The 55,116-nt window shown below is 62.8% G+C and carries 57 protein-coding genes; 29 read left to right on the top strand and 28 right to left on the bottom strand.

The features are described 5' to 3' along the window. Positions 1-549 (top strand): lyase family protein (locus WC739_RS04400; protein ID WP_372951792.1); only part of this gene is annotated, 549 nt, incomplete at its 5' end. Positions 550-615: 66 nt separating this feature from the next. Here WC739_RS04400 and WC739_RS04395 read toward each other — a convergent pair. Next, positions 616-1,428, bottom strand: a complete 813-nt coding sequence (locus WC739_RS04395) for a VOC family protein (protein ID WP_372951791.1) — start codon at positions 1,426-1,428, stop codon at positions 616-618. Between the two features lie 244 nt (positions 1,429-1,672). Between WC739_RS04395 and WC739_RS04390 the strand changes: the two genes are divergently transcribed. After that, a complete protein-coding gene (locus WC739_RS04390) occupies positions 1,673-2,227 on the top strand; it encodes an RBBP9/YdeN family alpha/beta hydrolase (RefSeq protein WP_372951796.1) in 555 nt (184 codons plus the stop codon). Between the two features lie 6 nt (positions 2,228-2,233). On the opposite strand, the gene WC739_RS04385 is transcribed toward WC739_RS04390, so the two are convergent. Together WC739_RS04385 and WC739_RS04380 are read right to left on the bottom strand one after the other, a co-directional pair. Beyond that, the gene (locus tag WC739_RS04385; protein WP_372951790.1) at positions 2,234-3,007 is read right to left on the bottom strand and encodes an HpcH/HpaI aldolase/citrate lyase family protein; all 774 of its coding nucleotides are present in this window, start codon (positions 3,005-3,007) and stop codon (positions 2,234-2,236) included. A gap of 107 nt (positions 3,008-3,114) precedes the next feature. Beyond that, a complete protein-coding gene (locus WC739_RS04380) occupies positions 3,115-3,435 on the bottom strand; it encodes a DUF1476 domain-containing protein (protein ID WP_010909104.1) in 321 nt (106 codons plus the stop codon). A gap of 273 nt (positions 3,436-3,708) precedes the next feature. Here WC739_RS04380 and purC point away from each other — a divergent pair, with 273 nt between their 5' ends. The 8 genes from purC (at position 3,709) to WC739_RS04340 (ending at position 8,084) form a co-directional block, all read left to right on the top strand. After that, complete coding sequence (purC, locus tag WC739_RS04375) at positions 3,709-4,503, top strand: phosphoribosylaminoimidazolesuccinocarboxamide synthase (RefSeq protein ID WP_056594372.1); 795 nt, start codon at positions 3,709-3,711, stop codon at positions 4,501-4,503. A 23-nt stretch (positions 4,504-4,526) separates the two neighbouring features. Continuing rightward, positions 4,527-4,769 carry a phosphoribosylformylglycinamidine synthase subunit PurS gene (gene purS, locus WC739_RS04370; protein ID WP_372951795.1) on the top strand — a complete coding sequence of 81 codons (243 nt, stop codon included), beginning with the start codon at positions 4,527-4,529 and terminating at the stop codon, positions 4,767-4,769. Positions 4,770-4,787: 18 nt separating this feature from the next. After that, complete coding sequence (locus WC739_RS04365; RefSeq protein WP_372951789.1) at positions 4,788-5,042, top strand: hypothetical protein; 255 nt, start codon at positions 4,788-4,790, stop codon at positions 5,040-5,042. A 38-nt stretch (positions 5,043-5,080) separates the two neighbouring features. After that, positions 5,081-5,632 carry an RNA 2'-phosphotransferase gene (locus tag WC739_RS04360; protein WP_372951788.1) on the top strand — a complete coding sequence of 184 codons (552 nt, stop codon included), beginning with the start codon at positions 5,081-5,083 and terminating at the stop codon, positions 5,630-5,632. Then, a complete protein-coding gene (gene purQ, locus WC739_RS04355; RefSeq protein ID WP_372951787.1) occupies positions 5,629-6,297 on the top strand; it encodes a phosphoribosylformylglycinamidine synthase subunit PurQ in 669 nt (222 codons plus the stop codon). Before WC739_RS04360 ends, purQ begins: the two co-directional genes overlap by 4 nt. A gap of 70 nt (positions 6,298-6,367) precedes the next feature. Then, positions 6,368-7,033 (top strand): glutathione S-transferase family protein, encoded by a 666-nt coding sequence (locus WC739_RS04350; RefSeq protein ID WP_372951786.1) that lies wholly within the window; start codon positions 6,368-6,370, stop codon positions 7,031-7,033. Continuing rightward, complete coding sequence (locus tag WC739_RS04345; RefSeq protein WP_372951785.1) at positions 7,030-7,440, top strand: hypothetical protein; 411 nt, start codon at positions 7,030-7,032, stop codon at positions 7,438-7,440. Before WC739_RS04350 ends, WC739_RS04345 begins: the two co-directional genes overlap by 4 nt. A gap of 2 nt (positions 7,441-7,442) precedes the next feature. Next, entirely contained in the window at positions 7,443-8,084 is a 642-nt protein-coding gene (locus WC739_RS04340) for a Pr6Pr family membrane protein (RefSeq protein WP_372951784.1), read from the top strand. 7 nt (positions 8,085-8,091) lie between these two features. On the opposite strand, the gene WC739_RS04335 is transcribed toward WC739_RS04340, so the two are convergent. Continuing rightward, the gene (locus tag WC739_RS04335) at positions 8,092-8,172 is read right to left on the bottom strand and encodes a DUF1127 domain-containing protein (protein WP_372951794.1); all 81 of its coding nucleotides are present in this window, start codon (positions 8,170-8,172) and stop codon (positions 8,092-8,094) included. 264 nt (positions 8,173-8,436) lie between these two features. Here WC739_RS04335 and WC739_RS04330 point away from each other — a divergent pair, with 264 nt between their 5' ends. Beyond that, positions 8,437-9,852 carry a PLP-dependent aminotransferase family protein gene (locus tag WC739_RS04330; RefSeq protein WP_372951783.1) on the top strand — a complete coding sequence of 472 codons (1,416 nt, stop codon included), beginning with the start codon at positions 8,437-8,439 and terminating at the stop codon, positions 9,850-9,852. A 62-nt stretch (positions 9,853-9,914) separates the two neighbouring features. On the opposite strand, the gene WC739_RS04325 is transcribed toward WC739_RS04330, so the two are convergent. Continuing rightward, positions 9,915-10,079, bottom strand: a complete 165-nt coding sequence (locus tag WC739_RS04325; protein ID WP_372951782.1) for a hypothetical protein — start codon at positions 10,077-10,079, stop codon at positions 9,915-9,917. Between the two features lie 199 nt (positions 10,080-10,278). Here WC739_RS04325 and purL point away from each other — a divergent pair, with 199 nt between their 5' ends. The 5 genes from purL to WC739_RS04300 all read left to right on the top strand — a co-directional run bounded on the left by purL (position 10,279) and on the right by WC739_RS04300 (position 15,281). Further along, entirely contained in the window at positions 10,279-12,510 is a 2,232-nt protein-coding gene (gene purL / locus WC739_RS04320; protein ID WP_372951781.1) for a phosphoribosylformylglycinamidine synthase subunit PurL, read from the top strand. Then, positions 12,507-13,031, top strand: a complete 525-nt coding sequence (locus WC739_RS04315) for a hypothetical protein (RefSeq protein WP_372951780.1) — start codon at positions 12,507-12,509, stop codon at positions 13,029-13,031. The genes purL and WC739_RS04315 overlap by 4 nt, the downstream gene beginning before the upstream one ends. 120 nt (positions 13,032-13,151) lie before the next feature. Further along, positions 13,152-13,385: a BolA/IbaG family iron-sulfur metabolism protein gene (locus WC739_RS04310; RefSeq protein ID WP_224664059.1), complete on the top strand. Its 234-nt coding sequence runs from the start codon at positions 13,152-13,154 to the stop codon at positions 13,383-13,385. Positions 13,386-13,536: 151 nt separating this feature from the next. Continuing rightward, the gene (gene grxD / locus WC739_RS04305) at positions 13,537-13,872 is read left to right on the top strand and encodes a Grx4 family monothiol glutaredoxin (protein WP_372951779.1); all 336 of its coding nucleotides are present in this window, start codon (positions 13,537-13,539) and stop codon (positions 13,870-13,872) included. A 224-nt stretch (positions 13,873-14,096) separates the two neighbouring features. Continuing rightward, on the top strand, positions 14,097-15,281 hold the full coding sequence (locus WC739_RS04300; protein ID WP_372951778.1) for a multidrug effflux MFS transporter: 1,185 nt from the start codon (positions 14,097-14,099) through the stop codon (positions 15,279-15,281). Positions 15,282-15,332: 51 nt separating this feature from the next. On the opposite strand, the gene WC739_RS04295 is transcribed toward WC739_RS04300, so the two are convergent. The 4 genes from WC739_RS04295 to WC739_RS04280 form a co-directional block, all read right to left on the bottom strand. Further along, complete coding sequence (locus WC739_RS04295; protein ID WP_372951777.1) at positions 15,333-16,160, bottom strand: inositol monophosphatase family protein; 828 nt, start codon at positions 16,158-16,160, stop codon at positions 15,333-15,335. Continuing rightward, a complete protein-coding gene (gene ttcA / locus WC739_RS04290) occupies positions 16,150-17,037 on the bottom strand; it encodes a tRNA 2-thiocytidine(32) synthetase TtcA (RefSeq protein ID WP_372951776.1) in 888 nt (295 codons plus the stop codon). Before ttcA ends, WC739_RS04295 begins: the two co-directional genes overlap by 11 nt. Positions 17,038-17,169: 132 nt before the next feature. After that, positions 17,170-17,787, bottom strand: a complete 618-nt coding sequence (gene rpsD, locus WC739_RS04285; protein ID WP_224664054.1) for a 30S ribosomal protein S4 — start codon at positions 17,785-17,787, stop codon at positions 17,170-17,172. Positions 17,788-18,414: 627 nt separating this feature from the next. Further along, positions 18,415-18,603, bottom strand: coding sequence for a DUF3008 family protein (locus tag WC739_RS04280; RefSeq protein ID WP_372951775.1), 189 nt, complete (start codon positions 18,601-18,603; stop codon positions 18,415-18,417). A gap of 158 nt (positions 18,604-18,761) precedes the next feature. On the opposite strand from WC739_RS04280, the gene WC739_RS04275 reads away from it, so the two are divergent. Further along, positions 18,762-20,144 (top strand): RNB domain-containing ribonuclease, encoded by a 1,383-nt coding sequence (locus WC739_RS04275; protein WP_372951774.1) that lies wholly within the window; start codon positions 18,762-18,764, stop codon positions 20,142-20,144. Here WC739_RS04275 and murI read toward each other — a convergent pair. After that, positions 20,141-20,929, bottom strand: a complete 789-nt coding sequence (gene murI / locus WC739_RS04270) for a glutamate racemase (protein WP_372951773.1) — start codon at positions 20,927-20,929, stop codon at positions 20,141-20,143. The two genes, WC739_RS04275 and murI, sit on opposite strands and share 4 nt — an antisense overlap. Further along, positions 20,922-21,839 (bottom strand): RNA methyltransferase, encoded by a 918-nt coding sequence (locus WC739_RS04265; RefSeq protein WP_372951772.1) that lies wholly within the window; start codon positions 21,837-21,839, stop codon positions 20,922-20,924. Before WC739_RS04265 ends, murI begins: the two co-directional genes overlap by 8 nt. A gap of 214 nt (positions 21,840-22,053) precedes the next feature. On the opposite strand from WC739_RS04265, the gene WC739_RS04260 reads away from it, so the two are divergent. After that, on the top strand, positions 22,054-23,265 hold the full coding sequence (locus tag WC739_RS04260; RefSeq protein WP_372951771.1) for an NADP-dependent isocitrate dehydrogenase: 1,212 nt from the start codon (positions 22,054-22,056) through the stop codon (positions 23,263-23,265). 73 nt (positions 23,266-23,338) lie between these two features. Beyond that, a complete protein-coding gene (locus WC739_RS04255; RefSeq protein ID WP_372951770.1) occupies positions 23,339-23,965 on the top strand; it encodes a glutathione S-transferase family protein in 627 nt (208 codons plus the stop codon). A gap of 225 nt (positions 23,966-24,190) precedes the next feature. Here the strand turns inward: WC739_RS04255 and alaS are convergent, their stop codons facing one another. Then, on the bottom strand, positions 24,191-26,857 hold the full coding sequence (gene alaS, locus WC739_RS04250) for an alanine--tRNA ligase (protein ID WP_372951769.1): 2,667 nt from the start codon (positions 26,855-26,857) through the stop codon (positions 24,191-24,193). 271 nt (positions 26,858-27,128) lie between these two features. Continuing rightward, complete coding sequence (recA, locus tag WC739_RS04245; protein WP_112561417.1) at positions 27,129-28,229, bottom strand: recombinase RecA; 1,101 nt, start codon at positions 28,227-28,229, stop codon at positions 27,129-27,131. Positions 28,230-28,507: 278 nt separating this feature from the next. Here recA and WC739_RS04240 point away from each other — a divergent pair, with 278 nt between their 5' ends. Together WC739_RS04240 and WC739_RS04235 are read left to right on the top strand one after the other, a co-directional pair. Then, positions 28,508-29,452, top strand: coding sequence for a carbohydrate kinase family protein (locus tag WC739_RS04240; protein ID WP_372951768.1), 945 nt, complete (start codon positions 28,508-28,510; stop codon positions 29,450-29,452). Between the two features lie 73 nt (positions 29,453-29,525). Next, the gene (locus WC739_RS04235; RefSeq protein ID WP_372951767.1) at positions 29,526-30,443 is read left to right on the top strand and encodes a pseudouridine-5'-phosphate glycosidase; all 918 of its coding nucleotides are present in this window, start codon (positions 29,526-29,528) and stop codon (positions 30,441-30,443) included. Positions 30,444-30,653: 210 nt separating this feature from the next. Here the strand turns inward: WC739_RS04235 and WC739_RS04230 are convergent, their stop codons facing one another. Beyond that, positions 30,654-30,977: a TfoX/Sxy family protein gene (locus tag WC739_RS04230; RefSeq protein ID WP_372951766.1), complete on the bottom strand. Its 324-nt coding sequence runs from the start codon at positions 30,975-30,977 to the stop codon at positions 30,654-30,656. Between the two features lie 91 nt (positions 30,978-31,068). On the opposite strand from WC739_RS04230, the gene WC739_RS04225 reads away from it, so the two are divergent. After that, the gene (locus tag WC739_RS04225) at positions 31,069-31,566 is read left to right on the top strand and encodes a GFA family protein (protein ID WP_372951765.1); all 498 of its coding nucleotides are present in this window, start codon (positions 31,069-31,071) and stop codon (positions 31,564-31,566) included. Positions 31,567-31,575: 9 nt separating this feature from the next. Here the strand turns inward: WC739_RS04225 and sufA are convergent, their stop codons facing one another. The 7 genes from sufA to WC739_RS04190 form a co-directional block, all read right to left on the bottom strand. Then, the gene (sufA, locus tag WC739_RS04220) at positions 31,576-31,956 is read right to left on the bottom strand and encodes a Fe-S cluster assembly scaffold SufA (RefSeq protein WP_372951764.1); all 381 of its coding nucleotides are present in this window, start codon (positions 31,954-31,956) and stop codon (positions 31,576-31,578) included. Between the two features lie 100 nt (positions 31,957-32,056). Next, positions 32,057-32,449, bottom strand: a complete 393-nt coding sequence (locus WC739_RS04215) for an SUF system Fe-S cluster assembly protein (RefSeq protein ID WP_372951763.1) — start codon at positions 32,447-32,449, stop codon at positions 32,057-32,059. A gap of 22 nt (positions 32,450-32,471) precedes the next feature. Further along, on the bottom strand, positions 32,472-33,713 hold the full coding sequence (locus WC739_RS04210; RefSeq protein ID WP_372951793.1) for a cysteine desulfurase: 1,242 nt from the start codon (positions 33,711-33,713) through the stop codon (positions 32,472-32,474). 104 nt (positions 33,714-33,817) lie between these two features. Then, positions 33,818-35,086: a Fe-S cluster assembly protein SufD gene (gene sufD / locus WC739_RS04205; RefSeq protein WP_372951762.1), complete on the bottom strand. Its 1,269-nt coding sequence runs from the start codon at positions 35,084-35,086 to the stop codon at positions 33,818-33,820. Between the two features lie 25 nt (positions 35,087-35,111). Then, positions 35,112-35,867: a Fe-S cluster assembly ATPase SufC gene (gene sufC, locus WC739_RS04200; RefSeq protein WP_372951761.1), complete on the bottom strand. Its 756-nt coding sequence runs from the start codon at positions 35,865-35,867 to the stop codon at positions 35,112-35,114. Positions 35,868-35,894: 27 nt separating this feature from the next. Then, on the bottom strand, positions 35,895-37,412 hold the full coding sequence (gene sufB, locus WC739_RS04195; protein ID WP_372951760.1) for a Fe-S cluster assembly protein SufB: 1,518 nt from the start codon (positions 37,410-37,412) through the stop codon (positions 35,895-35,897). 182 nt (positions 37,413-37,594) lie between these two features. Further along, on the bottom strand, positions 37,595-38,758 hold the full coding sequence (locus WC739_RS04190) for a cysteine desulfurase family protein (protein ID WP_372951759.1): 1,164 nt from the start codon (positions 38,756-38,758) through the stop codon (positions 37,595-37,597). 238 nt (positions 38,759-38,996) lie between these two features. Here WC739_RS04190 and WC739_RS04185 point away from each other — a divergent pair, with 238 nt between their 5' ends. Both WC739_RS04185 and WC739_RS04180 read left to right on the top strand, forming a co-directional pair. Then, entirely contained in the window at positions 38,997-39,671 is a 675-nt protein-coding gene (locus WC739_RS04185; protein ID WP_015318172.1) for an alpha/beta hydrolase, read from the top strand. A gap of 21 nt (positions 39,672-39,692) precedes the next feature. Further along, positions 39,693-40,343 (top strand): FMN-binding negative transcriptional regulator, encoded by a 651-nt coding sequence (locus WC739_RS04180; RefSeq protein WP_372951758.1) that lies wholly within the window; start codon positions 39,693-39,695, stop codon positions 40,341-40,343. A 6-nt stretch (positions 40,344-40,349) separates the two neighbouring features. On the opposite strand, the gene WC739_RS04175 is transcribed toward WC739_RS04180, so the two are convergent. The 4 genes from WC739_RS04175 to WC739_RS04160 all read right to left on the bottom strand — a co-directional run bounded on the left by WC739_RS04175 (position 40,350) and on the right by WC739_RS04160 (position 43,952). Beyond that, positions 40,350-41,084, bottom strand: coding sequence for a phosphatase PAP2 family protein (locus tag WC739_RS04175; RefSeq protein WP_372951757.1), 735 nt, complete (start codon positions 41,082-41,084; stop codon positions 40,350-40,352). A 111-nt stretch (positions 41,085-41,195) separates the two neighbouring features. Continuing rightward, the gene (locus tag WC739_RS04170; protein WP_372951756.1) at positions 41,196-42,845 is read right to left on the bottom strand and encodes an ArnT family glycosyltransferase; all 1,650 of its coding nucleotides are present in this window, start codon (positions 42,843-42,845) and stop codon (positions 41,196-41,198) included. A 44-nt stretch (positions 42,846-42,889) separates the two neighbouring features. Next, a complete protein-coding gene (locus WC739_RS04165) occupies positions 42,890-43,225 on the bottom strand; it encodes a lipid-A-disaccharide synthase N-terminal domain-containing protein (RefSeq protein ID WP_372951755.1) in 336 nt (111 codons plus the stop codon). Continuing rightward, positions 43,218-43,952 carry a glycosyltransferase family 2 protein gene (locus tag WC739_RS04160; protein ID WP_372951754.1) on the bottom strand — a complete coding sequence of 245 codons (735 nt, stop codon included), beginning with the start codon at positions 43,950-43,952 and terminating at the stop codon, positions 43,218-43,220. Before WC739_RS04160 ends, WC739_RS04165 begins: the two co-directional genes overlap by 8 nt. A gap of 379 nt (positions 43,953-44,331) precedes the next feature. Here WC739_RS04160 and tyrS point away from each other — a divergent pair, with 379 nt between their 5' ends. After that, entirely contained in the window at positions 44,332-45,585 is a 1,254-nt protein-coding gene (gene tyrS, locus WC739_RS04155) for a tyrosine--tRNA ligase (protein ID WP_372951753.1), read from the top strand. Positions 45,586-45,591: 6 nt separating this feature from the next. Here tyrS and WC739_RS04150 read toward each other — a convergent pair whose 3' ends face one another. Further along, positions 45,592-48,972, bottom strand: a complete 3,381-nt coding sequence (locus WC739_RS04150) for a DUF3971 domain-containing protein (protein WP_372951752.1) — start codon at positions 48,970-48,972, stop codon at positions 45,592-45,594. A 95-nt stretch (positions 48,973-49,067) separates the two neighbouring features. Between WC739_RS04150 and WC739_RS04145 the strand changes: the two genes are divergently transcribed. Both WC739_RS04145 and WC739_RS04140 read left to right on the top strand, forming a co-directional pair. Further along, positions 49,068-49,535, top strand: a complete 468-nt coding sequence (locus WC739_RS04145; RefSeq protein ID WP_372951751.1) for a peroxiredoxin — start codon at positions 49,068-49,070, stop codon at positions 49,533-49,535. 104 nt (positions 49,536-49,639) lie between these two features. Next, positions 49,640-50,929, top strand: coding sequence for a peptidoglycan DD-metalloendopeptidase family protein (locus tag WC739_RS04140; protein ID WP_372951750.1), 1,290 nt, complete (start codon positions 49,640-49,642; stop codon positions 50,927-50,929). 23 nt (positions 50,930-50,952) lie between these two features. On the opposite strand, the gene WC739_RS04135 is transcribed toward WC739_RS04140, so the two are convergent. Together WC739_RS04135 and WC739_RS04130 are read right to left on the bottom strand one after the other, a co-directional pair. Then, entirely contained in the window at positions 50,953-52,182 is a 1,230-nt protein-coding gene (locus WC739_RS04135; RefSeq protein WP_372951749.1) for a M20 family metallopeptidase, read from the bottom strand. Further along, entirely contained in the window at positions 52,169-53,347 is a 1,179-nt protein-coding gene (locus tag WC739_RS04130) for a M24 family metallopeptidase (protein WP_372951748.1), read from the bottom strand. The genes WC739_RS04135 and WC739_RS04130 overlap by 14 nt, the downstream gene beginning before the upstream one ends. Before the next feature lie 216 nt (positions 53,348-53,563). On the opposite strand from WC739_RS04130, the gene WC739_RS04125 reads away from it, so the two are divergent. Both WC739_RS04125 and WC739_RS04120 read left to right on the top strand, forming a co-directional pair. Further along, a complete protein-coding gene (locus WC739_RS04125; RefSeq protein ID WP_372951747.1) occupies positions 53,564-54,730 on the top strand; it encodes an ROK family transcriptional regulator in 1,167 nt (388 codons plus the stop codon). Next, positions 54,727-55,116: ATP-binding cassette domain-containing protein (locus WC739_RS04120; RefSeq protein ID WP_372951746.1), on the top strand; the 390-nt coding region annotated here is incomplete at its 3' end. The genes WC739_RS04125 and WC739_RS04120, both read left to right, overlap by 4 nt.

The following is a 55,116-nucleotide window of genomic DNA, read 5'->3' as shown; positions in this document are numbered from 1 at the left end:
GCGGAAGAGTATTTTTCACCCGGGCAAAAGGGCTCGTCGGCGATGCCGCACAAGCGCAACCCGGTGCTGACCGAGAACCTCACGGGCCTTGCCCGCATGGTCCGCTCGATGGCGCTGCCGGCGATGGAGAATGTGGCGCTCTGGCACGAGCGCGACATCTCGCACTCCTCGGTCGAGCGGATGATCGGCCCGGACGCGACGGTGACGCTCGATTTCGCGCTGTCACGGCTAACGAGTGTCGTCGACAAGCTGCTCGTCTATCCCGAAAACATGTTGAAGAACATGAACAAGTTCCGCGGCCTCGTGCATTCGCAGCGCGTCATGCTGGCGCTGACGCAGGCCGGCCTTTCGCGCGAGGACTCCTACCGCCTTGTGCAGCGCAACGCCATGAAGGTGTGGGAGCAAGGCGCTGATTTTCTTGAGGAACTACTGGCAGACAAGGAAGTGACGGCGGCCCTGCCCGAGGCGGAAATTCGTGAGAAATTCGACCTGGGCTATCACACCAAGCATGTCGACACGATCTTCAGGCGTGTGTTCGGGGAGGCTTGAGCCGCCCAGCACGAAAAGACCCGCCTCATCCACCGGCCGGAGAGCCTGTTTGCTTGGCGTGCCCGATCAGGCCTTGCCGCGAACGGTCCTGATCACCGTGCCCCAGGGATCCTCGCGGCTCGTTTCGCTGGCCACATTGTCCGAACGCATCTCGACCCATGCCAAACCAGACCGGCTTGGATCGCGGCGGCCTGCGCCGGCACTCTGCCAGGCGTTGGCGCCGATGTGGTGGTGATAACCGCCCGACGACAGGAACACCGCCTGGCCGCCATACCTGGCCACCGTGTCGAAGCCGAATTCCTTGTTCCACCAAGCTTCGGCGTCGTCCGGCCTGCCGACGCGCAGGTGGACATGCCCGACAATGCTGTTTTCCGGCGCGCCTTGCCAACCGGCGTCACCGGCCGGCACTTCGGCTACGACGGCCGGGATGTTCAACCGCTCGGTCGCCATAGCCACCTTGTCGCCATTCCACTTCCAGTCCCGCGGACTGCGGTCCGCGTAAATTTCAATGCCGTTGCCTTCCGGATCGGTCATGTACAGCGCTTCGCTGACCAGATGGTCGGAAGCGCCATCGATGGAGATCTTGTTGGCGATGGCATGGTTGATCCAGCGGCCGAGATCCGCGCGGCTGGGCAGCAGGAAAGCGGTGTGGAACAGTCCAGCACTTCGCGGATCGTCGGGTTTTGCCGCCGCATCCGGCTCCAGGACCAACAACGGACGGTTCGCGGCGCCCAGTGTGATCGCGCCATAGGCGCGGCCAAGCTCCTGCAATCCGACGACTTCACGGTAATAGGCGGCGAGGCTTTCGGCATCGCGCGCCTTCAACCCGACGCGCGAAACGCTGACCGGGGTGGTGGCGGCAAAAGGCAAGTCAGTCATCAGATGCTCCGTTCGGCCGGCCAGCGGTGAGACTCCCAAGGCGAGTAGTCCCGCGCCGCCAATCATTGTCCGCCGTGTAAGCTCCAAGCCAGGGGTCTCGCACAGCTTTTTCTGTTCGATGACAAATCGTCCATCGAGATCGTTCACACAAGATGGCAATAAGCGAACATGGTGTTCACCATTGTGATCGAGAGTGCTGCTTGCGGCCGTTGCACACCGCGACGCCGATCGCTATCTCAGCGCCATGAAGGTCAAACACGCGGATATTCTCATTGTCCCTGGCTACACCAACTCGGGACCCGAGCATTGGCAGAGCCGCTGGCAGTTCAAGCTGTCGACAGCGCGCAGGGTCGAGCAGGCCGAATGGTCAAAGCCGGTGCGCGAGGACTGGACCGCCAACGTCGCCAAGGCTGTCAACGAGGCCGAGCGGCCGGTGGTCATCGTTGCGCATTCGCTGGGCGTTGCCGCGGCCATACAGGCCATTCCGCGGTTCCAGAAACCTGTCGCCGGTGCGTTTCTGGTGGCTCCGCCGGATGTCGCCAATCCCGAGATAAGGCCAAGGCACCTGATGACCTTCGGCCCTTACCCGCGCGATCCGCTGCCTTTTCCGTCGCTGGTGATCGCCAGCCGCAACGATCCGTTCTGCGCTTTCGACGTCGCCGAGGACATTGCCGCGGCGTGGGGTTCGCTGTTCATCGATGCCGGCGAGACGGGGCATCTCAACGCGGATTCAGGATTTGGACCATGGCCTGAAGGTTCGATGACCTTCGCCAAGTTCATGACCGACCTGAAGGCCTGAGCAGCGTCAGGAGCCGAGCGAGTCCCGCACGCTCTTGATGAGCGTCTTGGCGCCGAGCCCGATCAGCGCGTGCTCCGACCCCATGGCCAGCAGCCTGTAGCCCATCGACACGACGCGGCCGGCAATCTCCGGCTCGACAACATAGATTGCGGCGTGCTTTCCGGCCTGGCGGGTGCGCGCGGCGACCGAGGCTACCGTCTCCAGCATGTCTTCGAGCGTCGAATTGACAGTGCCGCCATTGGTCCATGCGATCGAGAAGTCCGACGGGCCGAGGAAGATGCCGTCGATCCCCGGCGTGTCGAGGATGCCATCGAGCGCATCGAGCGCGGCACGCGTCTCGACCATCGCAAAGGCCATGGTGCGCTGATTGCTGTCGCGCAGCCATTCGGCCTGGTCTCCCTTGCCATGGCGTGGAAAGGCATAGGTCGGACCCCATGAGCGCTCGCCCAGCGGCGGGTATTTCATGGCGGCCGCGAACAGCTTGGCATCGGCGACCGAATTCACCATCGGCGCGATGACGGCCTCGGCGCCGAAATCGAGGGCGCGGCTCGCCATGTCGAAGCGGCCGACCGGAATACGCACCAGGGCCGGCTTGTTGGCGGCGAGCACGGGCGCCAGGCCGCGCAGGACGCTGTCCTCATGATGGCCGCCATGCTGCATGTCGAGGGTGACGGCGTCAAAGCCCTGCCTGGCGACGATCTCGACGGTCAAGGCATCCGGGACGCCGGACCATGCGGTGAGCAGCGTTTCATCAGCCGCCAGGCGCGATTTCAGGGACATCCGTGTCTTTCCTTGTTGATGACCCGCAGTTTCAGCCGGAAACCGCCGCAAACGCAAAGAAAAACCGCCCGAGTGGGTCGGGCGGTCGATTGGTCCAGTGCCGTCGATCAGGTGTTCTTGATCTGCTCGATCGCCTGCGCCATCAGTTCATCCATGGTCCGGCGGATCTGGTGGTCCGATTGTTCGACGCCGGCGGCGTCGAAATCCTTGCGGATCTTGCGGAAAACGTCGTGGTCGCCGGCCTCCTCGATGTCGGACACAACCACCTCTTTGGCATAGGCATCGGCGTCTGCTCCCGACTTTCCGAGCTTTTCGGCTGCCCACAGGCCGAGCGCCTTGTTGCGGCGCGCCGAGGCCTTGAAGCGAAGCTCCTCGTCGAATGCGAATTTGCGCTCAAAACCCTCTTCGCGATCCTTCATGCTGCTCATGGCATCCCTCCGATGGAAATCGATTCGCTGGTGACGGTGTATATGTGGTGACAAAGCACAAACCAAAAGCTCGCCGGGCGGTCAATACGCTTCGTACCATGCTGCACTGCGGCATTTCAGTCCCGAAAGAGGTTGATTGAAAGGATTTGTCGATTGAGCAAATCGTGTGATTGGGATAGACCCGGCATTGAACCCTGCCCTAGCCGCACTATTTCAGGCAAACGGACAGGAAATGGTCGCTTGCCGCCTGCCGGAAATCCAGAGAAAAATCAGATGAAAAATCGCCGCCGCATTTATGAAGGCAAGGCCAAGATCCTCTATGAGGGACCCGAACCGGGCACGCTGATCCAGTTCTTCAAGGATGATGCAACCGCTTTCAACAAGAAAAAGCACGAGGTCATCGACGGCAAGGGTGTGCTCAACAACCGCATTTCCGAGTATATCTTCAATCATTTGAACCGCATGGGCATTCCGACCCATTTCATCCGCCGGCTCAACATGCGCGAGCAATTGATCAAGGAAGTCGAGATCATTCCGCTCGAAGTGGTTGTGCGCAACGTCGCCGCCGGTTCGCTGTCGAAGCGCCTCGGCATCGAGGAAGGCACCGTCCTGCCGCGCTCGATCATCGAATTCTATTACAAGGCCGACGCGCTCGACGATCCGATGGTGTCGGAAGAGCACATCACCGCCTTCGGCTGGGCTAGTCCGCAGGAGATTGACGACGTGATGGCGCTGGCCATCCGCGTCAACGACTTCCTCTCCGGCCTGTTCATGGGTGTCGGCATCCAGCTGGTCGACTTCAAGATCGAATGCGGCCGACTGTTCGAAGGCGACATGATGCGCATTGTTGTCGCCGACGAGATCTCCCCGGATTCGTGCCGTTTGTGGGACGTGGCGACGCAGGACAAGCTCGACAAGGACCGTTTCCGCCGGGACATGGGCGGTCTCGTCGAAGCCTATCAGGAAGTCGCCCGCCGCCTCGGCATAATGAACGAGAACGAGCCGCCGCGCCCGACCGGCCCGGTTCTCGTCGCCTCGACCGAGGGCATCAAAGGCAAGCCTCACTAAGAGCGAACAGGAGCATGTCCAGCGTGATCAAGGCCCGCATAACCGTCACCCTCAAGAACGGCGTTCTTGACCCGCAAGGCAAGGCGATCGAACATGCCCTGTCCGGCCTGGGCTTCGGCAGCGTCGGCGCCGTGCGCCAGGGCAAGGTCTTCGACGTCGAACTGGCCGAGAGCGACGAGGCCAAGGCCGAGGCGGATCTCAAGGCCATGTGCGACAAGCTGCTGGCGAACACGGTGATCGAGAATTACAGTGTGACGCTGATCTGAGGTTGTAGCGGAGGCACAATGTCGGAAGTCACGAGTGAATTGATGTTCGAGCTTCTCAAACGCGTGCATCACGAAATCGGTGAGCTTCGGCAGGATGTTTCCGAAACCAAACGGGAGCTGAATGTGATGCGAGGCCACATGGTGGCCACGCAAAGCGACATTCACAACGTCTATGGCATACTCGCGCGGCAAGACGAGCGGCTCGAACGCATAGATCGTCGTTTGGATCTGCGCGAACTCGCCGAAAGTCAGAGGCCTTATGAACCGAAGTGACACCAGTTCGGCCGTCGTGTTCTGAGGTCGCTGCTTCGATGCCAAATGACACCCAGATCTCGAAATTCATGAGCCTGGTTCTGCGCCATGCGCCACAAGAGGCAGGATTGTCGCTCGATGAGAACGGCTGGGCCGATTTCGGGATGCTTTGCGCGGTCATCCACACGAAGTTCGGCGCATCGACCGCCGATGTTTTGCGTATCGTCGAAGAAAATCCGAAAAAGCGCTTTGCGATCGACGGCAACCGCATCAGAGCCACGCAAGGCCATAGCGTCGATGTCGATCTCGGCCTCCCGCCATCGGTCCCGCCTTACATGCTGTACCACGGCACCAAGGAAGAATTTCTCCCCAGCATCCTGCGTGAAGGCCTGACCAGTCAGTCGCGCCAGCATGTCCATCTCTCCAATGATGTCGAAACGGCTCTGATCGTTGCGCGGCGTCGAGCCGGGAAAAGTGTTATCCTGCAGGTCGACTCGGCGGCCATGACGAGGGATGGGATGTCATTCTTTCTCTCGGACAACGGTGTCTGGTTGACCAACCACGTTTCACCCCGGTATCTCACTCATATGCTTGAACGAGAATTGCCATGAAATCCGCAGTTGTCCTCCTGCCCGGCCTCAACCGCGACCGCGACATGATCGCCGCGCTGACCAAGATTTCCGGCAAACCGCCGGTCACCGTCTGGCAGACCGACACCGAAATCCCCGATGTCGACCTGATCGCCATACCGGGCGGCTTTTCCTTTGGCGACTATTTACGCTGCGGCGCGATCGCCGCGCGCATGCCGGTGATGCGGGCGGTCGCCGAACAGGCTGCCAAGGGCGTGACCGTCATCGGCGTCTGCAACGGTTTCCAGATCCTGGTCGAGGCCGGCATGTTGCCGGGAGCCTTGATGCGCAACACTTCGCTGAAGTTCGTCTGCCGGCAGGTGAAGCTCGAGATCACCAATGCCAACACCATGTTCACACGCCGCTATCAGCCGGGCCAGATCATCCGGTCGCCGGTCGCCCATCATGACGGCAATTATTTCGCAGACGCTGACACGCTCGCTCGTCTCGAAGGCGAAGGCCAGGTGGTGTTCCGCTATGCCGAAGGCACCAACCCGAACGGTTCGATCAACGACATCGCCGGCATCATCAACGAAAAGGGCAATGTGCTCGGCCTCATGCCGCATCCCGAAAACCTGATCGAGGCGGCGCATGGCGGCAATGATGGAAGGGCACTGTTTGAAAGTGCCCTGGGCATAGCCGCTTGACGATTTCGGCCGCAAGCACGGTAAACTTCATAAGGACATCAAGTCCACAGCTCTTGGGAGAGAGACGGTCATGAAACTCTATTCGCGGCCGTTGTCGCCCTACTCGTCCATCGTCCGGGCGCTGGCCTATATCAAGGACGTGCCGCTCAAGATCATCGCGCCGCCGGCGGGTTTTCCCATTCCGGAGGAGTTTCGTGCGATTTCGCCGATGAACCGGATTCCGGTGCTGATTACCGGCTCTGGCGAAACAATCGTCGAATCGGTTGTCATCGCCGAGTATCTCGAGGAACGGTTTCCTGAACCCGCGCTCTTGCCGGCCGATTCCAAGGATCGCGCGCTGGTGCGCATGTTCGCCCGCATCACTGACCTCGACGTGCTGACGCCGACGATGAAGCTCTTCGAACTGCATTCCGTGCCGAAGAAAAACAATGCCGAGATCGACGCCCAATTCGCCCGCCTGCACCACGGACTGGCAGCGATCGAAGCGCGCATGGCGCAGGGCCCCTTCGCGCTCGGCGACGACATCAGCTTTGCCGATGCCTGGCTGACGCCGACGCGGTTCATCTTCAACAATTTCCGCGTCATGACCGGTCGCCATGAACTGCTCGACGCCTATCCCAAATTCGATGCCTATGAACAGATCGCCTCCCAGCATCCGGCATTGTCGCGTGTGTGGGGCGAGATGACCGACGGCCTGAAGATGTTTCTGTCCGAACTTGAAATGGGTGCCGCTTGATCAAGAGCAGGACGGTCCTTCTCGTCGCGGCGGCGGGTCTTGCGCTGGCGTCCTGCCAGTCGGCCCCGAAGAGGAGCGTGCCCGTTCCCTCGGGCAAAAGTGCTTCTTTGCTGGCGATGGAACAGGTGGCGATCGCGGCCCACAAATGCTGGATCGCCAGCAAGGACCCGGCTTTCAAGCAGTATCAGATGGCCAATGAGCTGAATTCCTTCAGCGGCACGCCGCGGTTCCTGCTGGTGCCAGCCAAGCACTATGGCGGCAAACCGTTGCTGGTCGTGCAGGCGCGAGGCAATTCAAGCCGCGTCGAAGCCTTTGGACCCCTGATGACCGATTCCCTCGGCGCGCGTATCGGTTCGGACATCGCCCGCTGGCAAGCTGGCAATCCGGCCTGCTCCGCGACCGCCTAGCTATGGGACGCTTTCTGCAGGTGTCAGGCTTGGCCCTGGGCCTTGTCGGACTTGTCCTGCAGTTCTGCATCACCATTCCGGCCTCGATGGAGGCCGGGCGCAGCCTGCCTGCCTCGATCGTCTTCTATTTCAGCTTCTTCACCATCCTCACCAACGTCGCCGCGATGCTGGTCCATGTCTCGCTGACCTCGTCCACCGGCTATGCCTGGTTACAGGCCTTCGCGGCACCCCGCATGCGCGCCGGCGTCGCTGTTTCGATCGCGCTGGTCCTCATTGTCTATGCCACGGTCCTGGCAAGGCTCTGGCATCCCCAAGGCCTGTTCCTGCTCAGTGATGTTCTGCTGCATTATGTGACGCCGGTGCTGTTCGTGCTGTGGTGGCTGGTATCGGGCGCCGACGGCAGGACCCGGTGGAGCGATATATCCTGGTGGCTGCTCTACCCCGTCGGCTACCTCGCCTACGCGCTGGCGCGCGCGCCGATCGCCGGCGAAGTGCCCTACCCGTTCCTGGATGTCGCCCGCAACGGCGCCGGCAGCGTCGCCATCTCGGCAATGGCCATCACCGGACTTTTCCTGTTGCTGTGCATCATCGCGGTCCTTGCGGATCATCGCGTTGCACGCGCCAAGGCATCAGCCGTCCGTTAGACTAGCCTCAATCCCATAAGGCCCTGATGCCTTCGCGGTGGGCATCGCAACGCGAAATGCCAATGTCCTTGAGCTGGTCGTCCGTCATTTCAAGCAGCGCCAGCCGGCTCCTTCGACGATCAAGCAGGGTTTCCATCCATTTGGCGAACGACGCGAGAACGCGGACTGAGCTGCCGACGAAGTCTCGTCGGCTGAAGGGCCCCGTGGTCTGGCTTCGTGACGTGGGTGGAAAAGTGCGGATTGTCTCTATTGTATTCATTTCGTCCTACCAATACCGTGAATTGAACCTCTCTTTGGATGCACTACCGATATGTATTGACTCATCTATAGGTGCAATCTAAAACTTGTCACCATGACAACTTGGCTCCCAGATTTGACCGGCTCCGGCCCGCTGTATCAACGGCTGGCGGATTCCATCGAGACCGATATCGACCGGGGGGTGATCGATTTTGGAGCAAAGCTGCCTCCGCAGCGCGATCTGGCCTATGACATCGGCACCACTGTCGGCACGGTCGGCCGGGCCTACCAATTGCTGCGCGAGCGCGGCCTGGTGAGCGGAGAAGTCGGGCGCGGAACCTATGTGCTGGCCCAGCACGCGGACGGGAAGAAGTCCGACCTCCACGTTCGCGACGTCGGCATGGAGGGAACGCGCACCGTCGATGTGCCTCGCGGCAAGCTGCGCTTCGACAGCACGGCGGCACCTGATGTCGGCCAGGGAGCCATTGTCGCCGATTTCCTGTCGCGCACCGCGCAGGATTATCCGCACGAGATTTCAAGCTACACGCGGGATTTTCCGGACCGCTGGCACGATGCGGGCGCGCGCTGGCTGTCGCGAAACGCCTTCGCACCAACCGCCGAGGCCATCGTTCCAACGCTCGGCACCCATGCCGCTGTGATGGCGGCGATCGCCGCGCTGACCACACCCGGCGATTATGTCGCCTTCGAGCACCTCACCTACTCGCAGATTTCCCGCAGCGCCGGCCTTATCGGGCGCCGTGCGGCGCTCGTGGCGTCGGACGAAGAGGGTATCGACCCCGACGATTTCGAGCGCGTCTGCGCGCAAAAGCACCCGAAGATGATATTTCTGATGCCAACGGCGAAGAATCCCACCTTGGTGACGCTCTCGGCGTCACGACGCGAGGCGGTCGCGCGGATCGCGCGCGAATACAATGTCGTTCTTATCGAAGACGATCTCTATGGCCATCTGACCGATGATCCGACGCCGTTGCTGGCCGAATACGCGCCCGAGCGGACCATTGTCGCGGCTGGCCTGTCGAAGTCCGTCGCTGCCGGCCTCCGTGGCGGCTGGCTTGCCTGCCCGCCCGCCTACCGCCATCGCATCCGTGTCGCCCACAAGATGATGACTGGCGGCATGCCCTTCCTGCTGGCGGAGGTGAATAGCCGGTTGGTGTTGTCGGGCCAGGCCGCCGAAATACGCATGCGATCCATTGCCGAAATCCAGGCCCGCATAGCGATCGTGCGCGACACGCTGGCCGGCTTTTCGTTCAAGTCACACGACAATGTGCCCTTTGTCTGGCTCACCCTGCCAGACCCTTGGCTTTCCGGCACGTTCAAGAACGCCTGCCTGGAGCATGGCGTCCTGATCGATGACGAGGATGAATTCAAGGCCGGTCGCTCGGAGCAGGTTTTCCACGGCGTACGCTTTGGAATCTCCCAGCCAAGCCACTACAGCGATGTCGCCGAGGGCGTGGCGGTGATCCGTCGGCTCCTCGACGAAGGACGCGCCGGCTACGACAGCTTCACTTGAGACTATGAAGTCCTGCCGAACTTCCAAGCCGACGCCGATATCTCCAGTGAGTCGGTTCCGGCTCAGCCTTCGGCTTTGAAGTTCTTGGCTTCCTTCTCGGCGTTTTCCTTGCCGTGCTTCTCGGCCAGTTCCTTGGCCTGCCCGGGCGAAACGTCGGTGGTCTCTGCGATATGCATGGCCTCCTTGTCCGAGAGACGGTTGTCCTTCTTGCCTTGCTTGGTCGCCATGGTCTGGATCTCCTGATTGGTTGGAGACCTAACGACCGGGATGCCATAGCGTTCCGCTATCGGCACCGCGTCGCCCACGGCGCCTGCCGGCCCGGTCGTCAACTTTGATGCTTTCTGTCTTTTTTCCTCGATCGACGGGTGTATTGGCCTCAAGGCTTGCGATAAGACGGGACTCGATCCGAGGACAAAATTGCCGCCCATGACCATTTCCAATTCCGTGCCGATCACCCCCGAACTCATTGCCTCGCACGGGCTCAAGCCCGACGAGTATCAGCGCATACTCGATCTTGTTGGCCGTGAGCCAAGCTTCACCGAACTCGGCATCTTTTCGGCGATGTGGAATGAGCACTGCTCATACAAGTCCTCGAAGAAATGGCTGCGGACATTGCCGACCACCGGGCCGAGGGTCATCCAGGGTCCGGGCGAGAATGCCGGCGTGGTCGACATCGGCGACGGCGACTGCGTCGTGTTCAAGATGGAGAGCCACAACCATCCATCCTACATCGAGCCCTACCAGGGCGCGGCGACCGGCGTCGGAGGCATTTTGCGGGATGTCTTCACCATGGGCGCGCGACCTATCGCGGCGATGAACGCGCTGCGCTTCGGCGCCCCAGACCACCCCAAGACCCGCCATCTCGTCTCCGGCGTGGTGTCCGGCGTCGGCGGCTACGGCAATGCCTTCGGCGTGCCGACGGTCGGCGGCGAAGTCAATTTCGATGCCCGCTACAATGGCAATATCCTGGTCAACGCCTTTGCCGCCGGCCTCGCCAGGACGAACGCGATCTTCCTGTCGGAAGCCAAGGGCGTCGGCCTTCCGGTCGTCTATCTCGGCGCCAAGACCGGCCGCGACGGCGTCGGCGGCGCCACCATGGCCTCGGCCGAATTCGACGACAAGATCGACGAGAAGCGCCCCACCGTCCAGGTCGGCGACCCGTTCACCGAAAAATGCCTGCTGGAGGCCTGCCTCGAACTGATGGCGTCCGGCGCCGTCATCGCCATTCAGGACATGGGGGCCGCCGGCCTCACCTGCTCGGCGGTCGAGATGGGCGCCAAGGGCGATCTCGGCATCGAGCTCGACCTCGACAAGGTGCCGGTGCGCGAGGAACGCATGAGTGCCTATGAGATGATGTTGTCGGAAAGCCAGGAGCGCATGCTGATGGTGCTGCGCCCCGAGAAGGAGAAGGAAGCCGAGGCGATCTTCCACAAATGGGGCCTCGACTTCGCCATCGTCGGTAGGACCACCGATGATCTGCGCTTCCGCGTCCTGCACCAGGGTGACGAGGTCGCCAACCTGCCGATCAAGGACCTTGGCGACAAGGCGCCCGAATATGACCGGCCCTGGGTCGAGTCGAAGAAGCCGGCGCCGCTTGCCGCCGACGACGTTCCACGGTCCGATGTCGCGGAGTCGCTGCTGAAGCTGCTCGGCGGACCGGATTTGTCTTCGCGGCGCTGGGTTTGGGAGCAATATGACACGCTGATCCAGGGCAATTCGCTGCAGCTGCCCGGCGGCGACGCCGGGGTGGTTCGCGTCGAGGGCCACGCCACCAAGGCCCTCGCCTTCTCCTCGGACGTCACGCCCCGCTATTGCGAGGCCGACCCCTATGAGGGCGGCAAGCAGGCTGTGGCCGAGTGCTGGCGCAACCTGACCGCCACCGGCGCATTGCCACTGGCGGCCACCGACAACCTCAATTTCGGCAATCCCGAGCGGCCGGAGATCATGGGCCAGCTGGTCGGCGCGGTGAAGGGCATCGGCGACGCCTGCCGCGCGCTCGACTTCCCGATCGTTTCCGGCAATGTTTCGCTTTACAACGAGACCAATGGCCAGGGCATCCTGCCAACACCGACCATCGGCGGTGTCGGGCTCATCGACGATTGGTCGAAGATGGCGCGGATCGGGTTCGCGGGCGAAGACCAGATGATCCTGCTGGTTGGCGCTCCCCCTTCCTGGGGCACGCACCTTGGCCAGTCGGTCTATATGCGCGATATCCACGGCCGCACGGACGGTCCGCCGCCGCCGGTCGACCTCGCCCACGAAAAGCGCGTCGGCGATCATGTGCGCTCGCTGATCGCGTCCGGCATCGTCACTGCGGCTCACGACGTTTCCGACGGCGGCATCGCCGTGGCCCTGGCGGAGATGGCGATGGCGTCCGGCATCGGCGCGACCATTCCGGGGCTGCTTGGCACCGATCCCGTCCCGGTCTGGTTCGGCGAGGATCAGGGCCGTTACCTCCTGACGCTGTCGATCGATCCGCATGGCGATGAATGGGACACGATCCGCAAGCAGCAGGGCGAACTCGGCATCTTCGCGCCGTGGATCGGCTCGACCGGCGGCCACGCATTGAAACTTGGTGAGACGCGGGCTATTCCGGTCAGCGAACTGAGCGCCGCCCACGAGGGCTGGTTCCCCCGCTTCATGGATCAGGCCAGTTGAGCAGACTGGCCGTCCGGGCGCTGATTGCGGTCGTTTTCTGGCCCTCGCTGTTCTTCTTCTGGTTCCTTCGTCCGTTCGTCTTCTTCCTGCTTTCGACGACCCCAAGCGAAGTTTGTCCGCTGCTGCAAAGGCGCGACCAGTTCCTGGCATCGGCCAATGGCACGCTGTCGATGCTGGTCCTGCAGAACCTGATCTACGCGGTTCCGATCGTCTGCCTGGTGCTTTGGGGCCGGCTTCTGCCGGACCAGGCGCGGTCAATGCAGATCGTCACCTGCATCAAGCTTTTCGCAGCCGCGGCCGCTTTCGGGGCATTGTGGGACTATGGAAATTCGCTGATCTGCGATGGCTACGGCCAGCCATTCTTCTCGCCCATGTGGCAGGCGACCAGCTACCTGCCGATTGCCAACATCGTGGTCAACGTTCCGCTCTACGTGCTGGTCTTCAGCCTTGGTCGCATCTTCTCGATGCGCGAAGATGATGCTGCGGACGATGCGGTTCGTCCGGACCAGGCCGCTTCATAAGGTTCAATTACCCCACACCCGACGGAAGCGCTTCAATCCCGACTGGAAAGGCTTTAGTCTCAGCCCGACTCTCATCGCACGGGCCGCCACATCGCTGCCGCCCGAAACAGGAATTCCGCTATGGCAATGGACGCCCACGACATCGAAAAGCTGATCAAGGACGGCATTCCCGACGCCCAGGTGACGATCCGCGATCTCGCGGGTGACGGCGACCATTACGCGGCCGAAGTGGTGGCCGAGAGCTTTCGCGGCAAGAGCCGCGTGCAGCAACATCAGATGGTTTATGACGCGCTGAAAGGGAATATGGGCGGCGTGTTGCATGCCCTTGCTCTGCAGACCAGCGTACCGGACTGAGGCGACCAGCCAACCCGCTCTTGGCCCAAGCGGGCCCATCCTTTGCGCCATTTCGATGGCTGCGTGGCTAATGTCTTGTTTCGGGCACTCTATGGGTTTATTTGAAGGGGATGCTTCGAGCCTGACTCCCACGGGCGTGAAAGGGTATTCCATGAGCGGTATCAACGACTACATCGACAATGAAGTGAAGGCGAACGAGGTCGTGCTTTTCATGAAGGGCACGCCCGGCTTCCCGCAATGCGGATTCTCCGGGCAGGTCGTCCAGATCCTCGACTACATCGGCGCCGACTATAAGGGCGTGAACGTCCTTGACTCAGCCGAGCTGCGCCAGGGCATCAAGGAATATTCCAACTGGCCGACGATTCCGCAGCTCTACGTCAAGGGCGAGTTCGTTGGCGGCTGCGACATCATCCGCGAGATGTTCCAGGCGGGCGAATTGCAGACGTTCCTCGTCGAAAAGGGCGTCAGCGTCAAAGCCACGGCCTGACCTTTACCGGTGCATGTCTTCGGACATGCACCGGGCGCCGGGGCATCCCTTCGGCAATTCCATGTTCCTGATATCGAAACCAGGACGAGCCAATGCGCCGGCCAGCCGGCGCATTTTCATTTTTACAGATCGGACTTCCCGTGGACCAGCAATCGACAGCGCAGCGATCGGCAAGCAAGCTGCCAATTCCGCGCTGGGAGTTCATTGCGCTATGCGCGGCGCTGATGGCGCTGAATTCCCTGGCCATCGACATCATGCTGCCGGCCCTGCAGCAGATCGGCGCGTCGCTCGGCGTGGAGAATGAAAACCACCGGCAATATGTGGTGACAGCCTACATTCTGGGCTTTGGCGGCGGCCAGTTGTTCTTCGGCCCCTTGTCGGATCGCTTCGGTCGTCGCGCGCCGCTGGTTGCGGGACTGGTGATCTATGTCGCAGCAGCAGCCGCCGCCGCGGTCGCGCCTAGCTTTGAAACGCTTCTGCTGTGCCGGGCCGTTCAGGGCTTGGGCGCCGCCGCCACCCGCGTCATCGCCGTCTCGATCGTGCGTGACACGTTCGACGGCCGGCGGATGGCGGAGGTGATGTCGCTGATCTTCATGGTGTTCATGGCGATACCGGTCATTGCGCCGGGCATCGGCCAGTTCATCATGCTGTTCGCGACCTGGCACTGGATTTTCGTCACCATGGCGGTCGGCGCGCTCCTCGTATCGGCGTGGGCGCTGCTGCGTCTGCCCGAAACGCTGCATCCCGAATATCGCAGACCGCTGACGGTCAGCTCCATCGTCGGCGGCTTTCGCATCGTGCTCACCAACCGAATCGCAATCTCGTATGCGTTCGCCAGCACATTCATCTTCGCCGCCATGTTCGGCTTCATAGCCTCGGCGCAGCAGATATACATCGACATATTCCAGGTCGGTGAGATGTTCCCGGTCATCTTCGCCGGAGTTGCGGGCGTGCTTGCCTTCTCCAACTATCTGAACTCGCGCCTCGTCGGCCGTATCGGCATGCGCCGCCTCTCGCAGAGCGCGCTGCTGCTGTTTCTCGTCATCAGCCTGGTCTGGCTGGTCGTGTCGCTGGAAATCAGGATGCCGCTCTGGCTGTTCGTTGCCTTCTTCGCCAGCGCGATGCTTCCATTCGGCGCGCTCGGCGCGAATTTCAACGCGCTGGCCATGGAGCCGCTAGGCCAACTGGCCGGCACGGCTTCGTCCATCCTGGGTTTCATGCAGACGTTTCTGGGCGGCATTCTTGGCACGCTGATCGGCCAGGCCTTCAACGGCACGGTGACGCCGCTTGCCGCCGGCTTCTGCAGCGTCTCGGTCGCGGCCCTGCTGATGATCCTCATCGCCGAGCGTGGCAAGATGTTCCAGCCGCAAAATGCACCCGTTTCAGGACACGTCACCGACCTGCATTAAGGTGTGCACCGGAAGCCTCGCGACGGCTTGAACATCCGCGCAGGAATTATCCTACTCAGCCCACAGTTCGCGGCGCAACTCCTGCCAGCTTTCCTTGTCTGGAGCGACCAGGAGACCACCGCCGACATGCGACGGCAGATAGGCCGTGCCGTCGAAGCGCGCCGCGTGACCACCGGCCTCGGCATGGATCAGCACACCCGCCAGATGGTCCCACGGCATCAACTTGTTGTAGACGACGAAATGGCCATGGCCGCTGGCCAGCAGGCGGTATTCGTGGGCGGCGCATCGGTAATTGAACTGCGACAGCGTCTTGGTCTGGTTGCGGGCCAGACGCGTGCGGTCTGGCTCGGCCATATACTGCCAGGAGACCGCACCGGTCATTTGTGAGATCGGCGCGCTCGCGGCAACCCGTACTCTCTCCAGGCTGCCATGCGCATGCCTGATATGGCTGCCGCCGCCTTTGACGCCGATCAGCCAATCCTTGCCGACCGGATCGTGGATGATGCCGGCGATTGTCTCGCCCTTGACCACGACCGCCAGCATGACGCCGAACAATGGCAGGCCGGAAGCGAAGTTGAAGGTGCCGTCCACCGGATCGATGACGAAGGCCAGATCGGCGTCGCCCAAGCCGTCGAGAAGTGCGGGATTGTCCGAACAGGCTTCCTCGCCGACGACCATCGCTCTCGGGTAGCGTTCGAGCAGGCGCGCGGTGATGAGCCGCTCGGCATTGACGTCGGCTTGCGTCACCAGGTCGACTGCGGATGTCTTCTGGCGGATGTCGCCATCTTCCAGCCGGCGAAAGCGCGGCATGATCTCGGCCTTCGCGGCGTCGGACAGAAGACCGGCAAGCCAGTCGATCGCGGTATCGTCAAATGTCATCGGTTTGCCTGGTGTTGAGAGTTTCGTTGAGGGCCGCGAAATCAAACAGATTCCTGTCGAGCAGATGCGACGGCCGGCTGTTGGACAGCGCACGCAGCATCGTGTCCTTGCGGCCAGGCATGCGCCTTTCGATATCGTCGAGCATGGCCTTCATGGCATTGCGCTGAAGGCCTTCCTGGCTGCCGCAAAGATCGCAGGGGATGATCGGGAACTGCATGGCCGCGGCGAATTTCTCGAGGTCGACCTCGGCGCAATAGCTCAGCGGCCGCAACACCATGACGTCGCCTTCGTCATTGAGCAGCTTTGGCGGCATGGCCGCCAGCCGGCCGCCATGGAACAGGTTCATGAAGAAGGTTTCCAGAATGTCCTCGCGATGGTGGCCGAGCACCAGCGCCGAGCACCCCTCCTCGCGCGCGATGCGGTAGAGATGGCCACGCCTGAGCCGCGAACAGAGCGAGCAATAGGTGCTGCCCTGCGGCAGCTTGTCGGTGACGACGGAATAGGTGTCCTGGTATTCGATGCGATGCGGGATGGCATGCCTGTCGAGATAGTCCGGCAGGATATGTTTGGGAAAATTCGGCTGGCCCTGGTCGAGATTGCAGGCCAGCAGATCGACCGGGAGCAACCCGCGCCATTTGAGATCCAGCAATATGGCCAGCAGGCCGTAGGAATCCTTGCCGCCCGACAGCGCAACCAGCCAGCGCTGTCCTGATGTCACCATCGCGAAATCGTCGATCGCCTGGCGGGTCAGCCGCAGCAGCCGCTTGCGTAGCTTGTTGAACTCGACCGAAGACGGCACATCGGCAAACAGCGGATGGAAGCCGCCTTCGCCATCTGCGGTTGGTTCGATCGCTTCGATGGCTGTCAGCATGTTCATGACGTCGGTTCCAAAATCCTGGAGCAACGACCCGTCGGTACGTTGTCGCGCTTGGAATTAGCCGACGTGGCCGACAAAGAAAAGGCCGCCTCGACGGGCGGCCTTCGATGATGTCTCTCGAAAAGAAGCAGATCAGCGCGAATAGAATTCGACGACCAGGTTCGGTTCCATCTGGACCGCGAACGGAACGTCCGCCAGGCCGGGGATGCGCGAGAAGGTCGCGACCATCTTGTTGTGATCGGCTTCGATGTAGTCCGGCACATCGCGCTCAGCCAGGCCCACCGCTTCCAGAACGATGACCAACTGCTTCGACTTCTCGCGAACTTCGATGACGTCGCCCGGCTTGCAGCGATACGAACCGATGTTGACGCGCTTGCCGTTGACGTTGACGTGGCCGTGGTTGACGAACTGACGGGCCGCGAAAATGGTCGGCACGAACTTGGCGCGGTAGACGACCGCGTCGAGCCGCGATTCGAGCAGGCCGATCAGGTTCTCCGAGGTGTCGCCCTTGCGGCGGTCGGCCTCTTCATAGACCTTGCGGAACTGCTTTTCCGAAACGTCGCCATAGTGACCCTTCAGCTTCTGCTTGGCGCGCAGCTGCAGGCCGAAATCGGAAAGCTTGCCCTTGCGGCGCTGGCCGTGCTGGCCGGGGCCGTATTCGCGCTTGTTGACCGGGGATTTCGGGCGGCCCCAGATGTTTTCGCCGAGACGACGGTCGATCTTGTACTTAGCGGATTCGCGCTTGCTCATCGCATTCCCTTTCAAAACAGACACACCCGGAACCTCATGGTCCGCGTGAAGGAAACGCGCCCTCCTCTGGCCTCCGTTTTCGAGACCTGACAGGGTTTTCCCACGCAACGCGGCGGAAAACCCACGGGACACGTCATTTCAAGCAAGATCGGCGTTCGGTCTTGCGTAGACAAAAGAAACACCGGGCATCGCTGCCCGGTGGTGGCGGCTGGTTAAACCGAGATTTAACCGGTGTCAAGCTTTGGCATGGAATGGCGAACCGCAACCATATAACGTTTTCGACGTTGATGCGATGCCGAAACTGGCGGAGCTTTGCGCCAACGGTACCAGAAGGGACTGGATCCAGAGGAGTCCGATTAGTATGAGGAAATTCTTTCTTTCATTGGCAGGCGTGGCGGTGTTGGCCGGATCGATGGCCGTTGCTCCTGCGCCCGCCGAAGCGAGGCATTGGCAGGGCCACAGGCATCACCACGCTTGCCGTGTCGTGGTCAAGAAGAAAGTGGTCTGGCGCCACGGCCACAGGCACGTCGTCCGCTACAAGGTGCGGCGTTGCTGGTAATCTAGGATCGCCCTACTTGGCCGGCAAAGCCCGCGGTCGTGACCGCGGGCTTTTTCCTGGCATGATGTCTAGTCTTTCGACTTCTTCTCAGGCAGGCCTTTTCGCTTGGTCTCAGCGAACTCCTCCAACTGCTCTTCGCTCATGGATTCGTACATTTCCTTGGAAGCGCCTTGGAGCTCGCTCTTCTTCGTCTCGCCCCGTTTGGCGGACAGTGCTGCGCCGGCGGCCTTTTGCTGGGCTTTCGAGGTGGCAGGCATGGTCGTTTCTCCTTCGCTGTCGAGGTGAACGCCTTGCCTCGGCGCCAGTTCCTTCCGCAACCCGGTCAGACCAGCCTGGTCGTCTCATGTGGCGTGCGGCCGTGGCGATCCTGGTTGGCGACCTTCCAGTGTCCGGAACGCCAGTGTAGGACGGCAGCATGAAATCACTGTCCGATCCATCACGCGCACTTTCCGTTGGCCTGGCAAAGATCCGCACCGAATTCGATGTGCCGGATGGATTTCCGTCAGCCGTCATGGCCGCAGCCGAGGCAGCGGCCAAACGGATCCCGAACGCGCATGCCGATCGAACGGCTATGCCATTCGTGACGCTCGATCCGGCGAGTTCCACCGATCTTGACCAGGCGTTTTCAATCGAGGAGAGCGGCAGCGACCTTCTGTTGCACTATGCGATTGCCGACGTGGCCTGGTTCGTCGAGGACGGCGACGCCGTGGATCTCGAAGCCTGGGCAAGGGGCGAGACCCAGTACCTGCCGGACGGGAGGGCGGGGCTCTATCCGCCGGTGATTGCCGAGGGGGCCGCGAGCTTGTTGCCCGACGGACCACGTCCGGCGGTCGTCTTCACGGTCCGGGTCGCCGTCGACGGAGCGGTGAAACTGGACGGCGCGGAGCGGGCCATCATTCAGAGCCGCGCCAAGCTCGCCTATGACAGCGTGCGCGCCTCCGACGTTCCCACCGGCTTCGCCGAAATCGCGCGGCGCATGGCGACGAATGAAGAGCGTCGCGGCGCTTCCCGCGTCGACCCGCCCGAACAGGAGGTGCAACGGCTCCCCGATGGCACATTCCAGCTTGCTTTTAGACCGCAGCTCCAATCCGAAAAGGACAATGCGGCGCTGTCGCTGGCCGCCAACATGGCGATTGCCGACGCCATGCTGGCACAGCGGACCGGGTTGTTCCGGGTGATGGCGGCGCCGGATGCCTCCGCGGTGCAGAGACTGCGCAACGCGGCACGCGCCCTTGGCCTGTCTTGGCCGGCTTCGACCAATCTGCGCGACTATCAACGAACCCTCGACGCGGGCAACAAGCAACAAGCGGCGCTGATGCTGGAAATACGCCATGCCGGCTCCGGTGCGTCGTATCAGCCCTTTCAGGATGGCGTCGTCCCCTGGCACGAGGCGATGGCGGCGACCTACGCCCACGCCACCGCGCCGCTGAGGCGGCTGGCAGACCGCTATGTCGTGCGCTGCGCACTGGCGATCGCCAATGGCCAGCCGGTTCCACGGACCGTCACCGACGCGTTCGCCAGGCTGCCGAAGGTCATGGGCCGTGCGGATGCCCGCGCTTCGAGGATCACGCACGCAGCCATCGACCTCGCCGAGGCGGTGATGCTGAAGGGACGCGAGGGCGACACGTTCAAGGCCGTCGTGACCGACGTCGCCGATCAGCGTGTGCGCGTCCAGCTCTGCGACATGCCCATCGTTGCCAATGTGAAGGCATCAGGTCCCAGTCAAGGCGATGGGCTGAGGCTAAGGCTCGTGTCCGCCGATCCGGATCAACGCAGCATCGTCTTCGAACCGGCCTAGCGCGTGCTCAGGCCAAAGCCTTGCATGAGCCGGCTGGTGGCGAAGTCCACCTTGCCGGAGGTGAAGACGGCAATGTCGGGTTCACCCACCGGCAACGGGCCGTCGACGGGTGCCAGCAGCGACATGGCGCGGCGGGCAATCGCTTCCGCCGGGTCGATCCAGTCCACCGGCCAGGGCGCGGTCTTGCGCATGCGGTTGGCCAGGAACGGATAATGGGTGCAGCCGAGCACGACGATGTCGGTGCGGGCGCCATCCCTCTCGACGAAGCAGGGCGCGATTTCCTCGCGCACGATCTCCTCGTCGATGAACCCTTCGCGCATGTAGATTTCGGCCAACGGCGCCAGACGGTCCGAGCCGACGAGCCGGACGTGGCATTTTTGCGCCCATTTGCCGATCAGGTCGCGCGTATATTGTCGTTTGACCGTGCCAGGCGTCGCCAGCACCGAGACGAGGCCGGACCGCGTGCGCTCGGCCGCCGGCTTGATGGCCGGCACGGTGCCGACAAACGGGTGGCCGGGGAATTTGTCGCGCAATGCGTCGATCACCAGGGTCGAAGCGGTGTTGCAGGGGATGACCGAAATCTCCGGCTGGAATCTGTCCAGCAACTCGCCGAACAGGCCAAGGATATGGGCGTTCAGCGCTGGTTCTTCCCAGGCGCCATAGGGAAACGCGGCATCGTCGGCGACATAGACAAAGCGGCGGTCAGGCATCAGCACACGCGCCTCGCGCAGCACGGTGAGGCCGCCAATGCCGGAATCGAACATCAGGATCGGCCGCTCAGTCATTGTCGGTCCCCTTGCCGCCGAGCGGCATATCCTCGTCGTCGCCTGTGACCTTGTGCGTCCGAGACGCCGCCTCGGCCTTGCGGGCGCGCGCGGCGGCCGCCGGCAAACGCCGTGGATCATCGCCGGGCGAACCGTCGCCACGCGGCATGGCGGGCGAAAACCTGTCGAGCGACGAGATGATGCCGCGCAGCACCTTGAGTTCCGGCTCGGCGAAACCGGCTCGCGTCAGCACGGCGCGCAAATTGTCCACCATCTTCGGCTTCTTGGGAGCGGGCCGGAAATAGCCGCGCGCTTCGAGCGCGCCCTCCAGATAGGCGAACAAGCCGTGCAATTCTTCCTTGCTGGCCGGCTTCATCTCCGGACCGGTAAAGTTGGTCTTCGTCTCGTCCTCGAGGCCGGATTTCATCCATTCATAGGACATCAGCAGCGCGGCCTGGGCGATGTTGAGCGAGGAGAAATCGGGGTCGACCGGAAAGGTGACGATCTCGTCGGCAAGGCCGACCTCGTCATTGTAAAGACCGAAGCGCTCGCGGCCAAACAGGATGCCGGTGCGCTGTCCCATGTCGTGGCGAGCCCGCAGCATCCTGCCCGCCTCCACCGGCCCACGCACGGACTTGAACCCATCGCGTTGCCTGGCCGTGGTGGCGAAGACGAAATTCAAGTCGGCCAGCGCCGAGGCTAGGTCGTCGAACACCTTGACGGCATCGATGACATGATCGGCCCGGCTGGCGGCAGCGCGCGCCTTTTCGCTCGGCCAGCCATCGCGCGGATTGACCAGACGCAATTCGACCAGGCCGAAATTGGCCATGGCGCGCGCGACCATGCCGATGTTCTCGCCAAGCTGCGGCTCGACGAGGATGATGGCCGGACCCACGGCTGAATATTGGGGAATGTGTTCGGTGGCTGGCATGATTGTCAATGAACTGCTGTTTGCGGCATTTCAGCGTCCCCTGCCATATTCGGCCGCGAAAATGAAGCATTCGCAAATGGCGGCGGCGATGGCTTCACATTCGTGACCGATCGCCGTTTGCGCGGTCAAAAGCGCTTTGATATACGGGCGGCATCCCCGGCCCAACGCCAAGCGGGCAAGGCCGTCCCATTCCCCAGCAACGAGGCATTCTTTCATGGCGAAGATCAAGGTGGCGAACCCGGTCGTCGAACTCGACGGCGACGAGATGACCCGCATCATCTGGCAGTTCATCAAGGACAAGCTGATCCACCCTTATCTCGACCTGAAGCTCGAATATTACGATCTCGGCATCGAACACCGCGACGCCACCAACGACCAGGTGACCATTGATTCGGCCAACGCCATCAAGAAATACGGCGTCGGCGTGAAATGCGCGACCATCACTCCCGACGAGCAGCGCGTCGAGGAATTCAAGCTGAAGAAGATGTGGAAGTCGCCGAACGGCACCATCCGCAACATCCTCGGCGGCACCATCTTCCGCGAGCCGATCATCATGAAGAACGTGCCGCGCCTGGTGCCCGGCTGGACCAAGCCGATCATCGTCGGTCGTCACGCCTTCGGCGATCAGTACCGCGCGACCGATTTCCGCTTCCCCGGCAAGGGCAAGCTGACGATCAAGTTCGTCGGCGAGGACGGACAGGTGATCGAGCATGATGTGTACGATGCACCCGGCGCCGGCGTCGCCATGGCCATGTACAATCTCGACGACTCCATCCGCGAATTCGCCCGCGCTTCGCTGAACTACGGCCTGCTGCGCAATTATCCGGTCTACCTGTCGACCAAGAACACCATTCTCAAGGCCTATGACGGCCGCTTCAAGGACATCTTCCAGGAGGTCTACGAGGCCGAGTTCGAGGCCGAGTTCAAGGCGAGGAAGCTTTGGTACGAGCACCGCCTGATCGACGACATGGTGGCGTCCAGCCTGAAATGGTCCGGCGGCTATGTCTGGGCCTGCAAGAACTATGATGGCGACGTCCAGTCCGACACGGTGGCGCAGGGTTTCGGCTCGCTCGGCCTGATGACCTCGGTGCTGATGACGCCGGACGGCAAGACTGTCGAAGCCGAAGCCGCGCACGGCACCGTCACCCGCCACTATCGCCAGCACCAGAAGGGCGAGGAAACCTCGACCAACTCGATCGCCTCGATCTTCGCCTGGACGCGCGGGCTGGCACACCGCGCCAAGCTCGACGACAATGCCGAACTGAAGCGCTTTGCCGAGACGCTTGAAAGGGTCTGCATCCAGACGGTCGAATCCGGCTTCATGACCAAGGACCTGTCGCTCTTGATCGGCCCCGACCAGCCCTGGCTCTCAACCACGGGCTTCCTCGACAAGATCGACGAGAATTTGCAGAAGGCGATGGCGTAAGAAACCGCATTTTCCACGAAGGCTCCGAAAGGAGCCTTCGCTTTTTGGACGAACAACCGAGCGGCAGCCATCGATGACCAAACCAATCCTCTACGGCGCGGACTACAGCGTCTACGTCCGCATTGCTCGGATGGCGCTGGAGGAGAAGGGCATTGATTACGAGCTCGTGCCGGTCGACATCTTCGCCGCCGAAGGCATCCCGGCCTGGTATCTGGAACTTCACCCGTTTGCCCGCATCCCGGCCTTTGAGCATGAGGGGTTTCGCCTCTTCGAAACCGGCGCGATCGCGCGCTATGTCAACGAGGCGTTCGACGGCCCGGCGCTGCAACCAGCCGATGCGCGAGGGCGCGCCAGGATGGGCCAGATGACAGGCATGCTCGACGCCTATGGCTACCGCGCCATGGTCTGGGATGTCGCTGTGGAGCGGCTGGAAAAGGCTGAGCCGGATGAGATCCTGATCGCCGGTGGCCTCAGCAAGGCTGAGACGGTTCTGGAAGTGCTGACCTCGTTGAAGGCAAACGGACCCTGGCTGCTCGGCGACCAGCTGACATTGGCCGACCTGCACGCCGCACCGGTCATTGCCTATTTCGTCAAGGTCATCGAGGGCCAGAAGCTGCTGGCGCGGTTTGCGGAAATTCGGGACTGGTACGCGCGGGTGGTTGAGCGCCCAAGCTTTGTGCGCACCGAAAAGGTTGGCTAATCGAGCGAACCCGCTCGGCGTTCGCGCCGCCTTTCATTTCCCTGCCGGGATTTCTCCCTGTAAACGGAGCGAAAGCGGCCGAACGCGCCCCCAGCAACCATGCTTCAACGATCACAATCAGCGGAATCATGAGCAAGAGCGCCCTTCTCCCCGCTCACGGGGGAGAAGATGACGGCGCAAGATGAGTGCCAGCGCTGGCCCTCAAAATAAGGTGACTCCGGCAGCTTACGCCGCTTCGAGCGCCGCCTTGACCGCGGCGATCGCATCATTGGCTTTCGAGGCATCCGGGCCGCCGGCCTGAGCCATGTCGGGGCGTCCGCCACCGCCCTGCCCGCCCAACGCCGCGGAGGCCACGCGCACCAGGTCGACGGCGCTGAAGCGCCCGACGAGATCGTCGGTGACGCCGACCACGACGCTTGCCTTGTTGTCCTCGCCAGCGCCGACGAAGACGACGACCCCGGAGCCGAGCGAGGTCTTGCCGGCATCGGCGAGCGGCTTCAGATCCTTCGGCGAAACGCCGGAGACCGCCTTGCCGAGAAAACCGACGCCGGCGACCGTCTCGTTCTCCGACGGCGCACCCGCGGCAGCACCGCCGCCGAGCGCCAGTTTCTTGCGCGCTTCGGTCAGGTCCTTCTCCAGCTTCTTGCGTTCTTCCAGCAGCGCCTCGACGCGCGCCGGCACGTCGGCCGGCGAGATCTTCAGCACGGCCGCCGCCGCCTTTAGCCGCCTGTCCTGCTCATCGAGATATTTGCGGGCGGCTTCGCCGGTCAGCGCCTCGATGCGACGCACGCCGGCGGCGACCGCGCTGTCCGAGACGACACGCACCAGGCCGATATCGCCGGTCGCCCTGACATGGGTGCCGCCGCAGAGTTCGACCGAATAGGGCCGGTTGGCCTTGGCGCCATGCAGGCCGGTGCCCATCGACACGACGCGCACCTCGTCACCATATTTCTCGCCGAACAGCGCCATGGCGCCCTCGGCGATGGCATCGTCGACAGACATCAGGCGCGTGCTCACCGGGCTGTTCTGGACGACGATCTCGTTGGCCATGCGCTCGACCTCTTCGAGGTCCTCGGAGGAGATCGGCTTGTTGTGCGAGATGTCGAAGCGCAGGCGCTCTGGTGCCACCAGCGAGCCCTTCTGCGCGACATGGGTGCCCAGCACCTCGCGCAGAGCCTCATGGATCAGGTGCGTCGCCGAATGGTTGGCGCGCAGCCTGGAGCGGCGTGCGTGATCGACCTTCAATTCGACAGGCGTGTCCACCTTGACCGTGCCGCTCGCCACCTTGCCGACATGCACGAACAGCCCGTCGGCCTTCTTCTGCGTGTCCGAAACCTCGATCGAAAACCCGTCGCCGGAGATGATGCCGGTATCGCCCATCTGGCCGCCGGATTCGGCATAGAACGGCGTCTGGTTGACGACGATGGCCACGGCATCGCCCGCGCCCGCGCTGTCGACGGTCTCGCCATCCTTGACCAGTGCCTGGATGAGGCCCTCGGCCTGCTCGGTTTCGTAGCCGAGGAACTCGGTGGCACCGGCCTTCTCGCGCACCGAAAACCAGATCGTCTCGGTGGCCGCGTCGCCGGAGCCTGCCCAATGGGCGCGCGCCTCGGTTCTCTGTCGCTCCATCGCCTCGGTGAAGCCGGCAAGATTGACGGAGATGTTGCGCTGGCGCAGCGCATCCTGCGTCAGATCGAGCGGGAAGCCGTAAGTGTCGTAGAGCTTGAAGGCCGTCTCGCCATCCAGCATGTCGCCGGCATGTAGCGTTTCCGTCGCCTCCGACAGCAGGCCGAGGCCGCGCACCAGCGTCTTGCGGAAGCGCGTCTCCTCGAGCTTCAGCGTCTCGGTGATCAGCTGTTCGCCTCGCACCAGTTCCGGATAGGCCTGCCCCATCTCGCGCACCAGCGCCGGCACCAGCTTCCACATCAGCGGTTCCCTGGCGCCGAGCAACTGCGCATGACGCATGGCGCGGCGCATGATGCGGCGCAACACGTAGCCACGGCCCTCGTTCGACGGCAGCACGCCGTCCGCCACCAGGAAGGAAGACGACCGCAGGTGGTCGGCAATGACGCGGTAGGACGCGACTGTCTCCCTGTCGGGACCTTGCCCGAGCGCGGAAGACGCCGCGTCGATCAGGTGACGGAACAGATCGGTCTCGAACACGCTCTCCACCCCTTGCAGGATGGAAGCCATGCGCTCCAGGCCCATGCCGGTGTCGATCGACGGGCGCGGCAGGTCTATGCGCTGCTCCTTCGTCACCTGTTCATACTGCATGAAGACCAGGTTCCAGAACTCGAGGAACCGGTCGCCGTCCTCTTCGGGACTGCCGGGAGGACCGCCCCAGATGTGTTCGCCACGGTCGATGAATATCTCAGAGCACGGACCGCACGGTCCGGTGTCGCCCATCGCCCAGAAATTGTCCGACGTCGCGATGCGGATGATGCGATCGTCGGAAAAGCCGGCGATCTTCTTCCAGAAGCCGGCCGCCTCGTCATCCGTGTGATAGACGGTGACCAGCAGCTTGTCCTTGTCCAGGCCGAATTCCCTGGTGATGAGGTTCCAGGCAAGCTCGATGGCGCGCTCCTTGAAATAGTCGCCGAAGGAGAAATTGCCGAGCATCTCGAAGAAGGTCAGATGGCGCGCGGTGTAGCCGACATTGTCGAGATCATTGTGCTTGCCGCCGGCGCGAACGCTCTTCTGGGCAGTCGAGGCGCGCGAATAGGGTCGCTTCTCTAGGCCGGTGAAGACGTTCTTGAACTGCACCATGCCGGCATTGGTGAACATCAGCGTCGGATCGTTGCGCGGCACCAGCGGGCTGGACGCGACGATCTCGTGACCCTCCTTGCGGAAATAGTCGAGGAATGTCGACCGGATCTCGTTTACGCCACTCATGAATGCTGCCTTTTCGAGAAGACCGCAGGACTAGCCAACGGAAAATGGGCTCTGCGTCTGGAAGATAGACTTGGCCTTTTAGCGGTCGCACCGCACCCTGTCCAGAAACACGGAATTGGTCCAAATGACGGCCTTCGCAGGCTATCCGCGCCTGACCGCTTCGAAGTCAAAACGCAAAACCGCCGGCCCTGAGGCCGGCGGTCTGAAACACAACGATACTCAAATAGGGATATGCAAATCCCCGAGGACTGAGGCCAGCCTCGCCTGCTTCCTACATCGCGCCGGATTCTTCCTCGAAACCGTCGTCCTCGCCGCGCTCAGGGCCGCCATTCTCGAGGAATTTCTCGGCGATCAGTCCGGCATTCTGCCTGAGCGCCAGCTCGATCTCGCGCGCCGTATCGGGGTTGTCGCGCAGGAACAGCTTCGCGTTCTCGCGGCCCTGGCCGAGGCGCTGCGAATTGTAGGAGAACCAGGCGCCAGACTTCTCGACCACGCCGGCCTTGACGCCGAGGTCGACCAGCTCGCCGGTCTTCGACACGCCCTCACCATACATGATGTCGAATTCGACCACCTTGAAGGGCGGTGCGAGCTTGTTCTTGACCACCTTGACGCGGGTCTGGTTGCCGACGACCTCGTCGCGGTCCTTGACCGAGCCGATGCGGCGGATGTCGAGGCGCACCGAAGCGTAGAATTTCAATGCGTTGCCGCCCGTCGTCGTCTCGGGCGAACCGAACATGACGCCGATCTTCATGCGGATCTGGTTGATGAAGATGACCATGGTGTTGGAGCGCGAAATCGACGCGGTCAGCTTGCGGAGCGCCTGGCTCATCAGGCGGGCCTGCAGGCCGGGCAGCGAATCGCCCATCTCGCCTTCGATTTCGGCACGTGGCGTCAGCGCCGCGACCGAATCGACCACCAGCACGTCGATGGCGCCGGAACGCACCAGCGTGTCGCAGATTTCCAGCGCCTGCTCACCGGTGTCGGGCTGCGAGATCAGCAGATTCTCGAGATCGACGCCAAGCTTGCGGGCATAGACCGGATCAAGCGCGTGCTCGGCATCGACGAAAGCGCAGATGCCGCCCTTCTTCTGGGCTTCCGCCACCGTGTGCAGGGCCAGCGTCGTCTTGCCCGAGCTTTCCGGCCCGTAGATCTCGACGATGCGGCCGCGCGGCAGGCCGCCGACGCCAAGCGCGATGTCGAGACCCAGCGAGCCGGTGGGCACCGTTTCGATCTCGACGACCTGCTCGTTCGCGCCGAGCCGCATGATCGAGCCCTTGCCGAAAGCCCGCTCGATTTGCGACAGCGCCGCGTCAAGAGCCTTTGATTTGTCCACCGCTTTGTCCTCTACAAGCCGCAACGAATTCTGAGCCATGATACATCACCCCTTGGTCGTCAATGAAGGCCGGACAATCCGTAATCCCTGCCATTTTGTACCTTTTTTGTTCTCGTTTGGCAAGGGGGATCAAATGTCTGAAAAACAATGAATTTTCGGATTTGTTCTATTTTTGTCTCACGATATTTCTTGCAGTAGTCACGCGTTGGTCCAGACGGCTCGGTGCTTTCGCGCGCCGAATCGCCGCGCGGCCTGCGAAGCTCGGTCGCACAGCCTAGCGCTTGTGCGGCCGGAATAACAAAGGTCATATCGCCGGCATGGTGAAGTCCCCGAAATTGCTTGCCGTCGGCGGCGCCCATATAGACCGGCGTGGCCAGGTGTCCGGCGCCTACGTGGCCGCGGCCTCCAACCCCGGCGCCATGCGCGAGGATGTCGGCGGCGGTGTGTTCAATGCCTTGCGCGGCGCGGTCCGTCGGGGCGTGGCGGCGTCGCTGCTGTCGGTGCGTGGCGGCGATGCGGCTGCCGATACCGTTTCACGAGCCATTGCCGCGGCGGGCATCGCCGACCTGTCGGCCGTTTTCCTCGACCGGACGACGCCCAGCTACACGGCCCTGATCGACCGCGACGGCGAGCTGATCGTCGGCTTTGCGGACATGGCGCTCTACGACCTGGCCTTCCCCAAGCAGATCCGCCGCTCCAAGGTCAGGGAGGTGATCGCTGCCGTCGATGCCATTCTTTGCGACGCCAATCTGCCGTCGGCGGCGCTGGAACGGCTCGTTTTGCTTGCAGGCGGCAAGGCCATGTTCGCCATTGCGATTTCGCCGGCCAAGATCGTGCGCCTCAAACCGGTTCTCGGCAGCCTGGCCGTCGTCTTCATGAACAGGCGCGAGGCCCTGGTCCTGGCCGGCCTGGACGACACGGCCTCGGAGCACGATATCCTCGCCGGATTGAAACGTGCAGGCCTCGGCAGCGCCGTGGTCACGGCCGGTGGCGGTGCAGTACTGGGGTTCGACCAAGGCGGCAGCTTTTCAATCACCCCACCCGCTCCTAGAAAGGTGGTCGATGTCACCGGCGCCGGCGATGCCTTGGCGGGAACCACGGTGGCGGCCGTGCTGCGCGGCATGCCCCTGCGCGAGGCGTTGCGCGAAGGCGTTGCCGCCGCGACGCTGGCCATAGAAAGCGCTACCGCCGTGCCCGATTTCACACCGGCGGGCTTCGCCGAAGCGCTGGCTCTTGTGCCGCATGCTCGGGAAATGGCATGAGACCGGCACATTCATGGAACCCGAGCACGGCCGCATCCGGGTGGATGCGCGACACTCGAGGCTGGAGATCAGGATGAGCCCGGAAACCGCCCGCCCCTTCATCGATATCCATACGCCGGTGGCGCAGGCCATGGCCGCGGGCCGGCCGGTGGTGGCGCTGGAAAGCACCATCATCACCCACGGCATGCCATACCCCGACAATGGCGCGATGGCGGCCGACGTCGAGAGGATCATCAGCGACGGTGGCGCCGTGCCGGCGACGATCGCCGTGGTCGCCGGCCGCATCAAGATTGGGCTTTCGGATGGCGAGCGTGAATCGCTGGCGATGACCGGCGACGCCATGAAGCTGTCGCGCGCCGACCTCGGCTTTGCCGTGGCGCAAGGGCGCACCGGCGGCACCACGGTCGCCGCCACCATGATCGCGGCGCACATGGTCGGGATCAAAGTGTTCGCCACCGGCGGCATCGGCGGCGTGCACAAGGGCGCCGAAAAGAGCTTCGACATCTCCGCCGATCTCGACGAACTGGCGCGCACGCCGGTCATTGTCGTGTCGGCCGGGGCCAAGGCGATCCTCGACATCGAAAAGACACTGGAGGTGCTGGAGACTCGCGGCGTGCCCGTGATCGGCCATGGCAGCGAGACGATGCCGGCCTTCTGGTCGCGGCATTCCCCGTTCCGCGCGCCGTTGACCTTGCACAAGCCGGAAGAGATCGCGCATTTCTATCGGACTCGGGCTGCGCTTGGCTTGGGAGGCGGCATGCTGATCGCCAACCCTGTGCCGGAGAGCCACGAAATTCCTGCCGAGGAGATGGCCGGCTACATCGAAGCCGCGCAAAAAGCGGCGGAAGCGCTGAACGTGACCGGCAAGGCGGTGACGCCGTTCCTGCTGTCGAAGATCCTTGAGCTGACCTGCGGCAGGAGCCTGAAGACCAACATCGCCCTGGTCGAAAACAATGCGCGGCTGGCGGCGAAGATCGCGAAGGCGCTGTAAGACAGCCAACGTCGGCGGGACAGGACCCCCTCTGTCCTACCGGACATCTTCCTCGCAAAGGGGGAGATCAGATGTCACATCGGCTTTCGCCAATCACCAACGTTGAATGTGAGAGCCGGCGGCCAAACTGCCAATCTCCCTCCTTGCGGGGGAGATGGCCGGCAGGCCAAAGGGGTGCTGTCCCGCCAACATTCCGGAATATTTGCCGCGTCACTTCCCCGCTCTTCGCCCTGCCTCATACGCTCGCCGCGCCCACACCGTCATCTCGTCGGGATCATCGAACGCATCGTCGGGGACGCTCCAATAGGGCATGGCCACCAGCTTGCCATGCCGCGTGCCGGTATAGGTCCACTGCCGGCAGCCGGCGGCCTCGAAGTCGGGCGCGCTGTGCTCGTCGGCCTTGAGCATCAATTCGCCGCGCAGCACGATGGCCACGATGACGCCATCGTAATAGATGCCCTTGCCGCCGAACAATTTTCGGATGCTGACCGGGCCCAGGCCTTCGAACAGTTCGGCGATGCGTTCATTGTCCATGCCGCGATGATGTCATCGCCGCCTGGACTTGTCATCGCCGCAACCAAAGAGATGCTGAAGGGTTGAGGGAAAAACGCCGGAGTTATTCGCCATGCCGCTTCTGCTCAAGGGTTCCTGCCGCTGCAACGCCGTCCGCTTCGAGGTGGAGAGCCACACGCCCGCGCCGTTCATGCTGTGCTACTGCTCCATCTGCCGAAAGCAGCAGGGCGGCGGCGGCTTCGCCATCAATCTGGGCGCCAATAACGAGACGCTGAACATCAGGGGCAAAAGGAGCATCGGCGTCTACCGGGCCAAGATCGAGGACGAGCAGCATCCCCAATGCGAGATCTCGACCGGAGAAAGGAATTTCTGCCGCAAATGCGGATCGGCGCTCTGGCTCTACGATCCGACCTGGCCGGAGCTGGTGCACCCCTTCGCCTCGGCGATCGACAGCGACCTGCCCAAGCCGCCGAGCAAGGTCCATTTGATGCTGAAATACAAGGCGAACTGGGTCGAGCCGGCTATCGGCAAGGGCGACAAGGTGTTCGACGTCTATCCGGAGGAATCGATCGCCGATTGGCACAAGCGGACGGGAATGTGGGTGGACTGAGCCTCGACCTCAGGCCGAAGCGCGCGCCTCGGCCAAGGCCTTGAGATCGGCAGGCTTCAATTCGACCGACTCGCCGCAGCCGCACGCCGAGCTCTGGTTGGGGTTATGGAAGGTGAACCCGGTGCGCAGCGTAGTCTGCTCGAAATCCATCTCGGTGCCGAACAGGAAAAGCGCTGCCTCCGGCGCAACATAGACATGCGCGCCGTCGCGCTCGATATGGTCGTCCTTGGTGTTGGGCTCAGTCACCAGATCGACCGTATACTCCATGCCGGCGCAGCCGCCCTTCTTGATGCCGAGGCGGATGCCATGCGCGTTGTCACGCGTGGCAACAATCTCGCGCACCCGGTCGGCGGCCCTATCGGTCATCGTGATGACGGCAAAGCGTCCCATTCTTTTTCCTTCCATTCCATGCAGGTTCAAGGCCTGCCGAATGATTCCTCGCCTAAAATGGTGAAGTTCTATCCTTGGCGCAAGTGTAGCAGACTTGGCGCTAATACCAGCCCACCGCGACCTGTGCCTCTTCCGACATGCGGTCGGCCGACCAGGGTGGGTCGAAGGTCATGTTGACCTCGACGCCTGACACGCCTTCGACGGCGCCGACGGCGTTCTCGACCCAGCCCGGCATTTCACCGGCAACCGGGCAACCTGGCGCTGTCAGGGTCATGTCGATCTTGACCGAGCGGTCGTCCTCGATGTCGATCTTGTAGATCAGGCCGAGTTCGTAGATGTCGGCCGGGATTTCCGGATCGTAGACGGTCTTCAGCGCCGAGACGATGTCATCGGTCAGACGGGCCAGTTCGTCGGCTGGTATGGCCGACCCCGAAACCAGAGCATTGGGCGCGGTTTCCGGAGCGGTCTCGGCGGCGATGTTCATATCATCCATGGTCGGTCACCCAAAAAAATCTTCACCCGAAGAATTTGCGCGCCTTTTCCAGCGCTTCGGCCAAGGCGTCGACTTCGGCCCTGGTATTGTACATGCCGAACGAAGCCCTGCATGTGGAGGTTACGCCAAACCGTTTCAACAGCGGCTGGGCACAATGGGTTCCCGCGCGCACTGCTACGCCTTGCCTGTCTATCACCATCGATACGTCATGGGCATGAATGCCCTGCAGCTCGAAGGAGACGATGGCGCCCTTGCCCGGCGCATCGCCGAAGATGCGCAGCGAGTTGATGGCGCGCAGGCGCTCGTGCGCATAGGTCTTGAGGTCTTCCTCATGCGCGGCGATGCGCTCGCGGCCTACCGCTTCCATGTAGTCGAGCGCCGCGCCCAGCCCGATCGCCTGCACGATCGGCGGCGTGCCGGCTTCGAAGCGGTGGGGCGGATCGTTGTAGGTGACGATGTCTTCCGTCACCTCCTCGATCATCTCGCCACCGCCCATGAAGGGCCGCATATCAGCCAGAATGTCCTTCTTGCCGTAAAGCACGCCAATGCCCGAGGGGCCGTAGACCTTGTGGCCGGTGAAGACGAAGAAATCGCAGTCGAGATCCTGGACGTCGATCGGCATGTGCACCGCGCTCTGGCTACCATCGACGAGGACGGGAATGCCGCGCGCATGTGCGATGCGCACGATCTCCTTGATCGGTGTCACCGTTCCCAGCGCGTTCGACATCTGGGTGATGGCGACGAGCTTGGTGCGGTCGGTCAGCCGCTTCTCGAAGTCCTCGATGTGGAAGACGCCAAGGTCATCGACCGGCACCCAGACCAGCCTGGCGCCCTGCCGCTCGCGGATGAAATGCCACGGCACGATGTTGGAATGGTGCTCCATGATCGACAGCACGATCTCGTCACCCTCGCCGATGTTGGGCATGCCATAGCCATAGGCGACCGTGTTGATGGCCGAGGTCGTGTTGGAGGTGAAGACGATGTTGTCTGTGCTTGGCGCGTTGAGGAAACGCTGTACTGACTTTCGCGCATTCTCATAGGCGTCCGTCGCCGCATTGGACAGGAAGTGCAGGCCACGATGGACGTTGGCATATTCCTGGCTGTAAGCGTGCTGGATTGTATCCAGCACCACCTGCGGCTTCTGCGCCGAGGCGCCGTTGTCGAGATAGACCAGCTTCTTGCCATAGACTTCCCGCGACAGGATCGGGAAGTCTCGGCGGATCGCCTCGACGTCGTAGGGGATATTCTCGACTTTCTGGTCCATTTCGAAGTCCTTGCCGCTCAGGCGGCGTTCCGTCCAGCACCCCTCATCCGTCTTGGCGCTGCGCGCCAATCCACCTTCTCCCACAAGGGGAGAAGGAAGGGCGCTCACCCGTGCATCATGAACCAATCGTCGAGCTTCGCTTCCAGCGCCTCGACGATCGTCTCGTCTTCCAGTTCTTCGATCACCTCGGCGACGAACGCCTTGACCAGCAGCCCGCGCGCGCTTTTCTCGTCGACGCCGCGTGCCATCAGGTAGAACAGGTGGTTGTGGTCGATCTCGGTGACGGTCGCGCCATGGCCGCAGACGACATCGTCGGCGAAGATTTCGAGCTCCGGCTTGGTCGAGAACTCGCCATCATCCGACAACAGCAGCGTGTTGCAGGCCATCTTGGCATTGGTCTTCTGCGCGTATTGGTGGACATTGATGCGGCCCTGGAAGACGCCGCGCGCCTTGCCAGTCACGACGTTGCGGACGATTTCCGTCGAGGTCGTGTGCGGCACGGCGTGGTCGAGCACCATGGTGACGTCGGTGTGGGTGTCGCCGGCCAGCAAATTGATGCCGCGCAACTTGAAATCGGCGCCTTCGCCCGTCGTCTTGATGATGATCTCCTGGCGCACGAGCTTGCCTCCGGCATTCATGACGAACAGCGTCAGTTTCGCGTTCTTGCCGATATGGGCCTTGAACTGCGCCAGATGCGTCGCCGTTTCCGGCTGTTCCTGGACGATCAGCCACGTCACATCGGCGCCTTCGCCCAGCACGAGCTGGCTGACCGAACTGACCAGGGCAGATCCGTCACCTGTCTGGCGCTCGACAATGGTCGCCCTGGCGCCGGCGCCAACACGCACGGGCAGGCGCACATGGGTCTGGCCGCCGGCCTGCAGGTTCTGCAGTTCGACTGGCTTCTCCAGTTGGGCCCCATCGGCGATATCGACAAAATACCCGTCGGCGACGAAAGCCGTGTTCAGGGCACCGATGGCATCATCGCTGCCATAGGGATCGAGCCCCGGCGCGATGCTGCCGTCGATCAGCTTCTCCGTCAGCCGCTGGACCGTGACGCCTTCAACCGTCGGCATCTTCGTGCTCGACACGCCGTTCTGCACGGCCAACACGGCGGAGCCCTCGACAATGGGAGCGATGGCTTTCGCGGCAGCGGATGGATCGAAGTCCGGTACCGCGTTCAACAGTCGGCGCAGATCGGTGTAGTGCCAGGATTCGATCCGCCGCGTCGGCAGGCCGTGCTTGATCGATTCTATGGCATCGTCGCGCTTCAGCATCACCGCGCCGTCGCCCGGCAGCAGCGACAGCCGATCGCCGAATGCGTCGATCAACGCCGTCTCGGCCGGTGTCCGCTGGGGTTGTGCGTGCATATTCATCAGTTTGACCTTGCCTTCTGGCATCTCACGCGGCTTGCCCGATCACGCCGGCATAGCCGTTGGCCTCGAGGTCGAGCGCCAGCGACTTGTCGCCGGACTTGATGACCTGGCCCCTGTAGAGCACGTGCACGCTATCCGGCACGATGTGTTCCAGCAGGCGCTGGTAGTGGGTGATGACCAGGAAGGCACGGTCAGGCGCGCGCAACGCGTTGACGCCGTCGGAGACGATCTTCAGCGCGTCGATGTCGAGGCCGGAATCGGTTTCGTCGAGCACGCAGAGCTTCGGCTCCAGCAGCTTCATCTGCAGGATCTCGGCGCGCTTCTTCTCGCCGCCGGAGAAGCCGACATTGAGCGGCCGCTTCAGCATCGCCATGTCCATGCTGAGCGAGGCGGCCGCCTCCTTCACCCGCTTCAGGAATTCCGGGATCTTCAGCGGCTCCTCGCCGCGCGCCTTGCGCTGCTCGTTCATCGCCACCTTCAGGAATTCCATGGTCGCCACGCCCGGTATCTCCATCGGATACTGGAATGCGAGGAAAATGCCCGATGTGGCGCGCTCGGCCGGATCCATTTCGAGGATCGACTGGCCGTTGTAGAGGATATCGCCCTCCGTCACCTCATAGTCCTCGCGACCGGCGAGGATGTAGGACAGCGTCGACTTGCCCGAGCCGTTCGGGCCCATGATGGCGGCGACCTCGCCGGCCTTCACCGTGAGATTCAGGCCGCGGATGATCTCGGTTCCGGTCGAGGCGATGCGGGCGTGCAGGTTTCTGATTTCAAGCATTCTTTTGTTTCCTGAATATATGTCCGGTCAGCCGACCGAGCCCTCGAGGCTGATGCCGATCAGCTTCTGCGCTTCGACCGCGAATTCCATCGGCAGCTGCTGGATGACGTCCTTGACGAAGCCGTTGACGATCAGCGCGATCGCCTCCTCTTCCGGAATGCCGCGCTGCATGACGTAGAATTTCTGGTCCTCTGAAATCTTCGACGTCGTCGCCTCATGCTCGAACTGCGCCGTCGAGTTCTTGGCTTCCATGTAGGGCACGGTGTGCGCTCCGCACTGGTCGCCGATCAGCAGGCTATCGCAGTTGGTGAAGTTGCGGGCATTGGTCGCCTTGCGGTGCGCCGAGACCTGGCCGCGATAGGTGTTCTGCGAGAAGCCGGCGGCGATGCCCTTGGAGATGATGCGGCTCGACGTGTTCTTGCCGAGGTGGATCATCTTGGTGCCCGAGTCTACCTGCTGGTAGCCGTTCGACACGGCGATCGAATAGAACTCGCCCTGGGAATCGTCGCCGCGCAGGATGCAGCTCGGATATTTCCAGGTGATCGCAGAGCCGGTCTCGACCTGCGTCCACGAGATCTTCGAGCGATCACCACGGCAATCGCCGCGCTTGGTGACGAAATTGTAAATGCCGCCCTTGCCCTCGGCGTCGCCGGGGTACCAGTTCTGCACGGTCGAGTATTTGATCTCGGCATCGTCGAGCGCAACCAGTTCGACGACCGCGGCATGAAGCTGGTTCTCATCGCGCTGCGGCGCCGTGCAGCCTTCGAGATAAGAGACGTAGGCCCCCTCCTCGGCGATGATCAGCGTGCGCTCGAACTGGCCGGTGTTCTTCTCGTTCATGCGGAAATAGGTCGACAGCTCCATCGGGCAGCGCACGCCCTTTGGCACGAAGACGAAGGAGCCGTCGGTGAAGACAGCCGAATTCAGCGTGGCGTAGTAGTTGTCGGACGTCGGCACGACCGAGCCGAGATATTTCTTCACCAGTTCGGGATGCTCGCGGATGGCTTCCGAGATCGAGCAGAAGATGACGCCTGCCTGCGCCAGCTCCTTCTTGAAGGTGGTGACGACCGAGACGGAATCGAACACTGCGTCGACAGCGACGCGGCCCGATTTGTAGACATTGTCGCTGGCTTCCTCGAGCTCCGAGGCGTCGGTCTTCTGCACGCCGGCCAGGATCTCCTGTTCCCGCAGCGGAATGCCGAGCTTTTCGTAGACCTTCAGGAGCTCGGGATCGACCTCGCTGAGCGAGGTCGGGCCGGGCGTGCTCTTGGGCGCCGCGTAGAAGTAGATGTCCTGGAAATCGATCTTTGGGTAATGCACGCGCGCCCAGGTCGGCTCGTCCAGCGTCAGCCAGCGCTTATAAGCTTCCAGGCGCCATTCCAGCATCCAGGACGGTTCATCCTTCTTGGCCGAAATGAAACGGATGATGTCTTCGCTCAGGCCCTTGGGGGCCTTGTCCATCGCGATTTCGGTCTGGAATCCATATTTGTATTGGTCGACGTCGATCTTTCGGACTCGATCGATCGTGTCCTGCACAGCAGGCATCAGCGTTCTCCATCCACGCCGGGTTCAAGGCCCGACAGTTTTCAAACTATGGCACCGCCAGATGGACGCCCGAGGCATCCGCGGCAGCGTAAGTTCCATATAGTGCGTTTCAGCCGGAAATGCACCCGGCCAACATGAAACGCACGGCTCTACCAGGCCGACAGGCCCAAATTGTCCGACCGCTACGCGGCCTTTTCCCTGTCCGCCCTGCGGACGGCGATTCCAGCCAGCGCGCTGCGGAACAACGCGACGTCATTCGCACCGGTCGCCGCGCCGATCGACACGCGCAAGGCGCCAAGACTATCGCCACATCCCATGGCTTTCAGCACATGGCTCGGCCCGACCTTGCCGGACGAACAGGCGGAGCCGGCCGACAGCGCCACTCCAGCCAGATCGAAAGCGATCTGCGCGGTTTCGGCCTTGATGCCGGGAATAGCGAAGAATGTCGTGTTGGCAAGCCTTGGCGCGCCGGTACCAAAGATTTCGGCATCGGGGGTCAACGCTTTCACGATGGCCTCGATCTCGTCACGGTGCTGGCGAACCGCATCGATCGTCCGCAACCCTGCCAGGGCCTCGCGCGCTGCAGCGCCGAAGCCGGCAATGGCTGCGAGGTTTTCCGTACCGCCGCGATGGCCCTTTTCCTGGCCACCGCCATTGATCAACGGCTTGGGCATCATCAGATCCGAGGCCGCAACGATGGCGCCGGCGCCCTTGGGACCGCCGATCTTGTGCGAGGACAGAATCAGGTAGTCGGCGTAACCCGCTGACATATCGATCGAAATCCGTCCGGCTGCCTGGACCGCATCAACGACAAGAATGCCGCCCGCCGCCTTGACGATCGCGGCGATTCGATCGATCGGCTGGAGAACACCGGTCTCGTTGTTGGCGGCATGGATGGCGACCAGCGGCAGGCCCTCGGCCTTGTCATGCTTGCCAAGCGCCGCCGCCAAGGCTTCGAGATCGGCAATGCCGTCGGCATCGACACCGATCCGCGTCACCTGCGCCGCCGGAAAACGGCCGCCGTTCAGCAGGCAGGGATGATCGGCCTCGGACACGTAAAGCCGGCCCATGCGCACGGCGCCGCGCCCCATCCGCCAATCGGGGGACAGCAGCGTCGAGGCAGCCTCCGTCGCGCCGGAGGTGAACACGACATGCTCGGCCCTGGCGTTGACCAGGGCCGCCACATCGCGCCTTGCGGTCTCGATCAGGCGCCTTGCCGCGCGCCCCTCGGTATGGACCGACGATGGATTGGCGGCCACATCTAGCGCCGCGACCACAGCCTCGCGCGCCGCGGCAAGCAGCGGCGCACTGGCATTGTAGTCGAGATAGGCGCGCATTCCGGCCATTTCCGTCCGTTCAGTCCCGTCAGGAGCCATTCCGCTGACGTATGGCGTTATTTCCTTGAAATTCCAAGGCGAGCCGTCCTATTTACCCGGCTTGCGGCGTGGGTGGCCGGGCTCTACGTCTGGCCATTCAGTTTTGAACAATTCTAAACTAGCTTCTAAGAAGACGCTCGCCCTGCGTCAAGGCCAGAGGAAAACTCGTTCCGGGCGCCGCGCATTCGTATATCTAGTGGAGTATTTCATGCCTGAGGTCATTTTCACCGGTCCGGCCGGTCGCCTGGAGGGACGTTACCAGCCTTCCCGGGAGAAGAGCGCGCCAATTGCCATCGTGCTCCATCCGCATCCGCAGTTCGGCGGCACGATGAACAACAAGATCGTCTACGACCTCTTCTATATGTTTCAGAAGCGCGATTTCACCACGCTGCGCTTCAATTTCCGCGGCATCGGCCGCAGCCAGGGAGAGTTCGACCACGGCACCGGCGAGTTGTCGGACGCGGCGGCGGCGCTCGACTGGGTGCAGTCGCTGCATCCGGATTCCAAGAGCTGCTGGGTCGCCGGCTATTCCTTCGGGTCATGGATCGGCATGCAGTTGCTGATGCGCCGGCCCGAGATCGAAGGCTTCATCTCGATCGCGCCGCAGCCCAACACCTATGATTTCTCGTTCCTGGCGCCCTGCCCGTCATCTGGCCTGATCATCCATGGCGATGCCGACAAGGTGGCGCCGCCCAAGGATGTACAGGGCCTGGTCGACAAGCTGCACACGCAAAAGGGCATCACCATCACGCAGAAGACCTTGCCCGGCGCCAACCATTTCTTCGCCAATGACGCCGACCTGCTGATCGAGGAGTGCTCGGATTACCTCGATCGCCGGCTTGCCGGCGAATTGTCCGATCCGCGCCCGAAGCGTCTGAGATAGGCAGGAAAGACGCGGGCCGAGATGTACGAGCCTCCCCATTTCAGGGAAACGCGCACGGACATCCTGCATGGCCTGATCCGTGCGCATCCGCTTGGCCTGTTGATCTGCAACGGAGCCGAAGGTCCGGTCGCCAACGCGATCCCGTTCCTGCTAGACGCGGACGTCCCGCCGAACGGCAGGCTGCGGGCGCATCTGGCAAAGGCCAACCCGCAATGGCAGTTGTTGGCGGCCAATCCGGCATCGCCGGTGCTGATCGTCTTCCAGGGCAACGATGCCTATGTCACGCCGTCCTGGTACGAGACCAAGCGCGAGACCGGCAAGGTAGTGCCGACATGGAACTATGCGATCGTGCAGGTTCGCGGCACCGTCAAGGTGATCGACGACCAGGACTGGCTGGCTCGGCAAATCGCCGATCTGACGGCGTCACAAGAAGGCGCTCGCGCCGCGCCATGGGCGGTGACGGACGCGCCGGCGCCCTTCATCCAGTCGCAGATCAAGGGCATCATCGGTCTGCAAATCGAGATCAGCGAAATCCACGGCAAATGGAAGGTCAGCCAGAACCGGCCGGTCGCCGATCGCGTCGGCGTCGCGCGGGGCCTCGAAAGCGAGACGGCCATTGCGTCCGACATGGCCAGCCTTGTTAGGTCCTATGGCGGCCTGGACAGCAACTAGCTGCCATTATTTTTCCGGAGCCGTCAGCCGGAATGACGTCTTGCGGGCCGGCAGTCCCGTCCGCGCCGGGCGAAAGATGAAGCCAAGCCGGGCAAAGACCAGTCCGCACCCCAGTGCAAAAGCCAATCCAAGGCCAAAGCCGGCGACGGTGTCGCTGGGATAGTGCGCGCCGACAAAGATCCGCGTCGAGGCGATGCATGCGGTGAGCGTCAGGGCAATGTACCAGCGCCTGGGGAAGAGCAGCAGGAGCACCCCGAACACGGCGCCCATCGTCGTGGCGTGGCCCGACGGAAAGCCGGCGAAGCGAGCATCGAAGGCAAAGGGATGCAGCGCGAGAACACCGAAATCCTGAAAGTAGAGCGGGCGGGCCCGGCCGATCGCATATTTCAGGAGATTGACGAGCAGGCCGGACAGGCCGACGGAGCTCAGCACCAGGAAAGCCAGGCAGGTCCAGTTGTAGACCAGCATCAGCGATCGTCGTGAGAGGCTTCGCCAATCGATCAGATTGGCCGCGACGAGCAAAAGCGCCGACGGGATCAGGTACCAGCCGCCGAGGGCGAACTGGGTCAGGAATTCGGCAAACCTAGCCCCCGACCACTGGCCGTGAACCATGCCCGCCGGCGTGTCGAGGCGCACGAACGCGGCCGCTGTAAGCAAGACCCAAACCAGGCCCCAGATCGGCCACGGTACGTTCGGGTAGACGGCGGGGCGAGCGGCAAACCGGCCTCTGACGATCCGCATCGTATCGCGAAAATTGTCCAGGGACCGGCGTCCAGTCCCCAGGAGCCGGTCTGCAAAGGAAGGGCGTGATTTCACCAGCATGGGGGCCTCGACCCTGTCATAGACGAGCCGTCATGGAGCTAGACGATAGAGCCCGAGCGACAGTTTGTCTCCCGACGAATAGTTGAGACCGTCGACTTCGGCGACACGGTTCGCCGTTTTGCCTCTTACCGACAGAATGCCATTCAGTTTCAGCTCATCTTCGATAGGCGCCAGTCCCAACGCACAGGCGGGATCGGCAAGCAGATGTTCCGCCACGCCGCCGATATTGGTCAGCACCGTTTTCGTGCCGACCAAGAAGACGAGGCTTGGTTCATGATACTGCGACGAGGCCAGCACCGTCGTGTCGCAAGGCTTGTTGGCAAGAACCGCTTGCTTGATCGCCGGGCTCAGCCAGATCGGCTTCAGGGATGGAGCTATCACGCCGAAAAGCAGGGCGTAGGTGATGCCCGCACAGGCCGCCGCTGCGCCGATGCGTGGCAAAGGAACCTGCAACTGCCGCGAAAAGGCAAGGTATCCCGCGCCGAGCGCCGCGGCGGCAGCGGGGATGCTCCACCAGGAGAAGGCGTGTGCGAGGTAGATCGGCGCGCCGACGCAGACCACCGCCAGACCGAGGCTGACCACCACCAAGCCGAACGCAGTCGACCACCACAGCCACTGCTGCCAGCGCTTGAGCGGGGCGTCGGCATCCTGCGGCTGCAATGTCAGCAGCCAACCGATCAGCAGCGCCATGCCGGGATAGGCAGGCAGGACATAGTGCGGCAATTTGGTCGGGATCAGTTCGAAGACCAGCCAGAACGGAATGTACCAGGCGAGACAGAACCGCAGCCTGACATCGTCGCGCAGGCGGTTGAGCGCCTGGAGCCCGGCGCCGACCGCGATCAGGCCGAAGGGCCACATGAACAGCGAATAGGTCAGCATGTAGAAGCCGGGCGGCAGGCCATGCGATTCCTCGCCCGATGCGACCTTGCCCAGCATATCCTTGCCGACGGCCTGCTGCAGGAAGGCGCCATGGCTTTTCCAGGTGATGAGGGCAAGCCAGGGCAGCACGATCAGCACGACCAGCGCCAGGCCGCGTCCGACTTTCAGCCGCGACAGCCAGCGCCCGTCCCGCTCGAAGGCGAACAGCACCGCGATGGTAAGCGCAGAGAGCAGCGGGGCGATCGGCCCCTTGATGAGGATTGCCGCACCCTGCGCGATCCAGAAAATCCACCAGAGATGGCCGGCGGCCGGTTGGTTGCGGCGCGACGCCAGGTAGATCTGCGCCAGCGCGCCCTGCGCCGCCACGCAGCAGGCCAGCAGCATCGCATCGGTCTTGGCGTCGCGGCCCTCGAAAGCCGTGGCGAAGATCGCGGCCATGACTAGCCCGGCGGCGATGCCGGCATTGGCTCCGAAAAGATTGGTTCCGGTCCAGGCGATCGCCAGCACCGCAATGGCGATGCCAAGCGCCGACACCGTCCGGTAGACCCAGATCGGCGCTTCGGCGCCCTCGCCGCTCACCAATACGGCGGCCGATTGCAGCCAGTAGATGCCGATCGGCTTCTGATAACGGGAGGCGTCCTGAAAGCGGATATCGACATAGTCGCCGCTCTCGACCATCTGCTTGGTGGCCTGGACGAAGCGCGGCTCGTCGCGGTCGATCGGCGGCATGGACGCCAGCCCCGACGCGGTCATCATCAGGCTGAAGAGGAAGAGAAGGACGTAGTTCCTGTTCAGCGCCATGTCAGAACCTCTTCGACTGTGTTTTTCTGGCGAACCAAAGCCGGTCAATCGACCTTGGTCATCGCCGCGGCTTTGCGCTCATTGGCGATCAGCCAGAGATTTCTGACATAGATGAACATGCCCATGGCCTGGCCGGCGATGAACACCGGATCCTGGCGCACGATGGCATAGATCAAGAGCAGACCGCCGCCGAACAGGGAAAAGAACCAGAAGGCGACCGGCACGACGCTGCGCTTGGCCTTTTCCGAGGCGAGCCACTGCACGACGAAGCGCATGGTGAAGAAGAACTGGGCAATGAAGCCGAGCAGGATCCATGCGTCGAACTGCTTGATGAAAACCTGGTGGAGCCAGGTCATCAATTCCTGAAGCACGTTACCCATGCCTGATTTCCTCTACTTTTGGCATTCTCCGCCGGCGGCGGCGCAGCCACCAGACGCCGCCCAGATCGAGTGCGCCCTGCAGGCCGCGATCGAAGATGCCGTAATTCGATTTGCCGTGCCGGCGGGACCGGTCGACGACGTCGCAATGCACGACGCGATACCCCTCCTGGATGACCAGGGCCGGAACAAAACGATGGGTGCCGTCGAAGAAAGGCAGCTTGCGCAGGATATCCGTGTGGATGGCCTTCAGGCCGCAGCCGGTGTCGCGTGTCTCGTCATGGAGAATCGCGCCTCTCAGCCAGTTGGCGAAACGTGACGCCAGTTGCTTGACCTTGCTGTCGCGACGCTTGAGGCGCTGCCCTTGTGCGGCGCCGAAATCGGGGCCGGCCCGCACAAGCGCGTCGATCAGCACCGGAATGTATTGGGGATCGTTCTGGCCATCGCCGTCGATGGTGGCGACGATGCGGCCGCGCGCCGCCCACGCGCCGGAGCGCACCGAAAGGCTCTGGCCGGCCGATCGAAGATGCCGCAATTCCCGCACCGGAAACGGCCGACGCGCCGCCTGTTCGGCAAGCACGGCCGTGGTCTCGTCGGTCGAGCCGTCATTGACGATGATCAGTTCGAAGTCGCGCCCGACCATCGCCGCCTCGATCTCGTCGATCAGCAGCGGCAGGTTCGCCGCTTCGTTGCGACAAGGAATGACGATGGATATCAATGCGTCCGGCATATGTCGCGTCGGGCTCTGTCACAGGATATGGCATTTGAGTGATGCCGTGCGGTGCCGTTCCAGCGGATCGAAGGCTGCGAGAACCCGTTGGCGCGGCGCCTCATTACGCCAGCCGAAACGATGAAGCAAGCATGCCGGATCGCCGCTGCGGCGCCCGCGCGGGCCGCAAAACCGGATTCCACTTTTGCTGATCGCGACTTGCCCCCCAGAAGCGCGATCGGACGCAAAACCGGATTCCACTTTTGCTGATCGCAACTTGCCGCCCGAAGCGCGATCGGACGCAAAACCGGATTCCACTTTTGCTGATCGCGCTTGGGTGCTAAACGCGCGCGTTCACATACGCCTGCCAATTGGCCGGACGCTCCCGGGAAAGAATAAAATGCCTGCCTTCAAATCCGATTTCCTGCGCACCATGAGCGAGCGCGGTTTCATCCACCAGACTTCGGATGATGCCAGCCTCGACGCGATCTTCGCCAGGGAAACGGTGACGGCCTATATCGGCTTCGACGCGACGGCGAGAAGCCTGCACGCCGGCTCGCTGATCCAGATCATGATGCTGCACTGGCTGCAGCAGACCGGCCACCGGCCGATCGCGCTGATGGGCGGCGGCACCTCTATGATCGGCGACCCGTCCTTCAAGGACGAGGCCCGCAAGCTGCTCACCCCGCAGGATATCGACGACAATCTTGCCGGCATCCGCCGCAACTTCATGCCCTACCTGAAGTTCGGTAGCGGCCCGAACGACGCGGTCATGGTCAACAACGCCGACTGGCTGATGGAGATCAACTACGTCAACTTCCTGCGCGACGTCGGGCGGCACTTTTCCGTCAACCGCATGCTCGCTTTCGATTCGGTCAAGCTCAGGCTCGACCGCGAGCAATCGCTGTCGTTTCTTGAGTTCAACTACATGATCCTGCAGGCCTATGATTTCGTCGAGCTTTACAAGCGCCTGGGCTGCCGCCTGCAGATGGGCGGCTCCGATCAATGGGGCAATATCGTCAATGGCATCGATCTCGGCCATCGCATGGAAAACGCGCAGCTTTATGCGCTGACCACGCCGCTGCTGACCACCTCTTCGGGCGCCAAGATGGGCAAGTCCGCGTCAGGCGCGGTCTGGCTCGATGCTGACATGCTGAGCCCCTACGAGTTCTGGCAGTACTGGCGCAACACCGAGGACGCCGATGTCGGCCGCTTCCTGAAACTCTACACGACGTTGCCCCTCGACGAGGTCGCGCGCCTCGCGGCTCTCGGTGGTTCCGAGATCAACGACGCCAAGAAGGTGCTGGCGACGGAGATCACCGCCATGCTGCACGGCCGCGAGGCGGCCGAAAGGGCCAGCGAGACGGCGCGCAAGACATTCGAGGAAGGCTTGACCGCCGAAACGCTGCCGACCGTCGAGGTGGCCAAATCCGAGTTGGAAGCCGGCATCGGCATCCTGTCGCTGTTCGTCACGGCTGGGCTCGCCGGCTCCAACGGCGAGGCACGGCGGCATGTACAGGGCGGCGCCGTGCGCTTGAACGACCAGCCCGTGTCCGACGATCGCCGGATGGTGACGCTTCAGGATCTCGGTCCGGAAAACGTCGTAAAGCTATCGCTCGGCAGGAAAAAGCACATTCTGGTGAGACCGGTCTGAGTCCGGTCACCTGAACTCGAAGATCGACCTGAATATCCCCGGCGCGATCACCGACAGCGGGTTGATGTCGAGCAGCGGCTTGTTGGCATTGCCCTTGAGCCGATAGGTGACGCCGATCAGGCCGCGGTCGCGGCCGTTGCCGAGAAGCGCGCCGACCAGCGGCAGTTCGCCGAAGATACGGTTGAGGCCGTAGACCGGCATGAACGTGCCTGTCATGTCCATGTTGTTGTTCTGGTCGTAGAGCGTACCCTGGAAAGTGGTGCCGATGCGTGGGCCCCGCAGCAACCCATTGGCCAGTTTCAGATAACCGCTGCCCTTGTTGATCTCGGCGTAGCCGCGTTCGAACTTCACGCGGGACGTGTCGAGGTTTCCCTTGACCGCCTGGTTGAGGCTGCGGCTGTCGCCGGCCGGTGTCGTCGAGACTATGGAGGCGAGCTTCGGCTCATTGACGACGAAGAAATTCGTCGTATCCACCTTGCCGGTCATCGGGCCATCGCTCGACCCCGACAGCGCCAGGGTGATCGAGCCGCCTTCCATGTGTTCATAGACGTTGAGAAAGCGGAGTATGGCGCCGGCGTCGGCGGACTGTACGTTGAGCGAACGCTGGCCGCCGCCGGTGGTGTTGCTGATGGTTATCGCGGCGCCCGAACTTGCCGCAGCGCTGACCTTCAGCCCGTTCACCCTCGACCCGGTCGCGCTGTAGTCGAGCTTCAAGTTCGACAATTGCTCGTCATGGAAACCGGTCAGCTGAGCGACATCGGCACTGACGGAAATGGAGTCGGCGCCGGTGGTCTTCGTCGCGGTGTCGACGTCGGAGGTGAACTGCTTGATGAGAGACCGGGCGTCCAGCGCGCTGCCCGATATGTCGACCGCATAGCCCCTGCCTGCTCGTTTCACCGACACAGCGACATCGTCGCCCCTGTTCAAGGTGACCTTGCTGAACCGGGCCGACGACAAGGCGCCGTTGACCAGCACGATGCCGCCGTCGACAGAAAACGTCTTTCCGTCCAGCTCGAAGTCGGACAGGGTCGTGGTGTCGCCGGATCTCGTCATGACAAAGGTGACGTTGGCGGGGACCCCTGCCCCCTTGCTCCAGCCTGCCCATGGGATGTCGAGCCTTGCGTTGGTCAGATCGGCCGAGACGTTCTGGTTGCCGCTGCCGCTCTTGTCGATCGCGACCTTTACGGTCCCCGCAAGCAGCGGTGTCAGGCCGGGCATCGCGGCGGCCCGGATCTTGTCGTCGAGCACCAGGGCCACCTTGCGGCTGCGTGCCGGCCCGTCATCCCTGAGCGGCTCGATCAGATCGAGTTCTGCCGGAATGCCATTCAGCGCGGCCTTGGCGGAGATGACTGCCTTTTGAGGATCAACGGTGATCGAACCCTCGGCGTCGGTCACGGTCTGGCCCTCGAAGGGCTTGGCCAGTGACAGGCCGCTATAGTCGAGCGACACCAGCCAGTCGAGCTTCGAGGTGTCGACGCCCGCTTGCAGCGGGATGTCAGCCCTGACATGCCCGGTGACGCTGCCGGACAGGTCTTCCGGCAGGAAGCCGACATGGCGCATGGCGTTGATCGGCTCATAGGAAGCGAGTTCGGCGATTGCGGGCGCCTCGCCGTCAACGTCAATATCTAGCGCGCCGATGACCGGCGGATGGTTGGCCGCCTTGACCGTCAGGGTTCCGTTGCTGGCCGCCACGGTGCGGCCGCTGGGCATGAAGACCGTGCCCGACGAGAGGGATATGTCGACATCGTTGCCGTGGAAACCGACGACGCCGACGGCGTCGCGTATCGGCGGAATGCGGCCGGCCGTGTCGAAACGCGATCCTTCGACCTGGAAGCGGCCGAACACCTCATTGCCGGAGATTGGCACGCCATTGCCAAGGCGGCCCGGCACGACCTGGAATTGAATATTGGCGTCGACGACGCGGCCGCCAAACAGATTGTTCAGCACCCAGACCCGCGCGCTACGCGCCGAAAACCACGGCCAAAGCTGCTTGATGTGCGAGACAGGCATGTCATGGACGTTAAAAGCGACGGTGATCCCGGGCGCCTGGCCCTCGACAAACTCCACAGCGGCTGTGCCAAGCACCTCGCCGCTGGCATCGGAACGGATCGCGATCTGGTCGGCCACCAGCTTGTGGCTGACCGTGCCGTATGTTCCCGCTATCCGGGCAAGGAAGCGCAGCGCTGGCTCCGGCGAATCCGCTGGCGCCAGCGACGACCCATCGCTGGTCAGGTCGTACCGGTAGGACGGCTCCTCGCCCGCCGCCCCGGTCGCCGGTCTTGGCCCGATGGAACCGGCAAAATCGAATGTCGACCGCCCGGTCTTCAGCAGCAGTTTGTCGACCTGGATCTTGTTGCTGCCGGCGACCAGCATCGCATTGACGTCGACATCGGCCGGCATCAGCCCACGCGCGTCAAGATCGAGCACGGAGCCCGTCGATGACAGGGCGACGGTGAGCCGCGACGCAGTGGTGCCGGACCCTTCCGATCCTGCAAGCTTCATCGAAACCGCGCCCAACTTCCCGGCGTCATCCGGGGTGGCACCGGTATCCGCCAGATTGATGCTGGCATCCAGCGTCGTCACGCGGTGAGCCGCGATATCCCGGGTCGCTGAAGCGGTAACGGCGAGCGTTCTGCCGTCGATATCCACCTGGGAAGAAAACGTCATGCCGGCCGACCCCGACTGCGCGACAGTGGCATTGGCGATCTTGACCAGTTTTATGGTCGCGTTTGCGGGCAGCACGAACTCGACATTGCGAAGATCGATCCGGCGCATCGAATCCTCACGCACGGCGTCGAGGACATGGTGGATGTTTTCGAACACGGCATCGGACAGTTTATCGGGATCGACAAGGCCGTCCTGGTTGCGCAGTCCGACAGTCCAGTCACCGCCGGACGGTATTGCAGCCACGACGATGCGCGCGTCGGATACCCTGGCGCTCGTCAACCGCACGTCTCCCCACAGCAGCGGTAGCAGGCGCACGCCGAAGCGCACGCGCCCCGCGTCCACCATCGGCTTGCCATCCGCTGTTTTCAGGCTGACGTCGCTGACCTGCAAGGCAATGAAGCTCGATCCGTCAAGCGTGATGCGAGCCGGCCCGACCGAAACAGCGACGTCGACGCCAGCGAATTTCTCGATCGCGGTTTCCGCTTCCGCCCGAAGCCGCTCGGAGCCGATGCCGGACGCGCCGATCAGATAGACGATGATTGCCGCCAACAGGACGACGCTGGCCAAACCGGCGAACAGTCGCGCGAGGATGCGAAAGCCGCGTCCGATCGACGCCTGACCGAGCGGGGGCACACGGCACGCGGACGGAAAACTCCCCAGGTCGGTGATCTCATCACGCCTGAACCGGATCTTCTCGTGCGGCGGTTGCTCCTGATCCACGCAATTTTCCGTTGTACGAACTCGATCGTGGACGAATCCCCGTTCGACACTATATCGGTGTGGCTCCGCGCGTAACCTCAAACAAGGGCATCGGTATGGCTGACCTTCTCCTAGGCGACCTTGCGCCGCAGTTCGAGCTTCCCAAGGACGGTGGCGGATCTCTCAGCCTTGCGGCGTCCGCCGGCAAACCCATCGTGCTTTACTTCTACCCCCAGGACGACACCACGAGCTGCACGCAAGAGGCTATCGATTTTTCGCGACTGAAACCGGAATTCGAACAGGCCGGCGCCGTGGTGATCGGCCTGTCTCCCGACAACGTCAAAAAGCACGACAAGTTCAAATCGAAATACGATCTTACCATCGATCTCGCCGCAGACGAGGAGCGCAAGGCCATCGAGGCCTACCATCTGTGGGTCGAGAAATCGATGTATGGCCGCAAGTACATGGGGGTCGAGCGCGCGACCTTCCTGATCGGACGTGACGGGCGGATCGCCAGGATCTGGCGCAAGGTTCGGGTGAAGGGCCACGCCGAGGAGGTGCTGGAAGCCGCCCGCGCGCTGTGAGGTTTCCGCCGGAGGGCCGACCGCCTCGCCGACGCGCAAAGCTTTGTTAACCCTAATAATGTGTAATCAAGCTGTCGTGGTATAGTAAACGAAAGCTTGGTCCCGTGAACGCAAACGGTCAGTCGGCAGTCTTCGGCAGACGCAGGGAGCCCCATACGGTCATCATCGCCCGGGGCAATGAAATCCGGCATTTCACCATCCGGCCGTGGCTCGCGGCATTCCTCGGCTCGGCGTTGGCGGCCATTGTCATCGGCTATCTGCTGGCGACCTCCTATCTTGTGCTGCGCGATGACCTGATCGGCGCCACGACGTCGCGGCAGGCGCGCATGCAGCAGGCCTATGAGGACCGCATCTCGGCGCTTCGTGCCCAGGTCGACCGCATCACCAGCCGCCAGTTGCTCGACCAGAAGCTGATGGAGACCAAGGTCAGCGAACTGCTCGAACGGCAGAGCCAGCTAAGCCAACGTCACGGCCGCCTCGGGCCGCTGTTGGAACGCGCCGAGAACGAAGCCCCATCGGCGCCAGGCGCCCCCGCCCCGGCCGGCGCAGCGGACAAACGCGCCGAGTTGATCGGTACCCCCAATCAGCCTGGACCGGCTTACGCGGTCGCCAGCCTCGGCATCGGTGATACGCGGCCGTTTTCCTTGTGGTCGACCCGGTCCGATCCCCTGCCCAATGATTCCGCTGCCGACCGTGCCGACAAACTGTTCGTGTCGATCAACCAGTCGCTGAAATCGATAGAGAACGAACAGCTCACCCGCATCACGACCCTGGCCGACAATGCCTACAAGAGCGCCGATGCGATCACCCAGGCCCTCGAGGCGGCCGGACTGCCGGTCGACGGCGATTTCGGCAAGAACAACAGCGATGTCGGCGGCCCCCTCATCCCGCTGGACAGTTCGATGATCTTCGATAGCAAGGTGAAGGAACTGGACGAGGCGCTCGATGCGCTCGACCATCTGAAGAAGGAGGCGCGCCGGCTGCCGCTCGCCAACCCCGCCCCCGGTCACTCCGTGACCAGTCCGTTCGGCGTCCGAACCGACCCGATCCTCGGTAGCGCCGCGCTCCATTCGGGCATGGACTTCAGGGCACCGATCGGCATGGCCGCCAAGGTCACGGCGCCTGGCGTCGTCACGAAGGCCGGCTGGAACGGCGGCTATGGCCGCATGGTGGAAGTCGACCACGGCAATGGTTTCGCGACGCGTTACGGGCATCTCAGCGAGATCGACGTGACCGTGGGCGAGAAGCTCGACGCCGGCGCCGTCATCGGCAAGACCGGCAGCAGCGGCCGGTCAACCGGCCCGCATCTGCACTACGAAGTGCGCCACAATGGCGAGGCGATCGATCCCCTGCGCTTCCTCACGATCGGCAAGAAGGTCGAGCAGTACCTCTAAGCGATTTCCGTCCGTCGCCTTTGCTAGGCAGCACTGTCCGGTCGCATGGACAGGAACATGGTCGCGGCGGACACCAGCGTGGCCGCGCCGACCTTCAAGGCGGCCTCGTCTACGCGAAAGCTCGGATGGTGAAGCGGGAAGACCGATCCGGCGTCCTCATTGCGTATTCCCAGCCGAAAATAGACCGACGGACGCTTCTCGCTATAGTAGCCAAAGTCGTCCGCGATGGTCCATCCGGGCGTTTTGAGCACGTTGTCGACGCCTATGCAGGCGCTGGCACTGGCGACAATCAGGCCGGTCATCTCGACATCGTTGACGACACCCGGTTCGCCCTTGTGGATGTCGACCCGCACACTGGCGCCATGGGTCTTGGCTATTCCCGCCATGATTTCGCGGACACGCCGCCAGGCCCGCTCGCGGGTCGCGTCGCTGCCGCTGCGGATAGTGCCCTTCACGGTGACCTTGCCGGCGATCACGTTGTAGGCGCTGCCGCCATTGATGCCGGTGACGGATATGACCAGGGGATCGTAAGGGTCGGTCTCGCGTGAGACGATCTTCTGCAACTCGTTCACCATGGAGCAAGCCACGGTGATCGCGTCGATGCCCTCATACGACTTTGCCGCGTGGGCCGCCGAACCGGTCACGACGGCGTCGAACGTATCGCATGCCAGGGTGTAGGGCCCGGCAGAGACGGCGATCTTCCCAGACGGCGTGTAAGGATCGACATGGACGCAGATGGCGGCGTCGACATCGTCAAGCAGCCCCTCTTCCACCACCCGCCGTCCACCCGACGGCTCGTCTTCCTCGGCGGGCTGGAAGATGAGGCGCACCGTGCCGCCGAAGTCGGCCTTCGATCGATGAAGATGGGCGGCCACGGCAAAGCCCATCGCGGCGTGGGCGTCGTGACCGCACGCATGCATCACGCCCGGGTTGATCGAGGCAAAGTCGACGCCGGACGCCTCCTCGATCGGCAAGGCATCGATATCGGCCCGGATGGCCACCTTTCTATTGGACGGCCTGCCGGTACCGACAATATCTACAGCCAGACCAAAGCCGGCGACGTCGCGAATGTCGCCAATTCCCTGACCGGCCAGCATCTGCCTGAGATAGGCCTGCGTGTTGGCTTCCCGGTTCGAAAGCTCGGGATTGCGGTGCAGGTGCCGGCGGATTTCGATCATGCGGTCCAGAATTCCGGCATCGATATGGGGAACCGCGACACCGCCGGCAGCGGCCGCAGGCTCAGGCTTTGACATGAATCTCTCGCGGAAACCTGGTCAGGGTCTCGTTGCCGGTTTCAGTGACCAGGATGGTCTCGCTGACCTCTATGCCCCAACCGTCCATCCACATGCCCAGGATCGAATGAAAGACATTGCCGGCCCTCAACACCGTCTTGTCGCCCTGCCGGAGGCTGATCGTGTGTTCGCCCCAATCCGGTGGATAGGCAACGCCGATCGAATAGCCGATGCGCGATTCCTTCTTCAGTCCGTAACGCTGGATCACCTTGCGCCAAGCACCCTCGACTGCTTCGGCCGTCGTTCCCGGCCTGATCGCATCGAGCACCGCATCCATGCCCTCGGTCACGGCCTTTGCCGTGTCCGAGACACGCGCCGGCGTCTTGCCGAGTTGCATGGTTCTTGCCAGCCCCGCCGCATAACGGCGGCAGACGCCGGCAAGTTCAAGGGCGATGGTCTCATTGTCTCCGAACCGCCTGTCACTCCACATGATGTGTGGGGCCGAGGCGTTCTCGCCGCCCAGGATGGTCGGCGGAAGTGCGGTGATGTCGCCCGCGAAGTCCGGGCTGCCAGCGATCTGCGCGGCCTGGATGGCGGCAATCGCATCGCATTCACGCACACCGGGCGCGATCACCTCGAACGCCCGCGCGACGGCCGCTTCCGCGAGCGTTGATGCCTTGCGCAAATAGGCAATCTCTGGCGCCGACTTGACCGCGCGGATCCAGTTCACCAGCAGGTCCGCATCGTGCCATTTGGCGTTGGGCAGCCCTGCGACGAGCCGCGCATGCCCCTTGGGAGAGAAATAGTAGGCTTCGAGTTCGATGCCGATGTGGCGGCTTCCCCAACCGTTGGCGACGATCCAGCTCGCGATCCAATCCATGGGATGGCGATCGTCACGCTGAACATGGTCTTCCGGGAAGCCGACCACGTTCTCCGCCTTCATCCAGACCGTCAGAAGACCGCCGGCCGCGTCCATCGCGCGCCCTATCCAGACCGGCTCGACGTCCTCGACCGGAACCAGCACGACCTGGGGCGTGTAGAACGACCAGCCATCGTAACCGGTGATGTAATGCTGGTTGGCAACGTCATTGACGACCAGCAGTTCGAGACCGCGCCTCGCCATCTCTGCCCGGATCTTTCGAAGCCGTTGCTGGTACTCGTCGCGGGCAAACGGCAATTCGATCATCTTCACTCCATGCCTTGTTCGATCAACGGTCGCTGGCTCACCATTGCCGCGCTTTCAACATCGCGGCAATCGGCCAAGGAGCGCAAGTGAACAGGTCCTAGGCGGATACGTCCCCTGCAACAGCTTGCGCGGGCGATACGTCCACAAAATATTTTTGAATTCCATTTGACTGAATAAATGAGCAATGCAAAGCTGTGGTTCCAAGGGGCGCAAGTCATGGCACTGCGGGGGACCAATCAAGAGTTCGGACGGCCGTACAACCGGCGCATCGTGCTTGAGTCCATCCGCTTGCATGGGCCGATTGCCCGCGGCGAGATCGCCGCCCGCGTCGGGCTCACCGTCCAGACCGTATCGACCATCGTGCGCGAACTCGAAGAGCAAGGCTACATCCTTTCCGTGCGTGAAGAGCCCAAGGGTCGCGGCCTGCCGCCTGCCACTTTGCGGATCAATCCCGAAGGCGGCTATGCGGTCGGCGTCCACATCACCCCGCTTGGCATCAACGCAGCCTTGATCAACCTGAGCGGCGACGTGATCGAAAGCACATACCGCGAGGCGCCGAGCGCGACGCCGGACCATGCCTTCGAACTGATCGGGGCGATGGTGATGGAACTCACCGGATTGCGGGCCGGAGGACGGGTCCTCGGGGTCGGCCTGGCCCTGCCGGGACCATTCGGCGTCGAGTCCATGAGTTTTGTCGGCCCGACCACCATGACCGGATGGAAAGACGTGGCGCTGCGCGAGCGGCTGGCGGAAGCCACCGGACTGCCAGCCTTTTTCGAGACCGACATGGCCGCCGCCGCCATAGGCGAGCGCCTCTACGGGCTAGGCGCCCAATTCCCCGAATACTATTACCTCTATTTCGGCGTGGGGCTCGGCGGCGTCATGGTTCATGATGGCGGCGTGCTGCGCGGCGCGTGGGGCAATGCCGGCGAAGTCGGGCACATACCCGTGGTTCCCGGCGGAGAACCCTGCCCGTGCGGCAACAGGGGCTGCCTGGAAAGATATCTCTCGCTCGAGGCATTGCGGCGCTGGAACGGCAACGAGTCCGACTGGGTCGCGCAAGTCAGCCCGATCTTCCATAATGCGGTCGCCATCATCGAGAATCTGTTCGACCCGGAGACAATCATCCTGGGCGGGCTGGCTTCCACGGAACTGCTCGACCGGCTGGCTGGGTCTGCCACCGGCCTTCACAATTCCGTCTCCGCGCGCAAGGACCGGGCGACGCCGCGCGTGATGGTGGCGCGTGGCGGGCGCCATTCGGTGTTGCGCGGCGCCGCCGCCCTTGCGGTTTCCGGGGTGCTTTCGCCCCGCTTCGGTCAAATGTTCGCCGCCGAGCGGGAACGCGGGCGCGATCTTCTTGCGGCAAGGGAGATAGCGGCATGAGCGAACCGCTGCTGGTTCTCGACAACGTCACCAAGAATTATGGCGCCATCGAAGCCCTGAAAGGGATCAGCTTTTCGATCAGTCGCGGCGAGGTCGTGGCATTGCTCGGCGACAATGGCGCCGGCAAGTCGACGCTGGTGAAGATCATCGCCGGCGGACTGGAGCCGACTTCGGGCCGGATGCTGTTCGAGGGCAAGGAATTCCTCGCAAGGTCGCCCGCCGAGGCCAAGGCGGCCGGCATCGAGACCGTCTACCAGGACCTGTCGCTGTGCACGAATGTCGATGTGGTCGCCAATTTCTTCATGGGCCGGGAAATCACCCGAAAAGTTCTTGGCATCCCCGTGCTCGACGAGCGCGCCATGGAAGCCGTCGTTGAAAAGGCGCTG

This window comes from Mesorhizobium sp. (assembly GCF_041661565.1).
Lineage (GTDB): Bacteria > Pseudomonadota > Alphaproteobacteria > Rhizobiales > Rhizobiaceae > Mesorhizobium.
This window is presented reverse-complemented; position numbering and strand designations above follow the sequence as displayed.

Bases quoted from the DNA above. Each gene is read 5' to 3' on its own strand.
- WC739_RS04395 (WP_372951791.1), bottom strand. From the start codon at position 1,428: ATGACTGACTTGCCTTTTGCCGCCACCACCCCGGTCAGCGTTTCGCGC.
- WC739_RS04390 (WP_372951796.1), top strand. From the start codon at position 1,673: ATGAAGGTCAAACACGCGGATATTCTCATTGTCCCTGGCTACACCAAC.
- WC739_RS04385 (WP_372951790.1), bottom strand. From the start codon at position 3,007: ATGTCCCTGAAATCGCGCCTGGCGGCTGATGAAACGCTGCTCACCGCA.
- WC739_RS04380 (WP_010909104.1), bottom strand. From the start codon at position 3,435: ATGAGCAGCATGAAGGATCGCGAAGAGGGTTTTGAGCGCAAATTCGCA.
- purC (WP_056594372.1), top strand. From the start codon at position 3,709: ATGAAAAATCGCCGCCGCATTTATGAAGGCAAGGCCAAGATCCTCTAT.
- WC739_RS04365 (WP_372951789.1), top strand. From the start codon at position 4,788: ATGTCGGAAGTCACGAGTGAATTGATGTTCGAGCTTCTCAAACGCGTG.
- WC739_RS04360 (WP_372951788.1), top strand. From the start codon at position 5,081: ATGCCAAATGACACCCAGATCTCGAAATTCATGAGCCTGGTTCTGCGC.
- purQ (WP_372951787.1), top strand. From the start codon at position 5,629: ATGAAATCCGCAGTTGTCCTCCTGCCCGGCCTCAACCGCGACCGCGAC.
- WC739_RS04350 (WP_372951786.1), top strand. From the start codon at position 6,368: ATGAAACTCTATTCGCGGCCGTTGTCGCCCTACTCGTCCATCGTCCGG.
- WC739_RS04340 (WP_372951784.1), top strand. From the start codon at position 7,443: ATGGGACGCTTTCTGCAGGTGTCAGGCTTGGCCCTGGGCCTTGTCGGA.
- WC739_RS04335 (WP_372951794.1), bottom strand. From the start codon at position 8,172: ATGACGGACGACCAGCTCAAGGACATTGGCATTTCGCGTTGCGATGCC.
- WC739_RS04330 (WP_372951783.1), top strand. From the start codon at position 8,437: ATGACAACTTGGCTCCCAGATTTGACCGGCTCCGGCCCGCTGTATCAA.
- WC739_RS04325 (WP_372951782.1), bottom strand. From the start codon at position 10,079: ATGGCGACCAAGCAAGGCAAGAAGGACAACCGTCTCTCGGACAAGGAG.
- purL (WP_372951781.1), top strand. From the start codon at position 10,279: ATGACCATTTCCAATTCCGTGCCGATCACCCCCGAACTCATTGCCTCG.
- WC739_RS04310 (WP_224664059.1), top strand. From the start codon at position 13,152: ATGGCAATGGACGCCCACGACATCGAAAAGCTGATCAAGGACGGCATT.
- grxD (WP_372951779.1), top strand. From the start codon at position 13,537: ATGAGCGGTATCAACGACTACATCGACAATGAAGTGAAGGCGAACGAG.
- WC739_RS04300 (WP_372951778.1), top strand. From the start codon at position 14,097: ATGGCGCTGAATTCCCTGGCCATCGACATCATGCTGCCGGCCCTGCAG.
- WC739_RS04295 (WP_372951777.1), bottom strand. From the start codon at position 16,160: ATGACATTTGACGATACCGCGATCGACTGGCTTGCCGGTCTTCTGTCC.
- ttcA (WP_372951776.1), bottom strand. From the start codon at position 17,037: ATGAACATGCTGACAGCCATCGAAGCGATCGAACCAACCGCAGATGGC.
- rpsD (WP_224664054.1), bottom strand. From the start codon at position 17,787: ATGAGCAAGCGCGAATCCGCTAAGTACAAGATCGACCGTCGTCTCGGC.
- WC739_RS04280 (WP_372951775.1), bottom strand. From the start codon at position 18,603: ATGCCTGCCACCTCGAAAGCCCAGCAAAAGGCCGCCGGCGCAGCACTG.
- WC739_RS04275 (WP_372951774.1), top strand. From the start codon at position 18,762: ATGAAATCACTGTCCGATCCATCACGCGCACTTTCCGTTGGCCTGGCA.
- murI (WP_372951773.1), bottom strand. From the start codon at position 20,929: ATGACTGAGCGGCCGATCCTGATGTTCGATTCCGGCATTGGCGGCCTC.
- WC739_RS04265 (WP_372951772.1), bottom strand. From the start codon at position 21,839: ATGCCAGCCACCGAACACATTCCCCAATATTCAGCCGTGGGTCCGGCC.
- WC739_RS04260 (WP_372951771.1), top strand. From the start codon at position 22,054: ATGGCGAAGATCAAGGTGGCGAACCCGGTCGTCGAACTCGACGGCGAC.
- WC739_RS04255 (WP_372951770.1), top strand. From the start codon at position 23,339: ATGACCAAACCAATCCTCTACGGCGCGGACTACAGCGTCTACGTCCGC.
- alaS (WP_372951769.1), bottom strand. From the start codon at position 26,857: ATGAGTGGCGTAAACGAGATCCGGTCGACATTCCTCGACTATTTCCGC.
- recA (WP_112561417.1), bottom strand. From the start codon at position 28,229: ATGGCTCAGAATTCGTTGCGGCTTGTAGAGGACAAAGCGGTGGACAAA.
- WC739_RS04240 (WP_372951768.1), top strand. From the start codon at position 28,508: ATGGTGAAGTCCCCGAAATTGCTTGCCGTCGGCGGCGCCCATATAGAC.
- WC739_RS04235 (WP_372951767.1), top strand. From the start codon at position 29,526: ATGAGCCCGGAAACCGCCCGCCCCTTCATCGATATCCATACGCCGGTG.
- WC739_RS04230 (WP_372951766.1), bottom strand. From the start codon at position 30,977: ATGGACAATGAACGCATCGCCGAACTGTTCGAAGGCCTGGGCCCGGTC.
- WC739_RS04225 (WP_372951765.1), top strand. From the start codon at position 31,069: ATGCCGCTTCTGCTCAAGGGTTCCTGCCGCTGCAACGCCGTCCGCTTC.
- sufA (WP_372951764.1), bottom strand. From the start codon at position 31,956: ATGGGACGCTTTGCCGTCATCACGATGACCGATAGGGCCGCCGACCGG.
- WC739_RS04215 (WP_372951763.1), bottom strand. From the start codon at position 32,449: ATGGATGATATGAACATCGCCGCCGAGACCGCTCCGGAAACCGCGCCC.
- WC739_RS04210 (WP_372951793.1), bottom strand. From the start codon at position 33,713: ATGGACCAGAAAGTCGAGAATATCCCCTACGACGTCGAGGCGATCCGC.
- sufD (WP_372951762.1), bottom strand. From the start codon at position 35,086: ATGAATATGCACGCACAACCCCAGCGGACACCGGCCGAGACGGCGTTG.
- sufC (WP_372951761.1), bottom strand. From the start codon at position 35,867: ATGCTTGAAATCAGAAACCTGCACGCCCGCATCGCCTCGACCGGAACC.
- sufB (WP_372951760.1), bottom strand. From the start codon at position 37,412: ATGCCTGCTGTGCAGGACACGATCGATCGAGTCCGAAAGATCGACGTC.
- WC739_RS04190 (WP_372951759.1), bottom strand. From the start codon at position 38,758: ATGGCCGGAATGCGCGCCTATCTCGACTACAATGCCAGTGCGCCGCTG.
- WC739_RS04185 (WP_015318172.1), top strand. From the start codon at position 38,997: ATGCCTGAGGTCATTTTCACCGGTCCGGCCGGTCGCCTGGAGGGACGT.
- WC739_RS04180 (WP_372951758.1), top strand. From the start codon at position 39,693: ATGTACGAGCCTCCCCATTTCAGGGAAACGCGCACGGACATCCTGCAT.
- WC739_RS04175 (WP_372951757.1), bottom strand. From the start codon at position 41,084: ATGCGGATCGTCAGAGGCCGGTTTGCCGCTCGCCCCGCCGTCTACCCG.
- WC739_RS04170 (WP_372951756.1), bottom strand. From the start codon at position 42,845: ATGGCGCTGAACAGGAACTACGTCCTTCTCTTCCTCTTCAGCCTGATG.
- WC739_RS04165 (WP_372951755.1), bottom strand. From the start codon at position 43,225: ATGGGTAACGTGCTTCAGGAATTGATGACCTGGCTCCACCAGGTTTTC.
- WC739_RS04160 (WP_372951754.1), bottom strand. From the start codon at position 43,952: ATGCCGGACGCATTGATATCCATCGTCATTCCTTGTCGCAACGAAGCG.
- tyrS (WP_372951753.1), top strand. From the start codon at position 44,332: ATGCCTGCCTTCAAATCCGATTTCCTGCGCACCATGAGCGAGCGCGGT.
- WC739_RS04145 (WP_372951751.1), top strand. From the start codon at position 49,068: ATGGCTGACCTTCTCCTAGGCGACCTTGCGCCGCAGTTCGAGCTTCCC.
- WC739_RS04135 (WP_372951749.1), bottom strand. From the start codon at position 52,182: ATGTCAAAGCCTGAGCCTGCGGCCGCTGCCGGCGGTGTCGCGGTTCCC.
- WC739_RS04130 (WP_372951748.1), bottom strand. From the start codon at position 53,347: ATGATCGAATTGCCGTTTGCCCGCGACGAGTACCAGCAACGGCTTCGA.
- WC739_RS04125 (WP_372951747.1), top strand. From the start codon at position 53,564: ATGGCACTGCGGGGGACCAATCAAGAGTTCGGACGGCCGTACAACCGG.